A 56,011-nucleotide genomic window follows, 5' to 3' on the forward strand; every position below is an offset into this window, starting at 1 on the left:
GCGGCGGACAGCAACTCAGGGGGAAAACTGTAACCCATGTATCCGGTTCAAAGTGTTACCCATCTATCGGCTGGACAGGCGCCCCTCGCGAGGAGGTCAGCGTTCACGCGCGAGGACCCCCTCTGTCGCCTTCGGCGACATCTCCCCCTCAAGGGGGGAGATTAGCCAGCTCACCCCGCCAGCCGGCTCACCATCTCATGTTGCGCATAGGCGCGGCCGAAGCGGTTGGCGAGGAACGCGTCGAGCGCGATGTCTTCCTGCTTGATGAAGCCCTTGGCGGGCAGACTGCCGTCGGCCAGCATGTCGAGCACGGCGCAGATGCCGGAGGCGGTGGTGATCTGGATGGCGCTGCGAACGATGTTGCCGACGCGATGCGAATAGATCTTGTTGGCGTAGGTCTCCTGCAGCAGCCGGCCATTGCGACGGCCCGAGACGGTGACGAAGACGATGACCACGTCCTGCAGGGTCGCCGGCAGGGCGCTTTCAAAAATGTCCTTCAGCACGTCGCGGCGGTGGCGCAGCCCCAGGTCGTTGAGCAGCGCCTTCATGATCGCGGCGTGGCCAGGATAGCGGATGGTGCGGTAGTTCAGCGTGCGCACCTTGCCCTTCAGCGTTTCGGCCAAGGTGCCCAGACCGCCGGAGGTGTTGAAGGCCTCGTAGGTGACGCCGTCGAGCGAGAATTCTTCACGCTCTTCCAGCGGCGGCACTTCGATCAGCTCGCCTTCCACGATCGCCTCGCAGGGCTCGCAATATTCGTTGATGACCCCGTCGGTGCTCCAGGTGAGATTGTAGTTCAGCGCGTTGGACGGATATTGCGGCAGCGCGCCGACGCGCATGCGCACGCTTTCCAGCGTGTCGAAGCGGCTGGCGAGGTCGTTGGCGACGATCGAGATGAAGCCCGGCGCCAGGCCGCATTGCGGGATGAATGCGCTTTTGGCGTCGCGCGCCAGTTCCTTGACACGGCGGGTGGAGACGACGTCCTCGGTGAGGTCGAGATAATGCACGCCGGCGGCGGCGGCAGCCTCGGCGATGCGGGTGGTGAGGTGGAAGGGCGCGGCGCTCAGCACGGCGAACTTGCCGGCGAGCACTTTCTCGAGCTCGCCGGTGGCGGCGATGTCGAGTTCCTGCGTCGCGACGCTGGCCGGCAGTTCGGCGGCGGCAAGTTGCAAGGCGGAGCGGTCGACGAGCGTGACGCGGTAGTCTCTCGTTGAGCTCAGCATTTCAGCGATGGTCGAGCCGATCTTGCCGGCGCCGACGACAACGATGTCCTTCATGATCAATTCCCCTGCCAAATTTCGAGTTACAGAAATCATTGCAGCTTGCTTGTCGAAAGGAAGCGTGGAATCTGGCAATATGAAGCTGAACGTTAGGCAATTTGCCGAGAGGTTTCGTCGAAATGATCACGGAAGCCGAACAGGCCCTGCTCACTCTGCTGCGCGCTAACGCGCGGGCCTCGACCGCCGAGCTCGCGCGGCAGCTCGGCGTGTCGCGCACCACGGTGCAAAGCCGCATCGAGCGGCTGGAGCAGCGCGGCATCATCGCCGGCTATGGGGTGCGGCTGTCGCCCGATTACGAGCAGGGGCTGGTCAAGGCGCATGTGCTGCTCACCGTCACGCCGAAACTCGCCGACAAGGTGGTGCGGAGTCTCGCAGCGATGGCGCCGGTGCGCACGGTGCATTCGGTCAGCGGCAATTTCGACATGATCGTCATCGTCGACGCGCCGTCGATCCGCGATCTCGACGCGCTGCTGGATAGGATCGGGGCGATGGACGGGGTGGAGCGGACATCGTCGTCGATTATTTTGTCGACGCGGGTGGATCGGTAGCAACGCCTGAGATGTCGGCGCGGCGGCGAAGCTGCTGATCTCCCCTTGCGGGGGAGATGGCCGGCAGGCCAGAGGGGGGTGTGAAGGAACGCTACGTTGGTCAGGTCGTCGTGCTGCCTCAGCTGGTAGCCAGTTGGAGACGCCGGCGGGACAGCACCCCCCTCTGCCTTGCCAGGCATCTCCCCCGCAAGGGGGGAGATTGGCCGTCACGGCAGGTTTCGCTAATCTCCAGCGTCGGCCTTTACGCCCTCCTTCTCTCCGGCCCCTCGTCCAGCCACGCCACATCCTCCGGCGTCAGCTTGATATCCAGCGCCTTGAGGCTGTCCTCCAGCTCGTCTAGCGTGCGCGGGCCGATCAGCGGCACGGACGGGAAGGGCTGCGCCAGGACGTAAGCCAACGCGACATGGATCGGGCTCTTGCCGAGTTTGCGCGCCAGCTCGATCGCCCGGTCGCGGCGGCCGAAATTTTTTTCCGAATACCAGACGCGTACCAGCTCCTCATTGTCCTGCTTGTCGCGCCCGGCGCGGTCGGTGAAGAAGCCGCGGCCCTGGCTCGACCAGGCGAAGTTCGGCATCTGCCGTTTGGTCAGCCAGCCTTTCCACGCGTCGGTGGAGGAGGTGACGCAGCCCGCCCAGATCGGCTCCAGCATCTCGGCCAGCGAGAAATTGTTGGAGAGCGCGCCGGGTTTCTGCCTGCCGTTCTTGTCGGCGTAGGTAATCGCTTCGTCCATGCGTTCCATCGTCCAGTTGGAGCCGCCGAACAGGCCGCGGATGCGGCCGGCTTTGGCCTCCGCGTCCATCGCGTCGACGAATTCGCCGACTGGCACGTCCGGATTGTCGCGATGCATGAAATAGATGTCGACATGGTCGGTCTGCAGCCGGTCGAGCGACTGCGCCAGCTGCTTGCCGATCACGTCGGGATAGCAGAGCGGCGAATGCGCGCCCTTGGCGATGATCACCGATTGCTCGCGCACGCCGCGATTCCTCAGCCATTGGCCAAGCAGCGTCTCTGTGTAGCCGGCGCCATAGACATAGCCGGTGTCGAACAGATTGCCGCCGGCCTCGAAGTAGGCGTCGAGCAGGATCGAACCGGAGGAGAAGCTGCGGAAATCCTCGAAGCCGAGCGCTAGGAGCGAGACGGGTTTCGGCAGGCCGGGAATGGCGCGCCTGCCGATGGCCTCACCATCGGTGCGCAGCGGTCGGCCGGAGAGCGTGTTCACGCGCTTAGCCGGCTTTTCGATTTCATATTCCAGCCCAACCGCGGCACGCCATTTGTCGAGCACACGCAGCGTGCCGAGGCTGTCGGCCCAGGACATGCCCGGCCAGGCGAATTCCTGCCGTCCTGCCAGAATCGCTTCGCCCGCGGCATCGACCTCGAAGGAATAGAGGTGACGCGTCTCGTCAAGGCTGATCACCTCGCGAGCCGTACCGGACCGGATCACCTCGATCCGGCCCGGTCCGACATCGCGGTTGCCGCCGGCGAACCAGAAATCGGGCACCTCGATCCGACCCTTGGTGCCGAGGACGCGCAGCACATTGTCCTGGTCGAGCGAGATGCTGCAGGAAACCTCGGCGACGATGCCGCCGGGGAAATGCAGCAAGGCCGAGGCCCATTCGTCGACGCCGGACTGGCCGAGATGGGCGGCGCCGACAACCTTGTCCGGCTCGGCGAAAGGCTGGCCGGTCGCCGCGCCCGCGATCAGCCGTGCCATCGACACCGGATAGCCGCCGACATCGAGTATGCCGCCGCCGGCGAGGTCGTTGGCATAGAGCCGGTGCTCGGGCATGAAGCCAGGCATGGCGAAGCCGAAGCTCGACTTGATCATGCGGACCTCGCCGATGGCGCCGGATTTGATCAGCTCGACCAGCTGCCGGGTCTGCGGGTGCAGCCGGTACATGAAGGCTTCGCCGAGGAAGGTGCCGGCCTTGCGCGCCGCATGCATCATGGCGTCGGCCTCGAAGGCGGTGAGCGCCAGCGGCTTTTCACACAGGACATGCTTGCCGGCTTCGGCCGCCTTGATCGCCCATTCGGCGTGACCGGGATGCGGGATCGAAATGTAGACGGCGTCAACGTTTTTGTCGGCAAGCAGCGCGTCGTAGCCGTCGAGGATGCGCGCGCCTGGAAAGGTCTCGGCGAGGCCCGGCTTGGCGGGGTTGCGGGCGCCGAGCGCTTCAAGCGTGCCGGTTCGCGACCCGGCTACGCCGCCGGCAAAGGATTTGGCGATGCTGCCGGGCCCGAGAATGCCCCAGCGGATTTTTCCAGATGTCATGTCGAATTCTCCATGGGTCGCCGCCACGCCTTGGGGATCGGGCGGAAATGAAAGTCAGCGGATCCTTGCGCCCACCTTGTCGAAAAGCAGCGAGCGTTCCGCCTTGATAGAGACCGTGAAATGATCGCCGCCGGCGCGCTGGCGCGAGGCTTCGCGCTCGACGATCAGCTCCTCGGGTCCGGCATTGGCGTAGACGTAGCTCACGGAACCCAGATGCTCGGCGACGTCGGCCTTGACCGGAATGTCGCAATCGCCTTCGCCGGCTTCGAAGAAATGCTCCGGCCTGACGCCGAGCACGACCTCGGCGCCGATGGCCGGAAAAGCCTCGCGGAGCGGCTTGCGCAGCCGGGCGCCGCCGTGGTTGACGAGCTCGATGATCGCGGCGCTGTTCGACGTATCGACGATCTTGGCGCCGAGGAAATTCATCTTCGGCGAGCCAATGAAGCCGGCTACGAAACGGTTGGCCGGGTCGTCATAGAGGTCGAGCGGCGCGCCGATCTGCTCGACATTTCCGGCTTTGAGCACGACGATGCGGTCGGCCAGCGTCATCGCCTCGGTCTGGTCGTGCGTCACATAGATCATGGTGACGCCGAGCTCCTTGTGCAGGCGCGAGATCTCGACCCGCATCTGCACCCTGAGCTCGGCGTCGAGGTTGGAGAGCGGCTCGTCGAAGAGAAAAACCTGCGGCTCGCGCACGATGGCGCGGCCGATTGCGACGCGCTGGCGCTGGCCGCCGGACAATTGCTTCGGCCGCCGTTGCATCAATTCGTCGATGCGCAGGATTTCAGCGGCGCGCTTCACGCGGCGATCGGTGTCGGCCTTCGGGTTGCCGTTCATCCGCAGACCGAAGGAGAGGTTCTGCTCGACCGTCATATGCGGGTAGAGCGCGTAGGACTGGAACACCATGGCGATGCCCCGGTCGGCCGCCTCGACATCGTTCATCACCTTCCCGCCGATGGCGATGTCGCCGCCGCTGATGTCCTCCAGCCCGGCGATCATCCTCAGCAACGTGGATTTGCCACAGCCGGACGGGCCGACGAAGACGACGAACTCGCCGTCGGCGATGTCGATATTGGCGCCATGGACGACTTCGAAGCCGCCGAAGCGCTTGACGACATTGGTGAGGGTGACGGCTGCCATTGCGCTCCTTCCTACTTGACCGCGCCGGCGGCGATGCCGGCGATGAAATGACGCTGCAACAGCACGAAGACGATGAGCATCGGCACGGTCAGCATCACCGCTCCGGCCATGATGCCGCCCCAGGAAACCTTGGTCAGGCCGATCAGCGTGCCGAGCGCCACCGGCGCGGTCATCGCGCCGGGCTGGCTGTTGATCAAAAGCGGCCAGAGATAATTGTTCCACGAGGCGAGGAAGAGGATGATCGCCAGCGCCGCCAGCATCGGGCGCGCCAGCGGCAGCGCCACGAACAGGAAGATGCGCCATTCCTTGACGCCTTCGACGCGTGCGGCGTCGAACAGTTCGGCCGGCATCATCGAGAAGGCCTGGCGCATGAAGAGCACGCCGAGTGAATTGAACAGCGGCGGCACGATCAGCGCGATCCAGGTGTTGGCCAAGGCGAAATCGCGCGCCACCATGATGAATTGCGGGATCAGCACCACCGCGTAGGGAAGCGTGATGGTGCCGAAGATGATGGCGACGACCGCGCCCTTGCCGTGGAACTCGTAGCGCGCCAGCGCCCAGCCGGCCATCGAGGTCAGCAGCACCGAAAGGATCGTGTAGGTCACCGCCACCGAGACCGAGATGCCGATGGCGCCGACGAAATTGGTGTCACGCTGCAGATTGTTGAAATTGTCGATGAAGCCGTCATGCGGCAGAAGCTCGATGCCGGGGCTGAAGATGCCGTTGTCGGGCATGGTGGAGAACACCACCATCATCCACAGCGGGAAGAGCCAGATCAGCGCCAGCGGCGTCAGGAAAAGATGCAGCAGGATGCTGCGGCCGAGCCGTCTCTGAGAGCGCGAGGTCGTCATTTCGGCTCCCTCATCAGCCAGAGTTGCACCAGTGTGATGGCGATGGCGAGCCCCGCCATGGTGTAGGCGACGGCGGAGGCGTAGCCGAAATTGAGCGATCGAAAACCCTGGCGATAGAGCAGCAGGCCGAGCGTCTCGGTGCCGCCGCCCGGGCCGCCGCGCTCGGTGATCAGGAACGGCTCGGTGAAGAGCTGCATGGTGCCGATGATCGACAGCACGGCGCAAAAGACGATGACCGGCTTCAAGAGCGGCAGGGTTATGTGGAAGAACTGCCTGACCTTGCTGACGCGGTCGAGCGTCGCCGCCTCGTAGACGTCCTCCGGGATAGACTGCAGGCCGGCCAGGATGATGATGGCGTTGTAGCCGGCCCAGCGCCAGGTGACCGCGATCATGATCAGCGCCATCGCCGGCGTGACGTTGGAAAACCAGTCGATCTTGGGGAGACCGACGCTGTTGAGCAGCTTGTTGACGATGCCGAAATCGAGGCTGAACATCAGCCGGAACACGGCCGAATAGGCGACCTCGCCGACGACGACCGGGGCGAAGAAGGCGAAGCGATAGAGGCCGCGCGCCTTCAAGAGCGGCGAATTCAGCAGCACCGCCATGACGATCGCCAGCGCAATCATCACCGGCACCTGGATGACCAGGATCAGCAGTGTGTTCTTCAGCGCGTTGTAGAAAGCGGGGTCGCCGATCAGGCGGCCCCAGTTGAAGGCCGGCGCGAAACGCCACGGCACGGTCCGCGTCGCCTGGAAGGAGATCAGGAAGGACGAGATGATCGGCCAGATCCAGAAGACGGCGAAGATCAGAAGGTAAGGCGTGAGGAAGCGGTACGCGGTGGCGTTCTGGGTGCGCATCGGCTTCCTCCTTTCTTGGTTTTCCCTTCTCCCCTTGTGGGAGAAGGTGGCCGCGCAGCGGCCGGATGAGGGGTGTTCCAGGGAACGCCAGCGTCTCACTCCGCTGGAACACCCCTCATCCGTCTTGGCGCTGCGCGCCAATCCACCTTCTCCCACAAGGGGAGAAGGAAGAGCGGCGCTTACTTCACCGGCAGGCCGGTGGCGGCGGCGATCTGGCTGGCGGCGTCATCGAGCGCGGCCTTGGCGTCGGGATAGCCGTTGGCCAGATATTTGGTCTGCACGGCGCGGACGATGATCTCGGCGTCGCTCTGGAACTGGGTGCCGCGGCTCGGCACCACCTTGGGCAGCGTGGAGAGGATATCCTTCCACACCGCCTGGCCGCCCCAATATTCCTGACCTTGAGCGACGTAGGGATCGTCGAGGGCCGAGATCAGCGATGGCACCAGGCCGAAATCCTTCAGCATGGTGATCTGGCCCTCATTGGTCTCCAGCGTGTACTTCAGATAGGCGTAGGCGGCTTCCTTGTTCTTCGAGGCCGAGGTGATGGCCAGCGACGAGCCGCCGAGATTGGCGGCGCGCGGGCCGTCGGCGGTCAGGCTCGGCATCAGATAGACGCCCCATTTACCGCTTTCCTTCGGCGATTCGGTGCGGATCGTGCCTTCATACCAGCCGCCATAGGCCTGGGTGGCGACGGTGCCGGCGGTGTTGTTGGTGATCTTGGTCGACCAGTCGGCCGACGACACGATGCCGGCGTCCTTCATCTCCTTGACCTTGGTCATGGCGTCGACGCATTTCGGCTCGGCCACGGTGATCGACTGGCCGTCCTCGGCGAAATAGGCGCAGCCCTGCTCGTTGGAGATCATGCGGAAAAATTCGGTGTCGCCGTTGAAGTCGGCATTGGTCATCGACACGCCCGGATTGGCGGCCTGGATCTTCTTGCCGGCGGCGATGAAATCGTCCCAGGTCTTGATCGTCGCCGGGTCGACGCCTGCCTTCTCGTAGAAGTCGCGGCGGTAGAAGACGGCGACCGGGCCGGAATCCCAGGGCATGGCATAGGCCTTGTCGCCGACCTCGAGTTCGGTGCGCTTGAAATCGGGGAATTTCTTCTGGTCCTCGGCGGTGTAGCCCAGCGTGTGCAGGTCGACGAAGCAGTCCGGGAACTGGCTCCAGTAATTCTCCGCCTCGCCGTTCTCGATCGTGACGATGTCGGGCAGGCCAACGCCGCCGGCGGCGCAGCCGGCGATCGACTTGTCATAGGTCGGCTGGTTGCCGAGGTCCTGAACGGTGACCTTGATGTCGGGATATTTCTTGTTGAAGCCCTCGACCGTCGACTTCAGCGACGAAGCGGCGATGTTCCAGCTCCAGATGGTGATCTCGCCGGACTGCGCCAGCGCCGGGCCTGAACCCAGGGCAAGCAAAAGCGCGGCGCAGGTCAGTGTAGTGCGCATTGAAATCCTCCCAATTCGTTTGCTCTCTCGCTGTGAGCGTGGCTAGACTATGCGGCGCGGAAGGCTTGTCCCCGACAGAGGGAATAAGAAGTTGGCGGAAAGTAAGATGTCCGAGCGTCCGTTCTATCAGCCCGGGGCGAGCAGCGTTGAAGGACTGCCGCTGATGCTCCAGATGTTCCACAACCACCCGTTGGTGATGCTGAAGCCGCACTGGCACGCCCAGGTCGAGGTGAACTTCATCGTGCAGGGCCGCGTGCATTACCGCATGGCCGAGCACGAGATTTCGCTGTCGGCCGGCGAGATGTGCCTGTTCTGGGGCGGCCTGCCGCACCAGATGGACGACCTCTCCGACGACGCCATCTACGCCGGCGCGCATCTGCCGCTGGTGCATTTCTTTCGCCTGCATCTGCCGGCCGACATACGCCACCGGCTGATGACCGGCGCGACACTGGTGACCAACGCTACCGACCAGTCGGACAACGACAATTTCAAGCGCTGGAACGAGTATGCGCGCTCAGGCGATCCGGCCAGGACGGAGCACGCCGTCAACGAGCTGCTACTCCGGCTCGAGCGGGTGCGCTTCGAGCCTTACCGGCTGGTGCCGGGAACCACTGCCGGACAAGGCGCCGGCAACGCCTTCGACCAGCAATCCTCGCGCAATGTCGGGCGCATGTGCGACTATATCGCCGAGAATTTCCTCTACGACATCGATTGCGTCACCATCGCCTGCGCCGCCGACATCCATCCCAAATATGCGATGAGCCTGTTCAAGAAATCGACCGGCATGACGCTCAACGAGTATCTCAACCTTCTGCGCCTGAGCTACGCGCAGGCGCTTCTGATGCATGAGGATGCGAATGTCTTGAGGGTCGCGATGGAATCGGGCTTCGGCTCGCTCAGCGCCTTCAACAAATCCTTCCGCAAGCTCGCCGGCATGTCGCCCTCGGATTTCCGTCGGGCGGGTGCGGCGCGGTAACCGCCAAGCGGATCCGGATCAGGCGACCTTCACCGCCGGGAAGCTGACGGTCACGCCGAGACCCGGTTTGCGATCCTCCAGCTCTATCGCGGCGCCATGCAGGTCCGCCACCGCCTTGACGAGGCTCAAGCCCAAGCCGCTGCCGGGCGTCGTGCGGCTGGAATCCAGCCGGTACAGACGGCGGAATACTTTTTCGCGTTCCTCGGCGGGAATACCCGGGCCGTTGTCGCGGACATGGATGAGGACGTGGCTGCCATCCCTGGTCACCGAAAGCCCGATCGCGGTGCCCGGCGGGCAATGCCGGAGCGCGTTCTCGACCAGATTGGCGAGCATCTGCATCAGCAGGTCCCGGTCGCCGTGGATATACCATTTCGTATCGGGAACGACGCTCGTCGACAGCGACTTGCCGTCATCCTCCGCGACATCGGCATAGACGTCGCCGATGGTCCCGACGATCGGCCCGACATCGAGGTCGACGAAGCGGGCCTTGCGGGCGCCGGCTTCGATCTGGGCGATGCGCAGCAGCGCGTCGAAGGTGCTGTTGATCTGCTGGCTTTCGGCGCGGGCGTCGGTCAGCTCGGTTGAGACGTCCTCGCCCAACGCCGTCTTGTCGGCGGCGGATTCCAGGATCATCTGCAGCCGGTTGAGCGGCGTCTTGAGGTCATGCGCGATGTTGGCGCTCACCTCCCGCATGCCGTCGACCAGCGCCGACAGGCGCTCGAGCGCGGCATTCACCTGGGCGGAGACGGCGTCGATGTCGTCGCCGCTGCCGATCAGCGGAATGCGGGCATCGAGCCGCCCATGCGAGACGTCGACCATGGTGCTGGCGATGCCATCGAGGCGCCGCTGGACACGCGAGGCGAGCACGGCGCCGCCGCCGATCGCCAGAACGGTGATGACGAGCGTAGCCCAGCCGAAGCTCATCAGCACGATCCTTTCGAGATCCTCGGTTTCCGAGAGCGAGAAGGCGACCGTCAGGCGGTTGTCGCCGACCGGGCCTGAATAGGCGCGGTATTCGGTGTCGGGCGCCACGCCCGGCAGGCTGGCGGTGAACATGGAAAAGCCGTCCGGCAGGCCTGAGGCAGTGAAATCGCCGGCGAGCCGGTTGCCGTCCTTGTTGGTAAGGGAAAAGATCTCGTCCTTGTCCTGGCTGAACTGGGCATGGTCCCTGACGGTCGCGACGAGATCCTCCTCGTCGCTCTCGGCACTGGTCGCGGCGATCAGCGAATAGGTCTCCTTGATCGACTGATCGAGCTGCCTGGCGAGCGAGGCGCTCATCAGTTGATAGACGATCGCGCCGGACAGGATGAAGGCCAGCAGGAACAGGAAGGCGAAAGTCAGCGCCAGCCTGAACGGCGTGCTGCGCAAAAGGCTGGAGCGGTTTTCGCTCATGTGACCGCGAAAGTCGTTGGTCGCCCCGCAATTGCGGACGGGGGGTCAGGCCGGAACATGCAGGCTGTAGCCGGTGTTGCGCACGGTGTGGATCAGCGGCACATCGAACGGCCTGTCAACCTTGGCCCTTAGCCGGCTGATATGGGTCTCGACGACGCTGGTCTTGGGGTCGAAGTGAAAATCCCAGACGCGCTCGAGAAGCATGGTGCGGGTGATGACGCGGCCCTCGCCGCGCATCAGCACCTCGAGCAGGCTGAACTCGCGCGGCTGCAGGTCGATCGGCTGGCCCTGCCTGGTCACGCGGCGCTGGATCAGGTCCATTTCCAGGTCGGCGACGCGCAGCGCCGTCTTCTGCTCCTGCGCCGCCGGCCGTCGGCCGAGCGCATGGATGCGGGCAAGCAGCTCCGAAAAGGCGAAGGGCTTGACCAGGTAGTCGTCGCCGCCCGCCTCAAGCCCCTCGACGCGGTCGTCGACGCCGCCGATGGAGGTCAGGAAGATAGCCGGCGTATGGATCCCGGCGGCGCGCACCGCCTTGATCATCGACAGGCCGTCGAGGCCGGGAACCATGCGGTCGGCGACGATCACGTCATAGGTGTCGCGGGTCGCGGCGAAGAGGCCGTCGTGACCGTCGCGCAAGAGATCGCAGACATGGCCGGCCTCGGTCAGCCCGCGGACGATATAGTCGGCGGTTCTCGGATCGTCTTCAACAAGCAGAAGTCGCATCGCCTCGGGCTGTCCTTGCCGCCTCAACCCGGCATGGCGGCGCCGGCTGCGGTTTCTTCCTGGCTGGTTCTCCAGGACACGATGCCGAAAGTTTAACCCGGCTTTCGGACGGCATCATGCCCCATCTCGTCGTTTTGGCGCAATTCCGGACGGAGATTGCTCTAACCATCTGTTTTTACGCATTCGGGGGCCGAAAACCGCTACACATTTTTGCGAGATGGCTGTTTCCTGGACCACGCTCAGTCGAGCAGGGCTTGCTCGTCCTCGTCGATCAGGTTCTTCAGGGTCATATAAAGAACGATGGCCACGATGCAGCCGAGGAAGATCAGGCTGGTGAAGGTGGTACCGAAGCCCATGCCGCCATATTCGCCAGGCTGCGAGAGCAGGTCGCCGAAGGAGGCGCCGAACGGCCGGGTCAGGATATAGGCGAGCCAGAAGGCGAGGATGCCGTTCAGGCCGAGGAAGAACCAGGCAACCCCGATCGCCGCGATGACGCCGCCAAAGATGAGGCCGGTGGTGAGATAACCCATGTTGAAGCGCTCGGCGACCAGATCGCCGGCGGCCGTGCCGAGCGAGAAGGTGAAGAGGATCGCAAGCCAGTAGAAGACCTCGCGCCGGGTGGTGAAGATGGTGTGGATCGACAGGGTCTTTTCGCTTGCGTACCAAACGATGAAAGTCAGCGCCAGCACGGCCGAGAAGATGATCGTCGTGGTCTCCAGCCGCACGCCGAAATTGTCGACGAGGTTGTCGGTGACCAGGGTGCCGACGATGCTGATCAGCACGACCGCCAGCCAGTAGGCCCAGGGCACATAGCGCTTCTGCGCGAATTGCAGGATGAGCGCGACGACGAGGATGCCGCTCATGATCAAGGATGTGACGGTAAGGCCGAGGCCGAGATTCACGGCGAGATAGTCGGCCGCCGTTTCGCCCATGGTCACCGCCATGACCTTGATCAGCCAGAAATCGAGGGTGACTTCCGGGACCCTGTTCAATTCGGGCCCGCGTTCATCTGTTGTTGCGGTCATGACGGAATCCACTCCGGGCTGGGCCCTACTTGCCGAGGATCTTCATGGCCTGGGCGAAGAAGTCGTCGGCGCGCTTGTCATCGTCGGCATTGCAGCGCTCGATGCCCTTGGTCTCCAGTTCCGAAACCTTGTTCTTGTCGGCATCGTCGAGCGTCGCCTTGGCCTCGGCGGCGCGCAGATCCTTCAACGCCGTCTCGCAAGGCGTCGGGGCGGCAATGGCTGAAGCCAAGGGAGCAGTGGTCGCGATGGCGGCAAAGGCGAAAGCAAGGGCAAATTTGTTCATGACCATATCCTGACGTTTGAGCGCCGGTGTCCGGCGCCTGCTCAAGCCACCTCAAAATCGGTGCGGCCATCGTCAGGTTTAGGCAGGCGAATTCACCGCAGCCTGTCCGGGTCCTTACAAATTCGTAAGGTCGGTCAAAAACATTCGCCGGGTCTCGTCATCGCCCGGCGGAAGAGCTAGACAAGGCCCGGCGTCCGTCTCGGCGCCGGAGCGGTGAGAAAGAATGGCCTACACGTCCCTCAAAGCGGCGCCGAAAGCGTTCGACCAGCACAAGCGCCTGATTGTCGTGCAGGTGGTCGCCGTGCTTGCCGTCATCCTGCTTCTCTTCAGCAAGCCGGCGCTGGCCGAAGGGTCGGACGGTCACGAAGTCGTCGAAACGATCGGCTTTGTGATGGTGCTGATCTGCTTCCTCGGCCGGCTGTGGAGCATCCTTTTCGTCGGCGGCAGGAAGAATGACGAACTGATTGTATCCGGCCCGTTCTCGATGACCCAGAACCCGCTCTATTTCTTCTCGACCGTCGGCGCGGTCGGTACCGGGCTGATGTTCGGTTCGGTGCTGGCGGCCGCGATGCTCGGCCTGGCAAGCTTCCTCGTCTTCCGGTTTACCGCGCGCAAGGAGGCTGAGCATCTCGCCGGCAAGTTCGGCGCCGTTCATGCGGCCTATGCCCAACGCACGCCGCGCTTCTGGCCGAACCCGCTGCTTTACCGCGACGAGGGCCAGTGGCTGTTCTCGACGGCCGCGCTGCGCAGGACGTTCCGCGACGGGCTCTATTTCCTGGCGCTGTTTCCGCTCATCGAGGCGGTCGAGTATTTCCGCCTCAGCGGCCACTTGCCGACGCTTTTCACTGTCTATTAGAGTCGCGTGCGGCGCGGCGCGTGCTCTCAAGGAGAATCGCCAGGCAGCCGGTGAGAAGCAGCAAACCGCCGATGAGCGGCGGCAGCCCCAGGACCTTCACCGCGGCGGTGACGAGCGCGATCAGGACGAGGGCCAGCAGAGCGAGATTGCCGTCGTCGACGAACATGCCGACGAGTTCCTTGAAGACAAGACGGATCATCGGGCAACTCCTTCGGCGGGCGCCGGATAGGCGCCGCGCAGCCAGCGCAAAATGGCGAAGGATGCGGCGGCGATGACGGCGAAGATGGCGAGCAGAGCGAGGTCGGCGCCCGGCCACTCCGCGCCGAGGCCTTCGCCAGTCCAGAACACGCCGAAGCTGGTCAGCATCAGCCCGACGACGAATTTCAGCGCATTCTCGGGCACGCGCGCCAGGGGCCGGTGCACGGCAAGGCCGATCAGCATCACCAGCACGAAGGCCGCCAGCGCGCCAAGGCCGGCATAGAGCGTCTGGCCATGCGCGGCGCCGACGGCAATGACGATGAACACCACTTCGACACCTTCGAGCAGCACCGCCTTGAACGACGCGACGGCGGCCAGATAGTCGGCGCGGCGCTCGCTGGCCTGCCGCCGTAGCACCTCCGTCTCCTCGGAAAAGGCCTGCTCCTCGTCATGCAGCGCAATCACGCCGGCGCTGCGCAGGATCGCTTTCCGCAGCCAGCGCATGCCGAACAGGATCAGGAGCACGCCGACCACGAATTGCAGGACGGCGATGGGGACGAGCGCCAGCAGCGGCCCGAAAATGAGCACCAGCGCGGCAAGCAGGATGAGCGCCAGGGCAGCGCCCGAGAGCGCCGGGCGCCAGCCGCGCGTCAGCCCGACGGCAAGCACGATGGTGAAGGCTTCGACCACTTCGACGAAGGAGGCCAGGAAAGAGGCCGTCACAGTGGAAAATATGGGCGTCAGGCCATGCATGAAGGCATCGTCCAATGCTGGGGAATCATCGGCTGGCGCAAACGATACAGCGCTCCGGCGGCGGCGAGAATGCCGGAGATGATCGCAGGGCCGATCGGCGCGCCGGCACCGACATGCGCCACCTGTGTCGTGGTTTGATCGCGCTCTGACCGAGCGGGACCGGACATTTCGAGGAACTCATTGACGGTCTGTATCCATTCGGTGTCCGTTGTATCGCGGCACCGCCCTGGCTATCTGCGGGAGCAACAAGGCATTTAAGCGGCCGATGGGCCGCTCCAGCAGGAACGGAGCACATGAAGAAGATCGGTTTTCTGTCGTTCGGGCATTGGTCGCCCTCGCCGCAATCGGGCACGCGCTCGGGCGCCGACGCGCTGCTGCAGTCGATCGACCTGGCGGTCGCGGCCGAGGAGCTCGGCGCCGACGGCGCCTATTTTCGCGTCCACCATTTTGCCCGGCAGCTCGCCTCGCCGTTCCCGCTGCTGGCCGCCGCCGGCGCCAAGACCAAGCGTATCGAGCTCGGCACCGCCGTTATCGACATGCGCTACGAGAATCCGCTCTACATGGCCGAAGACGCGGGTGCCGCCGACCTCATCGCCGGCGGGCGTTTGCAGCTGGGCATCAGCCGCGGCTCGCCCGAGCAGGTGATCGATGGCTGGCGCTATTTCGGCTACGTGCCGCAAGAGGGTAAGAGCGACGCCGACATGGCGCGAAACCACGCCGAGATCTTCCTCGACCTGTTGCGCGGCGAAGGTTTTGCTCAGCCCAACCCGCGGCCGATGTTCCCCAACCCGCCCGGGCTACTTCGGCTGGAGCCTTTCTCGGCCGGTCTGCGCGACCGCATCTGGTGGGGCGCGGCCACCGACGCCACAGCGGTATGGGCGGCCAAGCTCGGCATGAATCTGCAGAGCTCGACGCTGAAATTCGACGAGAGCGGCGAGCCGCTGCATGTCCAGCAGGCCAAGCAGATAAGGGCCTATCGCGCCGCCTGGAAGGAAGCCGGCCACACGCGGGAGCCGCGCGTCTCAGTCAGCCGCAGCGTCTTTGCCCTCGTCAACGACATGGACCGCGCCTATTTCGGCGGCAGCGAGGGCGAGGACCACTTTGGCTATATCGAGCCGGAGAAGCGCGCCGTGTTCGGCCGCACCTATGCCGCCGAGCCGGACAAGCTGGTCGAACAGCTCAGGGAAGACGAGGCGATCGCCGAGGCCGACACGCTGCTGCTCACCGTGCCCAATCAGCTCGGCGTCGACTACAATGCCCATGTCATCGAGTCGATCCTGAAGCACGTCGCGCCGGCGCTCGGCTGGCGGTGACGGTGTCGGCCGCAATCTGCGTCTCCGGCCAAGGGTTGTCGATTATATTAAGTGCGCCTAAAATTCCCTCTTTGGGTTGGAAGGACCAACCGTGGAGAGGGGTCTCGCAGGCCTGCTGGCCGCGACGCTGGCTTGCTTGCCGGTGGGTGGCCGATGCTGGTCGCAGGACAGCCTGTTCCCCAAATTGATTTCCGAAGAAGCAGTGAGAATGGCCAGCGCCCAGAGGTATTCCGATATTCTGGCGATGGAGTGTTTGCATGGACGGCTCTACCCGCGACGCCGAATAGAGAGGGGCTTCGAAAGGCACCTCGAGGAAATGAGGCTGACATTGATAGCGGAAGGGTACAGGATCGTGCCCGACATGGCCGCGAACGACCCGTTCCGGGCACTTTCGGAGATGGCGTTCGACGCCAAGCGCCGACTTGGCTTCGCACCGCAATCCGGCTGCCTTGCAGCATACTGGCTCGAAGACGATCGGGATTACTGAATAGCTGCAGCCATTGTCGGTGCTTGATACCCGACGTCAATGCAGTGCCCGATTGCACGCATCATTGACACCCGGCAAATTCCGGCTCTATTTTGTCGCGTAATCGGTTACGTAACCGATTACGGCTCAATCAAGTGGAGGAGACTAATGAGCAAGATTTCGAACATGCACGGGCTTGGCCCGTTCTCGCGGCGCCAGTTCCTGAAGACCAGCGCGCTCGCCGCCGGCGCGCTCGCCTTGCCGCTCGGCCCGGCTCTCGCGGCAGACAAGCCAAAGGTCGGCCTGGTGATGAAGTCGCTCGCCAACGAGTTCTTCAAGCAGATGCAGGCCGGCGCCGAGGCCTATGCGGCCAAGAACAAGGATAAGTTCGATTTCGCCGCAGTCGGCATGAAGGACGAGCGCGACTTCGCGGCCCAGGTCGACGCGATCGAGAACTTCATCACCCAGAAATACAACATCATCGTCGTGGCGCCGGCCGACTCCAAGGCCATGGTGACGCCGATCGCCAAGGCGCTGAAGGCCGGCATCAAGGTCATCAACATCGACGTCGCGCTCGACGAGAAAGCCAAGAAGAAGGCCGGCGTCGATCTCGCCTTCTTCGGTCCAGACAACCGCGCCGGCGCCAAGCTCGCCGGCGACGCGCTCGGCAAGGCGCTGGGCAAGGGCGGCAAGGTGGTCATCCTCGAGGGCAATCCCGAGGCCGACAACGCCAAGCAGCGCAAGCTCGGCTTTGACGATTCGGTGAAGGAGTACGGGCTGAAGCTGCTCGACTCCAAGACCGCGCATTGGGAGACCGAGGAAGCCAACACGCTGATGACCAACTTCCTCACTCAGCATCCGGATATCCAGGGCGTGATGGCGGCCAATGATTCGATGGCGCTCGGCGTCGTCAAGGCGATCGACGCCGCCGGCAAGTCGGGCAAGATCAAGGTGGTCGGCTTCGACAACATCCCGGCCGTCGGCCCGCTGCTGAAGGAGGGCAAGATGCTCGCCACCGTCGAGCAATATGGCGCGCAAATGGCCGCCATGGGCATCGATTACGGCCTGCGCGAAATGGCCGGTGAGAAATTCTCGGGCTGGGTCAAGACCGACGTCAAGCTGATCACCGCCTGAGACTTTCAGAGACGCGCCGGCACATGCCGGCGCCGTAGCTCTGGCAACCGCGTCACCGCTGTCGGCATGTCCGGCAGCGGTGACGACGCGCCCGCGCCGCTATCGCGGTGGATAAGCGCGGTTTAGGATTCTGTCGCCCATGGATGCGATTCTCTCCCTTGAAGGGGTCGGAAAGATCTTTCCCGGCGTCGTCGCGCTGAGCGACGTGTCGCTGTCGATCGCGCGCGGCGAAACCCATATCGTGCTGGGCGAGAACGGCGCCGGCAAGTCGACGCTGATCAAGCTGCTCGCCGGCATCTACCAGCCGGACTCGGGGTTGATCGCCTTCAACGGCGCGGCCTACCAGCCGAAGTCGCCGCATGATGCGCAGCAGAGCGGCATCCGCATCGTGCACCAGGAATTGAACCTTCTGCCCTATCTCAGCATCGCCGAGAATCTGATGCTGGAAAACCTGCCGCGACGCGCCTTCGGCATCGTCGACCGCAAGGCGCTGAACAGCCGCGCTGTCGCATTGCTGAAAGAGGTGGGACTTGAGATCGATCCACGGACGCGGGTCGAGGCGCTCGGCGTCGCGCAGATGCAACTGGTCGAGATCGCCAAAGCGCTGAGCTACGACTCGAAGCTTCTGGTGCTCGACGAGCCGACGGCGACGCTGACGCCGCCGGAGATCAAGCGGCTGTTTTCCATCATCAAGCGGCTCAAGGCCCGGGGTGTCACCATCATCTACATCTCGCACCGGCTGCACGAGGTGTTCGAGATCGGCGAGCGGGTGACAGTGCTGCGCAACGGCAGGCTGGTCGCGACCCGCGATCTCCACGGCCTCACCGTGCCCGACCTGGTGCGCATGATGATCGGCCGCGACATCGCCGACGAGTACAGCTTCGATGACACGATCGTGCCGGGCAAGATCGCGCTCAGCGTCGCCAATCTGAAGCGCAATGCCGCGACGCCCGCCATTTCCTTCGACGTCCGCCATGGCGAGATCGTCGGCGTCGCTGGCCTGGTCGGCAGCGGCCGAACGGAGGCCATGCGCGCCCTGTTTGGCGCCGACGCGAAACTCGACGGCGTGATCGAGATCGACGGCAAGCCGGTCGCGATCACTGCTCCCAAGGACGCGGTGCGGCATGGCTTGAGCCTGCTTACCGAGGACCGCAAAGGTCAGGGCCTGCTGCTCGACCTGGCCGTCGACAAGAACATCACCATCACCGACCTGAGCAAAGTCTCGCGCAACGGGCTGCTCAACCGCCGGGCCGAGGCCGCGGCGGCCAACGATCTCGTCGGCCAGCTGCGCGTCAAGGCAAGCTCGATCGAGCAGGCGGTGCGCAACCTTTCCGGCGGCAACCAGCAGAAGGTGGTGCTGGCCAAGTGGCTGTTCCGCGGCACCTCGACGCTGATCCTCGACGAGCCGACGCGCGGCGTCGATATCGGCGCGCGGCGCGAGATCTACCAGCTGCTGTGGATGCTGGCGGCGCAGCAGAAGGGCATCATCATGGTGTCGTCCGACCTGCCAGAGCTGATGGGCATGTGCCACCGCATCATCGTCTTTTCCAAGAACAGGATCGTCGGCGAAGTGCCGCGCGCCGAATTCGACCAGGAGCGCATCCTGTCGCTCGCCTATCAGGAGTATGTGCGACCATGACCGAGACGTCCGAACCGCTGGTGTCGGCGCCTGTTTCCCCCGGCCGGGCGAAATTCCTGCGCTTCCTGATCCGCGACGCCGGCGTGCTCCTGGCGCTGGTGCTGATCACCGTGTTCTTCTCGGCCACGGCGCCTTATTTCGCCACCCCCGACAATGCGCTGAAGATCTTCGTGCAGATCGCCATCAACACGGTGCTGGCGGCCGGCATGACCTTCGTCATCCTGACCGGCGGCATCGACCTGTCGGTCGGCTCGGTGCTGGCGCTGTGCACCGTGGTCGGCGCCACCGTCATGATCGACGAAGACCTGTCGCCGACCGCGGCCATCACGCTGTCGCTTCTGGCCTGCATGGCGACGGGCGCGGTGTGCGGCTTCCTCAATGGCTGGATCTCGACGCGCTGGAAGATCCCCTCCTTCATCGTCACGCTCGGCATGCTCAACATGGCGGCGGGCGCCGCCCGCGTCGTCAGCGACAACTCGACCATCACCGGTCTGCCGCAGAGCTTCGTCGATTTCGGCAATCTGATCATCGGCGGCTTCCTGCCGTCGATCTTCCTGGTCGCGGTGCTGGTGATCGCCGCCGGCTGGTTCGTGCTGCGCTTCACCGTTTTTGGCCGCATGATCTTCGCCGTCGGCACCAATGATGAGGCGGTGCGGCTGTCGGGTCACAATCCGGATTTCTACAAGGTCGCCGCCTTCACAATCAGCGGGCTCACCGCCGGCATCGCGGCCATGGTCTATCTCTTGCGCCTCAACATCGGCAGCCCGATCGCCGGCGTCGGCTACGAGCTCAACGCCATTGCCGCCGTGATCATCGGCGGCACCAGCCTCAGCGGCGGCAAGGGCTCGATCATCGGGACACTGGTTGGCGCCTGCATCCTGCAGGTCTTGAGCACCGGATTGCAGCTGCTCGGCGTCGGCGACAATTTCAAACCGATCGTGATTGGCCTTGTCATCGTGCTCGCCGTCATCCTAGACGCGTATCGGGAGAGGCTGTTGCGGAGGATCCGCTAGAGGGCACCAGGGGTAAGGGCCATGACGACGATTGCCGATGTCGCACGCTATGCGGGGGTGTCCGTCGCAACGGTCTCGCATGTGATGAACCGCACCCGCCATGTCGAGCCGGAAACGGCCGAGCGGGTGCGCGCCGCGATCGCCGCGCTGCGCTACAGCCCGAACTCGGTGGCGCGGAGTCTCAGGCGCGGCGAGACCAAGACGATCGGCCTGCTGCTGCCCGACAATTCAAACCCCTTCTTCGCCAGCGTGGCGCGGCAGATCGAGGATGCCGGCTTCGTCTCCGGCTACACGGTGATCCTGTGCAACTCCGACGGCAACGCCGAAAAGGAAGAGCGCTATCTCTCGGTGCTGATGGCCAAGCAGATCGATGGGCTGATCTTTGCCGGCTCGTCCGACCATGCTCGGGTGTTCGCCCGCCTCCTGCCCAGCGTGCCGGCGGTGCTGCTCGACCGCGAGATCCAGTCGGTCAATGTCGATTCGGTGCTAGTCGACCACAACCATGGCGGCTATCTCGCCGGCCGGTATCTGGCCGGGCTCGGGCACCGGAAGATCGGCGTCATCGGCGGTCCGCGCGATTCCAGCTCCAGCCCGGCCCGCCTGCGCGGTTTCGTGCGGGCGCTTGGCGAAGCAGGCCTCGAGCTACCGCCGTCCTCGATCGTCGATTCCGACTATCATTTCGCCGGCGGCCGGCTGGCGATGGAACAGCTCATGGCCCAGGCGCCCGACATCACGGCGGTGTTCGCCTGCAACGACCTGATGGCGATGGGTGCGGTCACGGCGCTGCGGTCGCGCGGCTTGCGGGTTCCCGACGACATCTCGATGGTCGGCTTCGACGACATCCCCTATGCCGTCACCACCTGGCCGCCGCTGACGACCATCGCTCAGCCGGTGGAAAAGATCGGCACGCGCGCGGTGAGCCTGCTGCTCGAGAGGCTGGGCGAGCCGGAAGCGCCCTCGCGCCGCGAGGTGCTGGCGCCGGTGCTGGTGGAGAGGGAAAGCTGCGCGGCGCGGCGGTAGTGCGTAATCTCCCCCCTTGAGGGGGAGATGTCGCCGAAGGCGACAGAGGGGGTCACTGCGCGTGAAGTGCCAACCTCCATCTGTAGAAGCAAGCCGAGCCCAGTCGGACCGACCCCTTCTGGCCTGCCGGCCATCTCCCCCTCAAGGGGGGTAGATTACGCTTATGCCGCTGGCTGCATCGCGGCCCTCAGCAACATCCCGAACAGGTCGCGCGGCTCGTCGGGGTCGGCGAGCAGGTCGAGCTCCTCATAGAGGCCGGTGGCCTGGAGCTGGTCTCGGACATAGCGCAGCGCCGAAAAATCTTCGGTGGCGAAGCCGACGGAATCGAACAGCGTGATCTGCTCCGGCGCCTTGCGGCCCGCAGCCTTGCCGGTCATCACCTGCCACAGCTCGGTCACCGGATGGTCGGCGTCGAGCTGCTGGATCTCGCCTTCGATGCGGGTCTGCGGCGGGAATTCGACGAAGATGTCGGAACGCAACAGGATGTCGCGGTGCAACTCCGTCTTGCCGGGGCAGTCGCCGCCGACGGCGTTGATGTGGACGCCGGAGCCGACCATGTTGTCGGTGAGGATCGTGGCGTACTGCTTGTCGGCCGTCACCGTGGTGATGATGTCGACGCCTTCTACCGCGTCCTGCCCGGTCGAGCAGATGGTGATATCAAAACCCTTGGCCGCCAGGTTGCGGGCGCATTTTTCCGAGGCCGAGCGATCGATGTCGTAGAGCCGCAGCCTGTCGATGCCGAGCAGCGCCTTGAAGGCGATGGCCTGGAACTCGGACTGCGCCCCGTTGCCGATGATGGCCATGGCGCGGGAGCCCTTGGGCGCCAGGTATTTTGCCGCCACGGCGGAGGTGGCGGCGGTGCGCAGCGCCGTCAAAATGGTCATTTCGGTGAGCAGCATCGGATAGCCGGAGCCGACATCGGCGAGCACGCCGAAGGCGGTGACCGTCTGGCGACCCTCGCGCATGTTCTTCGGATGGCCGTTGACATATTTGAAGCCGTACATCTTACCGTCGCTGGTCGGCATCAGCTCGATCACGCCGTCATGGCTGTGTGAGGCGATACGCGGCGTCTTGTCGAACAGCTCCCAGCGGCGGAAATCCTCCTCGATATAGGCGGCGAGCTCGGTGAGGAAGCGCTCGACGCCGATGGCGAGCACCAGCTTCATCATGCGGTCGACGCTGACGAAGGGAACGATGGCGAGGCGCGAAGGCTGGGTCATGATCAGAGGCTTCCGGAATGGCTGCGGGTCGGGCGGTCCATGATGCGGCGCCCCATCAGGCTGGCGGTGAGGTCGACCATCAAGGTCGCAGTGCGGCCGCGCTCGTCGAGGAACGGATTGAGCTCGACCAGGTCGAGGCTGGAAACAAGGCAGCTGTCGGACAGCATCTCCATCACCAGATGCGCCTCGCGGAAGGTGGCGCCGCCGGGAACAGTGGTGCCGACGGCCGGCGCGATCGACGGGTCGAGGAAGTCGACGTCGAGGCTGACATGCAGCAGGCCGTCCTCCTGCTCGACGCGAGCCAGGAAAGCGCGCAGCAGCGGCGCGATGCCGTGCTCGTCGATGGCGCGCATGTCATGCACGGTGACGCCGGCTTCAGCGAGCGCGTGGCGCTCGGCCGGGTCGACGCTGCGCAGGCCGATGGCGCAGATGCGGGCCGGGTCCACGGCTTGCGGCAGATCCGGGAAATAGCCTTTGAAGCCGGCCTGGCCGCTGGCATAGGCGAGCGGCACCCCGTGCAGATTGCCGCTGGTGGTGGTGTCGAGCGTGTGGAAATCCGGATGCGCGTCGAGCCACAGCACGAAAAGCGGCCGGCCGCGTTTGGCGGCGCGGCGCGCCACGCCGGACACCGTGCCGGCGGAGATCGAATGGTCGCCGCCGAGGAAGATCGGCATGGCGTCCCGCGAAGCGGCGTAGGCGGTTTCGGCGATGGCGGCGGTCCAGGCGGAAATCTCCGGCAGCGCCTTCAGCGCGAGGTTGCCGTGCACCACCGGGCGCGCCGCGGCCTTCTCGACCGCGCCCCAGTCCTCGACCTCATGGCCAAGCTCCGAAAGTACCGAGACGAGGCCTGCCGTGCGCAGCGCGCTCGGCCCCATCTCGCATCCCATCCTGCCCGCGCCGTCCTGTACCGGCGCGCCGACGATCCTGCAGCGCATGATTTTTCAGCCCTTACGATTGGTTGGCTTGATTGGATCATCAAGCGCTGGCGGTTTGAACAGGCGAAATTGGCATTTCGAGAAGAATGATTTATCATTCCGCACAAGCATTTTGACCAAAATGGATAGTCATGGACGCGCTCGACGAAAGACTGGTCACGCTGCTGCGGCACGATGCGCGGCGCAGCGTCTCCGACCTCGCCGTCGATCTCGGCGTCTCGCGCGCCACGGTCCGGGCGCGCATGGAGCGGCTGGAGAAATCCGGCGAGATCATCGGCTACACGGTGGTGCTGCGCGCCGACGCGGTCGATCAGAGGATACGCGGCGTAATGATGATCGAGATCGAGGGTCATGCCGCCGACCGCGTCATCCGGGCGCTCGGCGGCCTTCCGGAAGTTTCCACCATCCACACCACCAACGGCCGCTGGGACCTGGTGGTGGAGCTCGGCACCGCCTCGCTCACCGATTTCGACGCCGTGCTGCGGCGGATAAGGCTGATCCCCGGCATAACGGGGAGCGAGACCAGCCTTCTGCTGGCGACGCCGAGGACGACAAGGGCGCGGCTCGCTTAGCAGTTGCGCTTCAGCAGGCCTCAGAACATGCAGACAACAGAATAATCGAGTTGTTTTATTATTGGGATAACTTTACTCTGCCAGCATTATTCGGGGGTTACGATGGCGATTTCGAAGTTGAACGCTGAAGTAAAATCTGAATCGCGGAGCAAGAAAAGTGCTAGCGTAGGAGGTCTCTTTCCGCGGCCCAATGATGCAGTAGCATTGGTCTATGATATCTATGATAGCCGCGGCCGGCTCGTTCCCCGGCAGAAAGTTTATAAGACGGCCACTGAGAAGCGCCGCCGCGCGCTCGCCGAAAGGATTGGCAAGCAGGAAAAAATCCGGGTCACTTCTGACGGCGACTCTTGGGTAAATATACTGTGGCCTTTGTCAGCAGTAGCCGGTTACGACCATACCTTCTTTGACATAATTGAGGCAGACCCTCGCTTCTACGCAACAGGAACGGCGTATCCCGGGGATACATTCCAGCAGGTTCGCACCGAAAAGGACTATCGACAGAATGTGGCGTCGGAGTCTTTTCGCTATTTCGTCATGTCGGCGGGTGGCAATGACTTCATTGGGGGCGGGGCACTTTTCGACCTTCTTCGCTGGCGTGACGAAGGAGACGGCAATGATCCGACCACCCATCTCAATGTGTCATGGCTTCAGATGAGCCTGGAAACCTTGCGCTCGGGATATCAGGAAATTGCCGACGATGTCCGCCGAATCTCGCACGGCCGGACCGCCATGCTGGTCAATACGTACGACTATCCGATCCCTCGGGCGAACGGGATCTGGCTTGGAAAGCCGCTGGTGCGGCGAGGGTACAATTTGCAGACGGACAAAGTGCTTATCGCAAAAATCCTGAAGCACTTGATCGACTCCTTTCATGCCGTGCTCACTCAGGTCAGGCACATTACCATCGTTGATGTCCGGAACACCGTGAAGGCGGGCCAATGGACTGACGAACTCCACCCCAAGGGCAAGGGCGCCGAGGCCGTAGCGAAGAAATTCAAGACCGCGATGGGAGTAAATTGAGGTTAGTGGCCCTTGCAAAGAGCGTAGCCAAGCAAAGCAGCTAAGCGCCTTACCCCTCGGTTGCCAAGGTCGACCGTCCAAAGTACCGAGTTGAGTCGCGGCTACGCAGCCCGAGGCCGTACGCTTTAACCTTATGATTTTACGTGTGTCTTTTTCCTGAAAGCGGGTTTCCCGCTTTCGAGAGCGTGAAGCCGAGACCCTCCTGCCCTGCTTGATAAGGCCGATCGCCTCGCATGACGCGCGGCGCTCCGCTCGCCGACCGGTGGCCTTCAGGCGACGCTGGCGAATGGAACCGACCAATAGCCGGTCGGCCTGATGATTCCAGCATTGGCCAGGCCGGCAAGCTCCTCGGCGTCGCTTCGCGCCAGCCCGATCAGCAACAGGTCTTCCAGCTCCGCCGAGAGGTCAAAAACCAGGTCGCAGACAAGCCAGTCGTCGCAGGGGTCCTGCATCGCCGCGAATCTCGGTGGCGCCTTCGGCTGCAGCACCGAGAGAATTTCATTTGCCCGGCCGGCATGCCGCTCGGCCTCCTCGCGCGTCAACCCAAGCAGCAAAATATCCTGTATCCGTGCCGGACAGTCCGACAGCAGATCATATACCATCCATTGGCCGCACGGATCCTGTAAGGCGGTAAACCTCATGTCCGTCTTTATTCTGGCTATGCCCCAACGTATTCATTGCACGGGAATCATCCCGCGAAACTGCCCGGCTGAATTGTCTCCAGCACTTTCACCAAAACATATAGTTGTGGGCCGCCCGGCAAAAGAGGCCCTGCAGTCCCTTGGCCATACGACTCAAGTCCGAGGTGGCGCTGACACTGTGTCGGTGGCGAACGCTACCTGAAAGTCATCGGGCAGCCATGTGCCCGATGCTGGCGGGACATAGATGTCGGAACGCGGATTGAAGCCTCTCCGGGGCGTTCACGCATATGTCTTTGTTTTCACGCAGTTCCGGACGGCGCCTTCGGCTCACCTCGCAAACCCGGTGGACCAATCACTCATTAAAACCCGAACGCGCGGGGGAGCAAATGGCTAACGACCAGCAAGAAACGACCGACGAACCATGACGCTGCCCAAAACAGGGCGACGTGAAGGCCCTCGAACATGCAATACTAAACCAAAAGCAGCGGCTGGTCCGCGGGCGAACTGGGGTCGAAGCTTAGATCGCGGGCATCGGGAGCAAGGAGTCGTACGCGTCCGAAACGTGGTTTGTAGTGACAGAGCCGGGTAGATACGGCGCGAAACACGGGAATGCCGATTTCCGCGCGGGTCATTTCGGCAAACCACAAATCGATTCCTCTCCGCGCCAAGGCGTCGAGCACGTCCGACAGGTCACGTTCAACCGCGCGATGAGGAAGACTTGGCGCGACGTGCTGGATCGAAGCCATATCCAGCGGCCGGGTTTTCATCGAGGCTTTCTCTCGCCATCGCGACCAAGTGCCAGCCTTGTCGCCAAGCACTCGTGAAGCCCTGAGCGAAATCTCCATTTGAAGCATCTCGGTCAAAGCGGCTGTCGCGGCGGACTGCAGGCTTTTGCCCGCAGCAAAGCCTATCGAGACGTCTCTGCCGTCCGGTTCCGCAGAAGCAGCGGCAATCACTGGGACGTCGATGTCCGAGGTGATGTCGAAGAGCCGGGTTCGACGCTCGCGATCCCACACCCAGTCAACAAGCGCGTCGATGCCCGAGAGACAGGACGGGTCGATTGTTCGGCGCTGCCTTCTTCCATACCACCACCGACCCGTCGCATCCCTCTCGACCAGCTCCAACATGGCGGCCAGTTTTGCCGCATCCGCACTAGGTCCTGCAGCGCACCCGCTGCTATCGCCGATGGCGACCGCGCCCTCGTCGCCAGCCTCTTTGCGTCCTATGAAAGCAAAGTCTGCCGGTATGAAAGCCCCATCCCTCCCAAATGCATCCTCAACCCTAAGCCAATCCAGCACCGCAGATTGATGCCTGATCGGCGGCCGCCAGTCGAAGCCAATGTTTTCCCTGTTCCACACAGCGCGGGCGGCGATTTGATCGGGACTGAAGCCGTTCAGGCTTTCAGGGGCGATTGCCGCCGATCCGATCTCGTCCACCGTTGCGGTGATCAGCGGTTCGTCGCCCCACGAGCAGCAACTGAAGAGTTCTGCTGCTTCGCCAAGGCAACTCGCCCGGCAATCGTCGATGCTCAATCCTCGGCCGCTCGCCAGCCTTCCCGTTTCGGGCATTGCTGCGCGCGGCGCTGCTGGCATTTGCAACAGAGCAATCCTGGGCATTGCGATAGCGAAATGAGCCGGAACATCCGTCACAGGCAGGTCGATTACGTCGAACAACTCGCCGACCCTGGCGAGCTCGCTGGAGCCGTCAATGAAAGCATTTGCCATCGCTTCGCTGTACCGTCGACTAAGCGCGCATTGGGGAGCAGAATAACACATTCGACGGGCATGGGCGGCGACTATGCAAGCGAGATCGGAGCGAGCGACCCTTAAATCAATCCTGTTTGCGGACCTGGCTCAGTATAGCCGGCTAACCGCAGCCGATGAACTTGGAACACTGGATCTCGTTTCGCAGTGTTTCCAACTCTTCCAAACCCATTGCGAGGAATTCGGCGCCGAGTTCATCAAGACGACAGGCGACGGGGTCCTGATACTGTTCGACGGTGTATCGAACGCCATCGACTACGCTATTTTCATGCAGGATAGCCTGGCTGACCTACTGGACGGGAGAGCGTTCCACAGTCGATTCCGGATCGGATTGCATATTGGAGAGGTTCATCGCCGTGACGGCGACGTGTTCGGCCATGCGATAAACGTGGCCGCCCGGGTGCAGGCCATGGCCGAGTCAGGCGGTGTGTGTGTCACCCAGGACGTCTACTGGGCGGCCCGCAACACCGGGCGGTGGCGTTTTCGGTTCGCCGGTCGGCCGGCCTTGAAGAACATGCCTGAGCCGCTGACGCTCTACAACGTCGTTGCCTCCAACCTCGCGGATGTCCCGGATAACGGCCATCAGCGACTGATTTCGGTCATCGATGGGCTTGGCCTTTACCGGGAAGATGGCGAAGCAATCGCATTGCGTTCCCCGAAAGCGCAGGCCCTGATCGGATATCTCGCACTGTCCAGCAATTTTCAGGAGGTGCATGACCGGCTGGCTACCTTGATCTGGCCAGAACGAAGCCCGGTAGCCGCGCGGCGTGCGATGGCGAACTGCCTGCAGATCGCCGAAAGATCAATTGCGGGCAACTCGGCGGCAGGAATTCTCAGGCGCGGAAATATTATCGGGTTGAGCCCGTCGCGCATAACCGTCGATGCCGTTCGCATGTTGAAGGATCTTGGAGAGGGCAAGATCGACGAGCTGCTGCTCAGACGATCGGATTGGTCCGATGCGATCCTGTTTGGCCTGGAAGACACCAGCGACCTGTTCAGCGCCTGGCTGAGCGTCACCAGGCACAACTGGCGTGACCACGCACTTGAGGCCTTGGAGGCCATGCTGGAACGCTTCGAGATAGCCGAACCTGCAATGCGCAGGGCGGCAAATGCCCTCTTGGTGCTCGAGCCCAGCCATGAGCGCGCCGCGCGCTGTCTGATCCGCCACCATGCGGAACTGCAGAATGTCGCGGCCGCAATGCGCGTCTACGAAAATCTGCGCGACCTTCTGCGCGAACGATATCAGTTGCTGCCGAGCATGGAGACGACGGCTTTGGCGGAGGCCCTTAAGGGCCCGGAGCCGCTATTGTCGAACAGAAAGAAACCACCTCGGCCGAGCGGACCCGCGCCAACGCTTGCCGTCGCAAAATTTGAGGCTCGAACAAGGAAAATCTCCCTTTTGGTCTGGGGGTTCCGCTCCGAACTAATCGCCAATCTGTCCAAATTTCGGGAGTTCACAGTCATCGAGTTGAAAGATACCGCAATCGAGAGCCCCGACACGGACTATCTGCTGGCGGCCCAATGCGTGGACAACCAGGACGACATGCAGTTGATCGTCTCGGTAAGCGATCCCAACACGAACCAGGTCATTTGGAGCGATTCGTTTCGGTTTTCGCTCGGAAACTGGCTCGCTTTGCAGAAGCAGCTGGTCGGAAGGATTGCTTCCACTTTGGAAGTTTACCTTTCGCATGACAGGCTGTCGCGTCAGGTCAGGGGCCCGCCGCACAATCTCAATGTCTATGACGCCTGGTTGCGCGGCGAGGACTTACTGACTCGCTGGACACCAGATGCCGAAGACGAGGCCCAAAGGCTGTTCGAAGGCGCGATCGTTGCTGACCCGAACTTCGCCCCTGCCTACGCCAGTTTGGCCAGCATCCACAATGCGCGACAATTCATCCGGCCGGGAATTGCTGCCGACCCTTCCATAACGGAGAGGGCTGCCGAGCTGGCCCAACGCGCCGTGGCGCTTGATCCCCTGGATGCACGCAATCATCTGGTCGTCGCCTGGTCGACAGCCATGACCCGACACTTCGAACAGTCGGAAGTGCACTACGAACTGGCCGCCGAACTCAACCCCAATAGTCCCAAGACACTGGTGTCGGCTGCTTTGGGTATGGCGTTCATGGGCCGCGTCGATTCTGCGTCGCGCCTGCTGGAACGTGCAATGGACTTAACATCCATGTTTTTGGACTATCAGTGGTCGCACATCGCGGTAATCCGCTATTTTGCCGGAGATTTCGAAGGCACAATCGCGGCGGCCGATCGGTCCAAGAACGCAATCGTCGACACCGCCGGATGGAAAACTGCAGCCCTGTGCAGGCTGGGCAGAACGGATGAAGCTCGTGCGGCGCTGATGCAATTACACACGTCAATTGCCGCAGCCTGGGCAGGATCTGCGCCTCCGACGCCGAAGGACATCCTGGGCTGGTTTGTAGAAGCCTTCCCGATCAAGCGGGACGAGGATAGGCGAGATCTGGCGCGGCTATGTCAGGTAGATGTGCACATGCACCAGCTCCCTTGATGCATCAGCCAGCACTACGCCATCATCGATGGCCGCCAAACTCGCAGGGCTTTGAGCCCGATGAGAGAAATTAGAAACTGCTGACTTTGTGCCGATCGTTTGATAAGCTCATGCTAAAATACGGCCAGGGGGGAATACTATGGCCCGCCATGCTCAAAAAGCTTATCTCGTCAGCGAGAACGACCGTATCTTGCTATTTGAGCGTCGCAAGACCCCAAAGGACGTTGGCCACGAAGAATTCCTGGCGTTGGTCCGCGCAGCCAATATGCCCGCCTACAAGCACATCTTCGGACGGCACCAAGGCAAAACGCTTCCGTCCATAAAGGCTCTGGTGGCGCTTGGAGAGGCACTTGCCCGCAAGCCCTATGCCTCGTCGGATGATAGCGATATCCCGGCAGGGTACACATATTTCGGCCAGTTTATTTTCCACGACATCAGTTTCATGGGACCGGGTAAGGACCCCGCGAACGATAGAACACCCGCGCTCGACCTCGACAGCGTGCTCCCGATTGACGCATCCTTTATGCCGGGGACCGGCTGTCATGACTCCGGACCGTTGCCGATAGGCTGTACGTCAGGCAGCGTGGTCATGGCTGAAGACCTGCCTCGCGTCGATCTCGGACTGCCCGAGGAAGGCAAGCCGCTGATAATGGACAACCGCAACGATGATTTCTTGCCGTTGGCGCAGTGTCATGTGACCCTGTTAAAGTTTTTCAATGCCATTGCGAAAAGAGAAGGCTACGACCCCGCTAGGAAGAGTTCTTCCGACAAAGTGTGGTGGCAGAACGTCCGCCGCATTTGGCTGCAGCATTTTCAATCTGCGGTCTTGCACGACTATCTACCGCGCATCGTAGATCGATCCTCTTTTCGCAGTGTAATGCAACACGGCCGCTGCGTCGTTAAGGCCGGAGCATCGTCTCAAAATCCAGATTGGCTTCCTATCGAATTTGGAGCGGCGGTCGCACGTTTTGGCCACAGCATGATCAGGGATGCATACCGACCGTGGAATCGGATCGAGGGGTTGGCGCGCCTGTCCGAATTTATGGAATCCAGCTACGCAAATTCCGGCGACAAATTGAACTCATCGGCTCACCGCCTTCTAAGAAACTGGGTCACGAACTGGTTTCTGTTGCTGGATTTTTCTGGCACCGCGTATGATGCGCTGGCGACTGAACCGATCAAGGCAAACAAGATCGATCTTAGCCTCTCCCCTGCATTGGCAAGCTTGCCCAGCTGCCTGTTCGACGAAGTGTGCTGCAACCCGGCTCCGGGGGACGTGTTCGGACTGGCTGAGGAGACCATGAAGACGGGCCATGAGCTGGGCCTCGCCACTGCGCAACATGCTGTCTCTTTGACCAACGCTGCATTGGTTTCAAAGCAGCAGCCGCCCCTGGCCTACCTTTTGCCGGAACAAATTCCGACGGACGATCCATCGATCCGGCAGGCCTTCACCGACCACCCCGCCCTGCTAACCCGAACGCCCCTTTGGTATTACATCCTGAGAGAGGCAGAGCATTTTGGCGGTGGGTGCCACTTGGGTCCGCTGGGAAGTCGCATCGTGATGGAAACAGTTCACGCCGCGATTGAATCAAGCGCAAACTCGATTCTTTCTCAGCCGGCGTGGCGACCAGAGCTGCCATCCGCGAATTTCAGATATTTCTCTATGCCCGACCTGGTTGCTACGGCGGGACATCCGAATCCAATTGGCTAAATGGAGGGAGGAAAATGGCTAAGCTTAAAATCTTTAAGGACAACAACTTCAACGCTGAAATTCCGAGCGCGGACGGGTATGTGAATGTCACGAAAAACCTTATCCTGACCGCCAACAGCTATGACTATTTTAGGGCAAACAACCACAAGGCGGAGAGGCCTAGCCTGCTGACCGGCCACGCCGGATACGAGGGGCACACAAAACTAAAAGTTTATCACGAGCTGGCAGCCGGCGGTTCTGCGGAAATTACAGACGCAAATTGCACGATTGAGGTCACCGAGGATCAGAAAAAGCCAAATGGGGGCAACCCGTCAAAGTTTAATATCGGATTTCCGCCAGACCGGCCGCTAACGGTTAATTATCTCAAGCCGTATGTGCAGGTTCTTGGCAGCATATTGTTTGATCCAAGCGAGCCGGACGGTGACAAGAGGCTGGAGCGTGCATGTCAATTCCTTTTCGGCATGATGCTGCTAACCCGCTGCCGCTGACGTGTGGTCGCGGTGCGGCTCCTCTCGCAGCATTGCCCTTAAGCCTGTAGGTCGCCGTCCCGGCTCCTCAAAATGCGGAGCTTAGCCGCGCTAGGCGGGGAAGTCCCAGCCTAGGAGCTATTTCCCTTGGCGATCCCCGGCGCCAGACAGCAAAAAGGCCCGGTTTCCCGGGCCCTTTATGCTTTTCAAATCTAAGAAGATTTGGAGCGGGTGAGGCGATTCGAACGCCCGACCCCAACCTTGGCAAGGTTGTGCTCTACCCCTGAGCTACACCCGCTCGCGCGGCCTCGGCCGCAAGCCGGGCCTATATGGCCGAAGAGCGCGGCGATTGCAACAGGGAAATGACGGTCTTTTTTCCACGGCCCGCAAGCGCCTGAAGGCAGGGCCGCAATTCAGCGATTCGGTCAAACGCCGGGCTGCTCGAGCCGGCGTGGCCTTGCGGGAATGCCGCGGTTCGCCGTAAACGGCATGACGTTTCCCGACCACGCGAGGACCGATGCCGAAGACCGAAGCCGAGCTCAACCAATTTCTTGCCGATCTCGGCATTTCCGTCTCGACGGTCAGGCACCCGCCGCTGTTCACGGTTGCCGATTCGCAGGCGCTGCGCGGCGAGATCCATGGCGGCCACACCAAGAACCTGTTCCTCAAGGACAAGAAGGACAATTTCTTCCTCGTCACCGTCGGCGAGGAGGCCGTGGTCGACCTGAAGCAGATCCATCACCTCATCGGCGCCGCCGGCAGGGTCTCGTTCGGCAGGCCGGAAATGCTGATGGAGCTGCTCGGTGTCATTCCCGGCGCGGTCACGGTTTTCGGCCTGATCAACGACACGGAAGGGAAGGTCAAGGTGGTGCTCGACCAGGAATTGATGAGCCACGACGTCATCAACGGTCATCCGCTGACCAATGAGGCGACGACCTCCATCGCCGCCGCCGATCTGATCAGATTCGTCGAGGCAACCGGCCACGATCCTGTTATCCTGAAAGTCTCATAATCTTGAAAGTCAGGGCTTGATCGCCACATGGAAGGCGGTTCCAAAATCCGACAATGACGCGCCGGGCGCCGACGCCTGGGAGCGCGACCGAAAGGGCGACACGATGAGCGACAACAATCCGTATAGCGGCGCGTTCGGCGGCAATAGCGGCCAGTACGCCCAGACGGTGCAATATGGCGGCGGAGACCGCCCCAAGGTTTCGCTGGCCGAGGCGCCGGCGGCGGCCGAGCTGATCAAGGACACCACCACCGCGACTTTCGCCGCCGACGTCATCCAGGAATCGCGGCGCCAGCCGGTGCTGGTCGATTTCTGGGCGCCATGGTGCGGGCCCTGCAAGCAGCTTACGCCGCAGCTCGAAAAGGCGGTCAAGGCGGCCGGCGGCAAGGTCAAGCTGGTCAAGATGAACATCGACGACCATCCCTCGATCGCCGGCCAGCTCGGCATCCAGTCGATCCCCGCGGTCATCGCCTTCAAGGACGGCCAGCCGGTCGACGGCTTCATGGGCGCCATTCCCGAAAGCCAGATCAACCAGTTCATCCAGAAGGTCGGCGGCAAGGGCGGCGGCGCGCCGCAGATCGCCGACGCGCTGGCCGCCGCCGCCGAGGCGCGCACGGCCGGCGACGTGCAGACCGCGGCCGACATCTACGACGCGATCCTCGAGCAGGCGCCGGAGACGCTCGAGGCGGTCGCGGGTCTGGGCGAGATCCTGTTCGATGCCGGCGACGCGGAAGGCGCCGAGGCCGTGCTCGCCCGAGCGCCCGAGGACAAGAAGGACGCGCCGGCGCTGGCCGCGCTGCGCGCCAAGATGACGCTGGCGGCCGAAGCGGCCGCGCTCGGCAATCCGGCCGAGCTCGAGCGCCGGCTCGCTGCCAATCCGGCCGACCATCAGGCGCGCTTCGACCTGGCGATGATCCAGAATGCGCGCGGCGAGCGCAATGCCGCCGCCGACAATCTGCTGGCGATCGTCAAGGCCGACCGGACTTGGAACGATGACGGCGCCCGGGCGCAGTTGCTAAAACTGTTCGAGGCCTGGGGCATGACCGACGAGGCGACGCTGGCGGCCCGCCGCAAGCTGTCGTCGCTGCTGTTCTCGTAGAGCGGTTTCGGCGTTTCACGGAATCCCGAAGCGCTCCAAGTCGTTGTTCTGACGCAATTCCGGACGGGAAAGCCATTTCACACTTTTCCTGGAATTGCTCTAAAGCGCGTCGCGATCTTTCAGATTCGCTCCATGCGCTTTAGGTTTTTGATTTTGCGCATGTCTTTATCCCGAAACCGGGTCCCACTTTCGGGAGACATGCTTTAGGTTTGGTCTTGCGCAATTCCGGACGGAGGTGGCCGCGCACTTGTCGCGGGATTGCGCTCAAGTTTTTTGCCGGCTGTCGCGGCCGGCAGGCTTGAGTGGAAGAGTGTCAGCCCCAGATAAGGGCAGGCTGGCGGTTCGCCGCCAGACCGGGAGAGGAGGTTGCAGGGTGATGCGCTTGACGGCGTTGCTTTGGGAGGGTCGCGGTGCGTGTCGGTAACGCACTCTACCGGCTCGCCAAGGATTTGCCGTCGGCAATCCCGGTGTTTCCGCTCGCCGGAGCGCTGCTTCTGCCCGGTGGCCGCATGCCGCTCAACATCTTCGAGCCGCGCTATCTGCAGATGATCGACCAGGCGATGGCCGGCTCGCGGGTGATCGGCATGATCCAGCCGAGCCTCGACGGCGCATTGCGCGATGACGGCGAGCCGGAGCTGTGCAGCGTCGGTTGCGCCGGGCGCATCATCTCGCTCGCCGAGACGGGCGATGGCCGCTACCTGATTTCGCTGCAGGGCGTGTGCCGGTTCCGCATCGTGCAGGAGCTCGCGGCGAAGGCGCCGTTCCGGCAGTGCAAGATCATGCCGTTTCTCGCCGACCTCGAGGACGATCCGGCCGCCGCCGAGGTCGACCGGCCGGCGCTGCTCAAGGCGTTTCGCGCCTATCTGCAGGCCAACGACCTCGAAGCTGACTGGGAAAGCGTCAGCCGCGCCGAAAACGGCATACTAGTCAACGCGCTGTCGATGATGGCGCCCTACGGCCCGGCCGAGAAGCAGGCGTTGCTGGAGGCGCCGGACCTGAAGACGCGCGCCGAGACGCTGATCGCCATCACGGAGATGACGCTGGCGCGCGAGGATGACGAGTTTGGCTCCAGTTTACAATAGTTTGCCGATACGGGGATGGGCTCATGGCGGACGGACGTGACGCTCGAAAGGCTGAGGTCGACCCGAAGCTGCTGGAACTGCTGGCCTGCCCGCTGACCAAGGGACCGCTGACCTGGGATCCGGAGCGCAGCGAGCTGGTCTCGCGCGTGGCGAAGCTCGCCTATCCGGTGCGCGACGGCATCCCGATCATGCTGCCTTCGGAGGCGCGCACGATCTCGGCCGAGGACATGCTGGCGCCACCGCCGCCACGGCTCAGCGGGCCTTCGTGAGCGTGGCTCGCGCCACGGCGATCACGCGACTTCAGAGATCGGCGTCGCATCTCATACCTCGTCATCCCAGGGCAAAGCAGCCGCGAAGCGGCGTTGCGGAGACCCTGGGATCCATGCCGTGACGCTGGCCACGAAGTGCAACGGGGCAGAATTCTGCACCGTAGCGGCGCTCGCGGGTAACGGCATGGATCCTCGGATCTGCGCTTCCTTGCTTCGCCCGTGGATGACGAAGGCGTTTTTCGCTCCCGTCGCGTTTCCTATTGTGCTGGAAATCGCTGCTACTGAAAATTCCGCCCCTTGGGCATGACCTGCTGTGCTGCGCCGGACAGGGCTTCGACATCCTGGCGGACCGGCAGGCCACGGCTTGCGTCGGCCTTTGATCCAGCCGGCCGCTCGGCGGGATTATGCTCGATGACCGGGCGATTGGCGGATTCCAGCAGCACGCTCAGCCAGGGGGTCAAATCCTCGATCCTATCGGCGACGATGTGGATGACGTCCGATTCGTGCTGCAGCTTGCCGGTGACGCGGATGAAGCGGGCGCCCATGACCACCGGGCGGAAGCGGTCGAAGACGCGCGGCCAGATGATGACGTTGGCGATCGATTTTTCGTCCTCCAGCGTGACGAAGATGGCATTGCCCTTGCCCGGACGCTGGCGGACCAGCACGAGGCCGGCGACGGAAACGCGGCGGCCGTCGCGCACCGACGGCAGGTTGGCGTTGGGGGTGACGCCGGCGCGGGTGAGCTGCTCGCGCAGGAAGGCGACGGGGTGCTCCTTCAGCGACAGGCCAAGCGAACGGTAGTCGTGCACGACATGCTCGCCGAGCGGCATTTTCGGCAGTTTCGTTTCCGGCTCCAGCTCGCGCAGGCGAAGCGAGGGCTGGTCGAACAGCGGCAATTTCTCGGCGGCGCTCCGGCCGTCGAGGGCGCGGACTTCCCAGAGCGCGGCACGGCGGTCGAGGCCGATCGAGCGGAACGCGTCGGCCTCAGCCAATCTTTCGATCTCGCCGACATCGAGGCCGGAGCGCAGCCAGACATCCCTGACCGATCGATAACCGTCGCCGCGCTGCGCGACGACGGCTTCCATGCGTTCCTCGGACAGGCCCTTGATCTGGCGGAAGCCGAGCCGCACGGCATGCGCCGTCTCGATGACGCCGCGCATCGAGGCGTGGCGCTCGAGGATGCGGGACGGATCGAAGGCGGTGGCCTCCAGCGTGCAGTCCCAGACGGAATGGTTGATGTCGACCTCGCGCACCTCGACGCCATGGTCGCGCGCGTCACGCACGAGCTGCGCCGGCTGGTAGAAACCCATCGGCTGCGCATTGAGGATCGCGGCGCAGAAGACGTCGGGATAGAAGGTCTTGAACCAGCAGGAGGCGTAGACCAGCAGCGCGAAGGAGGCCGCGTGGCTTTCGGGAAAGCCGTATTCGCCGAAGCCTTCGATCTGCTTGAAGCAGCGTTCGGCGAACTCCTTGTCGTAGCCATTGCCGACCATGCCGTCGATCATGCGCTGGCGGTAATTGCCGATCGTGCCGGTGCGCTTGAAGGTCGCCATGGCGCGGCGCAGCTCGTCGGCCTCGCCCGGCCGGAAGCCGCCGGCGACGATGGCGATCTTCATCGCCTGTTCCTGGAACAGCGGCACGCCCAACGTCTTGCCAAGGATTTTCTTGAGCTCCAGGCTGGGGTAATGGACCGCCTCCTTGCCCTGCCGCCGGCGCAGATAGGGATGCACCATGTCGCCCTGGATCGGGCCTGGGCGCACGATCGCCACCTCGATGACGAGGTCGTAGAAATTCTCCGGCTTGAGACGCGGCAGCATCGACATCTGCGCGCGCGACTCGATCTGGAAGACGCCGAGCGTGTCGGCCCTTTGGATCATGGCGTAGACATCCTCGTGCTCTTCGGGAAGGGTGGCGAGCACGTAAGGCCGTCCAAAAGGATCCCGCGCTTGCGGATAATGGTCGGTGAGCAAGGTGAAGGCGCGCTTCAGGCAGGTCAGCATGCCCAGCGCCAGCACGTCGACCTTGAGGATTTTTACCGCGTCGAGATCGTCCTTGTCCCACTCGACCATCTTGCGCTCCTCCATCGCCGTCTTGACGATGGGCACGACCTCGTCGAGCCGGTCGCGGGTGATGACGAAGCCGCCGACATGCTGGGAGAGATGCCGGGGAAAGCCCATGATCTCGTTGGCGCGCTCCAGCACCTGGCGCGACAGCGGATCGGTGCGGTCGAGTCCGCCGGCATTGGCTTCCCTTTCGCCGAGCTCGGAGGTCGACCAGCCCCAGATGGTGCTGGACAGCGCGCTGCGCACGTCCTCCGACAGGCCCATGGCCTTGGCCACCTCGCGCAAGGCGGAGCGGCCGCGATAGCTGATGACGGCGGCGGCCAAGGCGGTGCGCTTGGCGCTGTATTTCTCGTAGATATAGGCGATGACCTCGTCGCGCCTTTCATGCTCGAAGTCGACGTCGATGTCGGGCGGCTCGTTGCGCTCCTCCGAGATGAAGCGTTCGAACAGTGTGTCGATGCGCTCGGGGCCGACCTCGGTGATGCCGATGCAGAAGCAGATGATCGAATTGGCGGCCGAGCCGCGGCCCTGGCAGAGGATGTCCTTGCTGCGGGCGAATTTGACGATGTCGTGGACGGTCAGGAAATAGCGCGCATAGTTCAGGCGCTCGATCAGCGCGAGCTCGCTGTCGATGCGTTCCAGCACATACTCGGGAACGCCGGCCGGATAGCGCCTGACCGCCCCCTCCCGGGCCAGGCGTTCGAGCTCGGCCTGCGGCCCGAGGCCGGATTCGGTCGGCTCGTCCGGGTAGTTGTATTCGAGGTCGCTGAGCGAAAAGGTCAATTCGTCGGCGAAGCGCAGCGTCTCGGCCAGCGCTTCGGGGTGACGGCGGAAAAGGCGCGCCATCTCCAGCGGCGGCTTCAGATGGCGCTCGGCATTGGCGGTCAGCTCCAGCCCGACCTCGGAAACCGGCGTGTTGAGGCGGATCGCGGTGAGCACGTCCTGCAGCGGGCGGCGGTCGGCGGCGTGATAGAGCACGTCGTTGGTCGCCATCAGCGGGACGCGCGCATGCTCGGCCATCGCCGCCGCCTGCTCGATGCGGAAGCGGTCATTGCCACCATAATCCGGCGCCACGGCCAATCGGAGCGCCGCGCCAAAGCGATCTTTAAGCCGGCTAATAAATTCCAGATACTTTTTCGCGCCGCCGGAGAGATTGGGCAGGATCGCCAGTGACATCCGATCGCCCCATTCGAGCAGATCGTCGAGCTTGAGCAATGTCGCGCCCTTCTCGGTCTCGTCGCGCAGATTGGCTTGGGTCAGCATGCGGCACAGATGCCCCCAGCCCTGGCGGTCGCGGGGATAGGCGAGGATGTCCGGCGTGCCGTCGCCGAACACCAGGCGACAGCCGGGATGATAGGGCATCTTCTCCACCTTGGCCTGCTGCCAGGCGCGCACGACGCCGGCGACCGTGTTGCGGTCGGCAAGCCCGATCGAGGCAAAACCGTAGAATTTCGCCGTGACCACCAGCTCCTCCGGCTTCGAGGCGCCGCGCAGGAAGGAGAAATTCGAGCTTATGCCGAACTCGGCATAGGGGATGGCGGTCAGCGCGTTCATGCGAACACCCCATGCATGAACCAGCGTGGCGGCGCGGCCTGGGGCGCGCTGCTGTAAAGACCCTGGCGGTAGAGCCAGTAGCGGCGCCCCTCGCTGTCCTCGATGCGGTAATAGTCGCGGGTCGGCGCCTCTTCCTCGCCGGGCAACTGCCGCCACCATTCGGACGCGATGCGTTCCGGCCCTTCGGCGCGGGCGACGCGGTAGAGCGCGCGGCGCCAGCGGAAATTCATCGGCGGTCCCTCCGGGATTTCGGTCGCCGGCACTTCGATCGGCTCGGGCGAGCGGAACAGGCGCACCGGCCGCTCCGGCGGATAGATGGTCATCGGCGGAGCTGTTCGGGGCGGCGCCGTCCGGCCGGCCGCCGGGGCGCGCCTTTGCGGCGCTTCGGCGAAGGGCACGGTCTTGACGGCGCGCTCCGGCAGATGGCTCTCGACGACCACCGGCTTCAGCACGGCTGCCTCGCCGAGGCGGGCGCGGACGCGGTCGGCGAACAGCGCGATGTCGGCATCATCATCGTCCGCCTCGCCGGTGAGGTCGCCCTGAACCAAGTCGAAGGCGGCGGCCGACAGCACGGAGAGCCGCACAAGGTCAAAGCCGAAGCCGGCGTCGATGTTCTGCTCCAGCGCGGTGAGCCGCTCATGGAACAGCCTTTGGATCAGCCGCGGCTCGCGCACCGGGCGCGAGGTGCCGACGGCGATGCGGCTGACGGCGCCGTCGACGCGGAAGAGAAGCAGCGCCAGCGTCCTTGCGCCTTCGCCGCGGCGTTCGAGGTCGGTCTTCAGGGCGATCGCCAGCCGGCTCACCAGCCGCTCGATGTCGTCGGTGAGCATGACCGGTTCGGCAAGATGGCGCTCGACCGAGAGCGGTGCGACGGGAAGGCGCGGCGACACGGCCTCGTCGAGGCGGCCGAGCGCCTGGTCGAGGCGCAGAAGCAGAGTGGCGCCGAAGCGGCGGGCGAGCGGCGCGCGCGGTGCCGCCATCACCGCGCCGGCGGTGCGCAGGCCCACGCTCTCAAGAAGGGCGCGGGTCTCCGGCGCGATGCGCAGCGCCGACAATGGCAGCGGCGCCAGAAGCGCCTCCTCCTCGCCGCCGGCAATGATGCGGTCGCCATGGAAGCGCGCCGCCGCCCAGGCGGCGCCCGGCGTCGAGGCCAGCCCGGCGCGGACATCGAAACCCTGCTGGAAGAAGCGGGTGAGGATCTCGTCCTGCATGGCGCGCTCGCCGCCGAAGAGATGCGTGCAGCCGGTGACGTCGAGGAACAGCCCGTCCTCGCCGTCGATCGCCACCAGCGGCGTGTAGCGGTCGCACCAGTCGGCAAGGCCTTCGAGCAGGCGGCGGTCGGCATCCGGGTCGGCCTCGACCACATCGATCATGGGGTGCATGGCGCGGGCATCGGCAATGCCCATGCCGCGCTTCAGCTTCAGCGCCTCAGCCCGCTCGTCGAGGGCTGCGATGCGCTGGGTGTTGTTGTCGCGATGGCTGATCACCAGCGGCAGGTGATCCGATGGCCGGGAACGCCAGGACCGCCCCAGGCGCTGGCGCAGGATCCGCTCCGCGCTGAGATGCGGGAACCACAGCGACAGGATTCTCTGTTCTTTCCGCAAAAGCGTGCTCATTTGGATTCCACTCCAGTGTGAATTGTCCGGGCAGAGCCGTGCGGCTCTTGCCGATATCGACTTTGAAGGCGGGGCGGCCGATCGAACCGGCGAGCGTCCCGGCGACCGTCTCGCGGCTTGCCGAAGATGCCGCCGATACGATGAGGCGCACCGGGGCGGCGGTTGGATCGGCTTCGCCGGCCTGGCGCAGCAACAGCACCGGGCGGCCGGCATTCTGGGCGCGGGCGTGCAGCCGGCGCGTGGCGGTGAGGTCGAGAAGCCGCGGGCTGCCGCGGATTTCGAGGATGACCGCGGCGAAGGCGGTCATGCGGGCGGCTTCCTCGGCGATCCACAGCGCGTCGAGCAGCTTTGGGGCCTCGGAAAACAGCAATTGTTCCGGCTCGATGCCGAACATGGCGTGAAGGCCCCTGGCATAGGGCAGGCCAGCCTCGTGGAAGATCTCCGTCGTGCCGACCCAGAGGATCGGCAGGCCCTGCTTTTCCTTGAGGATCAGGCTTACCAGCGAGAGCGCGAAGCCGGCGACCGCGCCGGCATCGCGGGTCTCCAGCCCATGGATCTCGCTGAGCGCCGCCCTGGGCAGGCCGCCGCCAAGGGCGGTGTCGAGGCGCTCGATGCCGGTGCGCAGGAAGGCATCCGCCGACGCCACGGCAAGGCCGCGCCGGACAAGCGTCATGTCCAACCTGGCAGCATCGAGAGGCGCGCCAGGCACCGGCGCCTGCAGGCGCTCGGGCAGCGTTCCTTCGATCTTCGCGATCTGGCGGCGCAGGGTAAAAACAGTTTCCCGCGCCACGGCGTTCATCGCCATGACGTTCACTTCCGGCAGCAATTGTTCCTGTTATGTTCTTATAGATTCCAGAGGTGCCTGGAAGAGTCAAGCAGAGTCAGAAGGAATTTATTCCTTCAGCTTTTACCCTGAAAGCGCACGGCCAGCCGGCTCATTTGCCTCCAAAGCCGCGAAAGCCTATATGCCGGGATCAAAGGACAATCCATGGCCCGCATCTACAAGACCCGCACCTGGCACGATCAGCTCTCGCCGTCGATGGACGAGCTGGAGCTTATGGCGCTGGAGGCCTATGCCCATCTGCCGGACGAGTTCCGCCAGCTCACCGGCGAGATCGTCATCCAGATCGCCGAATTCCCGACCGACGAGATCATGGACGACCTGTCGCTGGAGACGCCCTTCGATCTGCTCGGCCTGTTCGAGGGGCGCGGGATCGCCGAGCGCTGGAACCCGCAGACCGGCGAGGGTCCGAACCGCGTCACGCTCTACCGCCGCGCCATCCTCGACTATTGGGCCGAGAACGAGGAGACGCTGGGCGACATCGTCACCCATGTGCTGATCCACGAGATCGGCCACCATTTCGGCCTGTCGGACGACGACATGGAGCGGATCGAGGAGGCCGCCGAGCAGGCGGCAGCGGGCTGAGAGACTGTTTGGAAATTCTACTCCGGCGGCCATCTGGCGGCGCTTTCTGCGCTTCCGGTGCTCACGGACCAAATGTCCGCTCCGCTCCGGTTCTCGAAATCACCACCATATGACTCGCCAGAGCGAATTTCGAAACAGTCTCTAAGCGCTTTCCCTACCAGTCGCTCAGTTTGGTGTCGGCCGTATATTCCTGGCCTTCGACGTCCTTTACCACGGCCTGGCCGCAGCGCATCGACTTGGTCTTCTTGTCATAGGCGTAGGTCGGCGAGCCGAACAGATGCCAGCCCTTGTTCAGCGCGGCGGTGACCTTGTGGCAGAAGGTGGAGTCGTCCGGACCGGACAGGAAGCGGTAGAGTTTCATTTTTCGTCTCTGATCGTGATTGTCTCAGCCCTTGCATGTCGTTTCCCAAAACCGCCGCGCACTTTTGGGCGACATGCATCAGCCCTGCGCATCATGCGCCGATGATCGCAGCCTTCGCCAGAAGTTTCTCGGCTTGCGCCAGATGCAGCCGCTCGACCATGCGGCCGTCCAGCGCGATGACGCCCTTGCCGGCATTTTCGGGCCGCGCGAACGCATCCCAGATGGCACGGGCCCTGGTAAGCGCTTCCGCCGACGGCGAAAAGGCACGGTTCGCCGCCTCGATCTGAGCCGGGTGGATCAGCGACTTGCCATCAAAGCCCATGGCCGCCGCCTCCGAGCATTCGCCGGCAAAAGCGTCGAGGTCGCGGAAATCATTGGCGACGCCGTCGATCACGTCGAGGCCGCCGGCGCGCGCCGCGAGCACCAACTGCATCAACCAGGGCATCAGATAGCGCCGGTCCGGCGTTGCCAGAATGCCGGTCGCCTTTACCAGATCATTCGTTCCGGCGACGAAACAAGCGAGCCGCGAGGCCGGGTCGCGGCCGAGCTCGGCGATGGCGCCGATGTTGAGGAGCGCCTTGGGCGTTTCGACCATCGCCCATAGTTTGACGCTGTCCGGCGCAAAATTGTCGTCGAGCAGGTCGCCGGCCTCGAGGATGTCGCGCGGCGTGCCGATCTTGGGCAGAAGAATGCCGTCGGGTTCGGCCTTGGCCACGGCCAGAAGATCGTCCGCGCCCCATTCACTGGCCAAAGCGTTGATGCGCACCACCATCTCGCAGCGTCTTTCGCGGTCGGCCAGGATGCCTGCGACCTTGTCGCGCGCGGCAGCCTTGTCGGCGGGCAGGACGGCGTCCTCGAGATCGATGATGACGGCATCGCAGGCCAGCGAGCCGATCTTGGCGAGCGCCTTGTCGTTCGAGGCGGGAATATAGAGCACCGAGCGGCGCGGTCGGTAGGTGTCGACGGTCATGGCCGATCTATGACGGGTGATGGCGGGTGAGGCAAGGCGGAGGCAATTTGCCGACCTGCCGGGAACCAGCAAAATCGTCGACGTCGGCGCTGCCCCTCATCGCCCTGCCGGGCACTTCTCCCCGTATAGTGACGGGGAGAAGGGGCTGGCCGCAACGACGGCGCCTCTCCTGCGACGCTGGCGATTAGCGAAACCGGCGATGAAAGCGCCCCTCTCCCCGTCACTATACGGGGAGAGGATGCCGGCAGGCAGGTGAGGGGCAGCGCCAGCGGAAGTGATTTGCGCCTGCACCAAATCTGCAAATCCTTGCTGAAAAGCTCCGGGATTCCGCCGCGCGCTTTCCGCACGGGCTAGCGAAACCGGCGCCATGCGAACACGTCACACATCCCGCTGGTCCCTGCCGCGCCGGCTCCGCAACGAAGGCTGGTGGCTCGTCGAGCCGCAAGGGCGGCGCGCCGCCGCGACGGTGCTTCCCTTCAGACCACGGCCGGCATGCGGCGGCAGAACAACAGCCAGGAAGGCGCGGCGATGACGACGATAACCATGACGGCGCCGGCAATGAAGACGTCGCCTGTCCCGAGCTACTGCCGCCGCGTCGGCGCCGCCGCGCTGCTGGTGGCGCTGGCCGATTTTCTTTTCTATGGCCAGCCGGTCGGGATCACCCTCTTCATCTTCGCGACCGTACTTGCCGCCACGGTCGTCGCCATGCATCCGACAGCACTGAACGATGCCCGGGTGTGGCTCAAGCCGGCGGCGCTGTTCGCGGCACTTTTGCCGCTCGTCGAAAATGTCAGCCCGCTTTCGCTGCTGGTCGCGGTTGCCGCGCTGGCAATCTTTGCGCTGTCGCTGGCCGGACGGCTGCGCGCCCGCCCCGCCCGGATCGCGCGGCAGCTTGGCCTGTTCCTGCTCGCCGCCCCTTTCCGCTTCGCGCGCGACTTCTTCCGCTGGCGCAAGGTGGCGCGCCAGCTCGGGCAGCGGCGAATCCGGCTGGCGGCCATCGCCGTCTGGGTCATGCCGCTGACGCTCGGCATCGTCTTCCTGGCGCTGTTCGGCGTCGCCAATCCAATCATCGAGCACTGGCTGTCGCTGATCGATCTTTATGCGCTGCTCGAGAAGATCGAGGTCGCGCGACTGATCTTCTGGCTCATCGTGCTGGCCGGCGTCTCGGCCTTTCTGCGGCCCCGCCTGCCGCGCTTCGTCTCTCGCCTCAGGCGCATCCTGCCTGCCGCGCCCGCGGCAAGGCGGACGAGGACTTCCGCCGAGGACGTCCTCTTCGGCAAGGCCGCCATCCTGCGCGCACTGATCGTCTTCAACGCGCTGTTTGCCGTGCAGACTATCCTCGACGGCACCTATCTGTGGGGCGGCGTCGCTTTGCCCGACGGGCTGACGTATGCCGCCTACGCGCATCGCGGCGCCTATCCGCTGGTCGTCACCGCGCTGCTTGCCGCCGGCTTCGTGCTGGTGGCACTGCGCTCGGGCAGCGAGACGTCGCGCGATCCGCTGATACGCCGGCTGGTCTATCTCTGGGTGGCGCAGAACATCGTGCTGGTCATCTCCTCGATGCTGCGGCTCGACCTCTATATCGGCGTCTACGCGCTCACCTATCTGCGCGTCGCCGCTTTCATCTGGATGGGACTGGTCGCGGTGGGGCTGGCGCTGATCATTGCCCGCATCGCATTCACAAAATCCGGCGAATGGCTGCTCTCCGCCAATCTTCTGACGCTTTCGGCGACGCTTTATGCCTGCTGTTTCGTCAATTTCGCAGCAACGATCGCCAACTACAATGTCGACCATTCGCTTGAGATGAACGGTCCCGGCACCGGCCTCGATATCTACTACACAAGGTCGCTCGGCCCAGCAGCCCTGCCGGCTCTCGACCGCTTTTTCGAGCATCAGAAAAAGGTCTTCCTCACCGACAAGCGCGACCCGGCCGACGCTTTCATCGAGACCCGGTATCGCGACGTGCAGAAAAACTGGCGCGCCTGGAGCCTTCGCGACTGGAGGCTTTTGCGCACCCTCGACAAAAGAGGTCCGCTCGTGGTTCCTCCAGGATATCGACCCGCCATGCCGGACTCTGATTGATGCCGCACAACATCCTCGTCGCCGACGACGACCCGCATATCCGCGAGATCATCTGCTTCGCGCTGGAAAAGGCCGGCATGAAGACCGCTGCCGTGGCCGACGGCGCCGCAGCACTTCAGGCGGTCGAGCGGCTCGCGCCCGACCTCATCGTGCTCGACATCGGTATGCCGGAGATGGACGGGCTGGAGGTCTGCCGCAGGCTGAGGCAAAAATCCGACGTGCCGGTGCTGTTTTTGTCCGCGCGCGATGAAGAAATCGACCGCATCCTCGGGCTGGAGATGGGCGGCGACGATTATGTGACAAAGCCTTTCAGCCCGCGCGAGCTGGTCGCCCGCGTCAACGTCATCCTGCGGCGCGCGCGTCCGGCGCCGGTCGAGGAGGAAGCGGACGAGAGGCAGTTCGCGCATGGCAAGCTCATGCTCGTCCCGGCAAGCCATGCGGCGAGCTTCGACGGCAAGCCGCTGACCTTGACGGCGATCGAATTCGCGATCCTGAAAGGCTTTCTCGCCCGCCCACAGCATGTGCTTGGTCGCGACGCGGTGATGGCCAATGCCTATGCCTCGAATATCCATGTCTCGGAGCGCACCGTCGACAGCCATATCCGCAACGTGCGGGCCAAGCTGGCGGCGGTCGGCTGCGCCGATGCGATCGCGACGGTGCATGGCGTCGGCTTCCGGCTTGGCCGATGCGGTGGTTGAGCAAGGAAAGGTGGCGGCCGAGGCTCGCCACCGTCGTCGTCGTCATCCTGATCCTGGTCATGGCGCTGCCGTTGGTCGGGCTGTTCTTCTTCCGGCTCTACGAGAACCAGTTGATCCGCCAGACCGAGGGCGAGCTGATCGCGCAAGGCGCGGTGGTTGCGGCGATCTATTCCGACGCGGTGCGCGCGGCCGGCATCGCCCCGGACAAACTCGGCGCGCCAGTCTCGGCCGATCCGGCAAGGGACAACAACTATCCCTACGATCCGATCGAGCCGCGCCTCGATCTTGCCTATGACGATGTCATGCCGTCGCGGCCGGCGTCGCTTCCCGCCACCCCCGATCCCACCTTCGCGGCAATAGGGGCGCGGCTCGACGGCATTCTGGACGAGACGCAGAAAACCACGCTTGCCGGCTTCCGGCTGCTCGATCCGCACGGCGTGGTGATCGCCGGCGGCGACGAGATCGGCCAGTCGCTCAGCGGCGCCGAGGAGGTGCGGACCGCGCTTTCCGGCGCCTATGCCAGCGCGCTCCGACTCCGCATCCCCGACCAGCCGGCGCCGCCGCTCTATTCGGTGAGCCGGGGCACCAAGGTGCGCGTCTTCGTCGCCATGCCGGTCGAGCTCGACGGCAGGGTCGCCGGCGTGGTCTATCTGTCGCGGACGCCGAACAACATCGTCAAGCACCTCTATGGCGAGCGCGGCAAGGTGACTTTGGCGGCGATCGCGATCCTCGGCGGCACGCTCTTGATCGCGCTGGTGTTCATCCGCACCGTCAGCCGGCCGATCTATGCGCTGATCGAGCGGACGAAGCGCATCGCCGCCGGCGATCGCGACGCGATCAGGCCGCTCGCCCATCACGGCACGCGCGAGATGGCGGCGCTGTCGACGGCCTTCCTCGACATGGCAACCAAGCTGCAGGCGCGCTCCGACTCCATCCAGACCTTCGCCACCCATGTCTCGCATGAGCTGAAATCGCCGCTGACGGCAATCCAGGGCGCAGCCGAGCTGCTGCGCGATTCCGGCGGCGCGATGGACGAGGCCGAGCGCCGGCGTTTTTCCAACAACATCGTCACCGATGCCGGGCGGCTCAATCTTTTGGTGCGCCGGCTGCTCGATCTGGCGCGCGCCGAAAACCTGGAGCCGAGCGGCGAAAGCACGACGCTCCATGCGGCGCTGGCATCCTTGCCGATCGACACAAGGCTGGAGACGCGGCTCGAGGGCGGCGGCGATATCAGGCTCGGCATCTCGGCCGAGAATCTCGGCATCGTGCTCGCCAACCTCATCGACAATTCGGCGAGGCACGGCGCCCGGCAGGTGGCGATCCATGCCTCCGCCGATGGCGAGCGCGCCCTGGTCCGGGTCGGCGACGACGGTGACGGGATCTCGGCCGCCAACCGGGCCAAAATCTTCGAGCCGTTCTTCACCACGCGGCGCGAGACCGGCGGCACCGGCATGGGGCTCGGCATCGTGCTGGCCCTCCTGAAAGCGCATGATGGCACGATCAGGCTGGTTGACTCCGAGCGCGGCACGCGCTTCGAGATCGATCTGCCGGTCGTCTGAGAACCGGCGAATCGGAGAAAAAAGTGCGCTACGACATCGTCATCATCGGTGGGGCCATCGTCGGGTCCTCGGTCGCCTACTATCTGCGCGAGGAAGGCTTTACCGGCTCGATCGCGCTGATCGAGCGCGACCCGCAATTTTCGCATGCGGCGACGACCTTGTCCTGCGCCTCGATCCGCCAGCAATTCTCGATCCCTGAAAACATCCGCCTGTCGCAGTTCACGCTGAAACTGTTCCGGCGGCTGAAGGAAACCTTCGGCGCCGACGCCGATATCGGCTTTCGCGAGGGCGGCTATCTTATCCTCGCCGGCGAGGCCGGGCTGCCGATCCTCAAGGCCAATCACGAGGCGCAGGTCGCCGAGGGTGCCGATATCGCGTTCGAAGACGCCGGGCAGCTGGCGCGCCGCTTCCCGTGGATGTCGGTCGAAGGCATTTCCGCCGGCGCCTATGGCCGCAGCGGCGAGGGCTGGTTCGACGCGCATGCGCTGTTGACCCTGTTCCGCAAGGCGCTGCGCGACAGGAAGATCGATTTCATCACCGCTTCCGCCACCGGCATCAAGCGCGAGGGCAATCGCGTCACCGCTGTGTCGCTCGACAATGGCGAGACGCTGGAAGCCGGCACCGTCGTCAACGCCGCCGGGCCGAACGCCGGCAAGGTCGCGGCATTCGCCGGGCTCGAGCTGCCGGTCGAGCCGCGCAAGCGCAATGTCTTCGTCTTCGAGGCGCGTGAGAAATATGCCGACATGCCGCTGCTGGTCGATCCGTCCGGCATCTATGTGCGGCCGGAAGGTTCGGTCTACCTCACCGGCGGCGCCGAGCCGGAGGAAGGCGACGTCGCGCCCGACCCCAAGGATTTTGAGGTCAACTGGCCGCTGTTCGAAGAGGTGATCTGGCCGGTTCTGGCCAACCGCATCCCGGCCTTCGAGGCGATCAAGCCGACGCGCGCCTGGGTCGGGCACTACGACTACAACACGCTCGACCAGAACGGGGTGATCGGGCCGCATCCGGAGGTCGCAAACTTCCTGTTCGCCAACGGTTTTTCCGGCCACGGCCTGCAGCAGGCGCCGGCGGTAGGCAAGTCGATCGCGGAGCTCGTCATGCATGGCGGGTATCGCACGATCGACTGCACGGCGTTCGGCTATGAGCGGGTGGCCGAGGGAAGGGCGTTCCGGGAGTTGAATGTGATTTGACGGGCTCCCCCTTCCCCCCTTGTGGGGGAAGGTGTCGCCGGAGGCGACGGATGAGGGGTGCTCCAGGGAAAGCCAACGTCTCACTCCGCTGGAACACCCCTCATCCGTCTCGGCGCTATCGCGCCGATCCACCTTCTCCCACAAGGGGAGAAGGGAGAGCCGCGCTAAGCCGCCCGTCCTCCCCCACCCAAATAACCCTGCAGCCAGCCAAGCACGCGCGCCCAGCCTTCGGCATGTTCGGCCGCGGCGTCCGGGAAACCCGCGAAGCCGCCGTGGCAGATGGTTAGCCGCGTGCCGCCGGCGATCGGCTCAAGCAGATAAGCCACGGTCGTTTCCTGACGGCCGAGCGCCGGATGGTCCCAGCCGTAGCGCCGCGTCTGCACGATGCGGCGCGGCATCTCGATTTCGAGAAACTCGCCGCTGGCGGGCAGCTGTTGACCGTCGGCCGTCTCCACGACGACGCTCCAGCTTCCGCCGACGCGAAGATCGGCGTTCCATCCGATCATACGATAGGTTTCGGGCGAACCCCACCAGCGCTCGACCTCCCGGGTGACAAGTGCGGCGATGACCTCGTCCGGCGCGGCGGGAAGCTCGGCCGAGGCCATGACCGTATCGGCATTCGCCATGGCTTGCGGCAAGGATAGTTGAAGCATCACATGCACCCTGTGACAGAATTGTTTCGCTCTCGAAACGAAGCTTTTTCTTACGCAATTCCGGACGGGTGGCTACGGAGACGTCGCCGAACACGAACCGCTACGCACTTTTCCTGGAACTTGCTCTAGCCCTTCGACGGCGGGCGCTCGAAACCTTTGCCGGTTTCGAGCAGGCTCTTGAGGCTCGCCAGCACCAGCGGCCAGCCCTTGGAGACGTTGGCGAGCAGCCTGTGCGGGCCGTCGGCTTCATGGATGACGGCGAGTTTTATCAATTCGCCGTCCGGCTCGATGGTGAAGGTGCAGCGCGTGTAGCCGTCCTCCTTCACCTCGGGCATCCATTCATTGCGCCATTTGATGACAAGGCGTCTTGGCGGATCGACCTCCAGGATCTCACCGGAATCGGCGATGCTGCCGTCAGGGAACATCAGCTTCCAACTCGAGCCGACCTTCCATTCGCTCTCCTGATAGGAGCAGAGGAAGAACTGCCGGTTGAATTCCGGATCGGTCAGCGCCTGCCAGAGTTTTTCAGGCGTGGTGCGGATATAGGTGACATAGACGAAGCTGTTCTCGCTCACGGCTCTTCCCTTTCAAGGCGTTGCTTCAGATCGCTCAATGCGTTGAGCCGATGGCGCTCGAACTTGCCGATCCAGCGCTCGGCGATCTCGTTGATCGGAACGGGGTTGAGGTAGTGCTCCTTCTCGCGGCCGCGGCGCATGGTGGTGACGAGGTTCGCCTCCTCGAGGATCGCCAGATGCTTGGTCACCGCCTGGCGCGTCATATCCATGTGCTCGCAGAGCGCGTTCAGTGTCTGCCCGTTCCTTGCATGGAGACTGTCCAGCAATTGCCGGCGGGTCGGGTCGGCCAAAGCGCGAAAGACTGCATCCATGCTCATGGCTTAATATGCAACCATTTGGTTGCATGTCAAGCGGTGAGGCGCAAAAAGGGTGCCGGGCTGCGCGGGACCGGCGCGATCAGCTTGCGGAAATGGTCAGTGCTTGCGGGAGAACCAGAAGGCGTCGGGCATGCGTATCATGCCGATGCGCTCGTAGAAGCCGACGGCGTCGGGCATCGAGATCAGGCTGATGGCGACTGAAGGGCCGAGCTGGCGCTGCGCCTCGTCCATCAGGCCTTTGCCGATGCCGAGCCCTTGCGCCGAGGCGGACACTGCGAGTTCGGAAATGTAGCAGACCCAGGAGAAGTCGGTGACGCCGCGCGCGATGCCGACAAGCGGCTTGCCCTCGCTGTCGAGACGCGCCGTCAGCACCAGGTTGGCGTTGCCGAGCATCGTCTTCAGGCGCGCCTCGTCATCGATCGGTCGCGTTTCGCCGAGGCCGGAGTCGACCAATACGCGGCGGAATTCGGCGACGTCGAGCGTGGGCTCGCTTGCGTAGAGGACTTTGGAAGGACGGGCCATGGTCGCAGACTGCACCAGCCGGCCAGGATTTCGAAGCCGTTTTTTGAGGTGTTCCAGTTCCGTCCACCCTGCCCGCCTTTGGCCCAAGGGCAGTGCACGAATAGTTGCCTTTCATTTGCCGCCGGCTTTGTGTAAACCGTCCCGCAAAATTCCCCGCAAGCCAAGAAGACGGGCAGGTACCCATGGATAAATTCACCAAGCTCACCGGCGTCGCCGCGCCCATGCCGATCGTCAATGTCGACACCGACATGATCATTCCGAAGGATTATCTCAAGACGATCAAGCGCACCGGGCTCGGCACCGGCCTGTTCGCCGAGATGCGCTACAATGAGGACGGTTCGGAGAATCCGGATTTCGTGCTCAACAAGCCGGCCTATCGCAAGGCGCAGATCCTGGTCGCCGGCGACAATTTCGGCTGCGGCTCGAGCCGCGAGCATGCGCCCTGGGCGCTGCTCGATTTCGGCATTCGCTGCGTGATCTCGACCTCGTTCGCCGACATCTTCTACAACAACTGCTTCAAGAACGGCATCCTGCCGATCACGGTGAGCCCGGAAGACCTCGACAAGCTGATGGACGACGCCTCGCGCGGCTCCAACGCAACGCTGTCGATCGATCTCGAGGCCAAGGAAATTCGCGGACCGGACGGCGGCGTGATCAGCTTCGACCTCGACGATTTCAAGCGCCATTGCCTGCTCAACGGCCTCGACGACATCGGCCTCACCATGGAGAAGGCCGGCGCCATCGCTTCCTTTGAGAAGAAGAACGCCGAGCTGCGCCCCTGGGCCTGAGCAGCCTGAAGCGTTGAACGGATAGACCCGGCCGCGAGCGGCCGGGTTCGTGGCGACTGAATGGAGGGGAGCAGTCATGACACGTTCGCTTCTGGCCGGCGCTTGCGCGTTGGCGTGGGTGTTGATGCCGGTGGCAGGCGCCCATGCACAGACCGACAACGTGCTCGTGCCGGCCGAGGATCCGTCCGGCGATGCCGCTGACCCCTCGAACACCGCCAATGCGGCCCAGGCCGAGGACGAGCAGGCGCCAATCCCGTTCGAAGGCGGCCAGCTCACCATCACGCAGCCGGAGCAGGATGGCGAGAAGGTGCTTGCCTATGACGGCAAGCAGCTGGCCAGCAATTACGACGTCTTCTTCGACAAGATCGTCAAGATCGGCGACGTGAACGTCGCGCTCGTCGATGTCGGCGACGGCGGCAATCAATGCGGCCCGGCCAAGGTCATCGTCTGGAAGAAGGACGGCGAGATTGAGACCACCACGGTCGAGCAGGACGAATGCGGCGCGCCGCCGGCCGCCGTCTCCGACAGCGCCATCTATTTCGTGCCCTACCTGCTGCCGGGTGATTCCAAGCCGGCGCTGCAATGGTCGCCCACGGAAGGGCTGACGACCTCCGGCAACCTGACCTACACGCCGGAGCCGGGTAGCGACTGGAAGGATGTCGACCCGTCGGAATACGACAACATCATCGACGCCTTCCACAACGAGGCCGTCTACAAGGCCGGACAGGCGCTGCTGGGCAACGATATGCCCGACATGGCGACCAGCCTGCTGGTCGGAGGCGGCACCGAGAAGACGGCGTCCGGCGCCTTCTACGCCACCGGCTGCGTGCCGCATGACTGCGGCGGCAATGACGGCTTCATGGCGGTCGACCCGGCCAATCAGAAAGTCTATTTCGCCCGCCGCGGCGACAATGGCGAGCCGCAGGCCTGGCCACAGGTGAAGGACTGGCCGGCGGATATCAAGAAGGCCTATGAGGATGCGCAGGGGAACTAGGATTTGGCGGGGCGACGGCCCTCTCTTTCGTCATCCACGGGCGGAGCGACGCGAAGCGGAGCGCAGACCCGAGGATCCATTCCGTGACGATTGCCGTAGAATGCAACGGAACAGAATTCTGCACCGCTGGGCGCCGCTTTAGCGTAACGGCATGGATTCCAGGGTCTGCGCGCGTCGCTTCGCTCCTTGCTCCGCCCTGGAATGACGACCGGAGAAAGGCTTCGGCTAATCTCCAAGGATTGCGCTAGCCTTCGTGACAATGTTCCACTCGGCTTGGCCCACGACCCGCGCGACGCCGCTTGCTAAGCACAGGCGAGACAACCAACGCGAGGCACCCCATGCGCAAGCTCATCTCCACCGGCTCCCCCTTCGAAAAGACCGCCGGCTATTCGCGCGCGGTGGTGCAGGGCGACTGGTGCTTCGTCTCCGGCACGACCGGCTACGACTATGCCACCATGACCATGCCCGACACGGTCGAGGCGCAGACGCGCAACTGCCTCGCCACCATCGCCAAGGCGCTGGCCGACGGCGGCTTCGACATGGCTGATGTGGTGCGGGCGCATTACTACATCACCGACCAGGCTTTCGTTGACGTGGTCTTCCCGATCCTCGGCGAGGTGTTCGGCGACATCCGTCCGGCGGCGACGATGATCGTGTGCCAGCTCAACAAGCCGGAGATGAAGATCGAGATCGAGGTGACGGCGCTGCGGCGTACGGCGTAGGGGCCGTCGCCCGGCACAGCGAGGGCGCAAAGCAGGGGTCAGCCCATGGTGAAAGTCAGGCGCATCGTCGCCAACATCGCCACATCCGACATTGCCGCGGCCAAGCGCTTCTACCAGGACGTGCTCGGACTTGATGTCCTGATGGATCAGGGCTGGATTCTCACTTGCGGTTCGGCCGAGACAATGACGGTGCAAGTGAGCTTCATGGCCGAGGGCGGTTCGGGCACCCCGGTGCCGGATCTGTCGATCGAGGTCGACGATGTCGACGCGGCGCTCGCGGGCATGAAGAAGGCCGGCTTCGCCGTCGAATACGGCCCGGCCGACGAGCCCTGGGGTGTGCGGCGCTTCTATGTGCGCGATCCGTTCGGGCGGCTGGTGAATATTCTTTCGCATCGGTGAGGCTCCAGCTCGGGTTCCTCGCCCCCACGAAGTGGGGGAGAGGTGGCTCGGCGAAGCCGAGACGGAGAGGGGGAGCGCCCTACGAAGGCCCCTCTCCGTCCGCTTCGCGGACACCTCTCCCCCGCTTTGCGGGGGCGAGGAAGCTTTGAGAGGTCCCCTTGCGCCGCAATCACTTGGCGTTTAGCAAGGCGCCGGTTCAATTTCTCTCCCGGGACGGTTCTCCATGGCTTCGAAAAATCTCTTCCTGCTCGCCGGCGACGGCATCGGCCCCGAGGCGATGGCCGAGGTGAAGAAGCTGATCAAGGCCATGAACGACAAGCTCGGCAGCGGCTTTACCACCGATGAGGGACTTGTCGGCGGCTGCGCCTACGACGCGCATGGCGCGGCGATCTCGGACGCCGACATGGCAAAGGCGATGGCGGCGGACGCCGTGCTGTTCGGCGCCGTCGGCGGGCCGAAATGGGATGCCGTGCCTTACGAGGTGCGCCCCGAGGCAGGGCTCTTGCGCCTGCGCAAGGACATGGAGCTGTTCGCCAATCTCAGGCCCGCGATCTGCTACCCAGCGCTGGCCGCTTCTTCCTCGCTGAAGCAGGAAGTGGTCGAAGGCCTCGACATCTTGATCGTGCGCGAGCTTACCGGCGGCGTCTATTTCGGCGAGCCGAAGCAGATCATCGATCTTGGCAACGGCCAGAAGCGCGGCATCGACACCCAGGTCTACGACACGTTCGAGATCGAGCGCATCTCCGGCGTCGCCTTCGAGCTTGCGCGGACCCGTCGCAATCATGTGACATCCATGGAAAAGCGCAACGTCATGAAATCGGGCGTGTTGTGGAACGAGGTGGTCAGCCAGACGCACAAAGCGCGCTATTCCGACGTCAAGCTCGACCACATGCTGGCCGACGCCGGCGGCATGCAGCTGGTGCGCTGGCCAAAGCAGTTCGACGTGATCGTCACCGACAATTTGTTCGGCGACATGCTGTCCGACATCGCCGCGATGCTGACCGGCTCGATCGGCATGCTGCCGTCGGCCTCGCTCGGCGCGCCGGATGCCAAAACCAAGAAGCGCAAGGCGCTCTACGAGCCGGTGCACGGCTCGGCGCCCGACATCGCCGGCAAGGGCATCGCCAACCCGATCGCGATGATCGCCTCCTTCGCCATGTGCCTGCGCTATTCGTTCGGCATGGTGGCCGAGGCCGACAAGCTCGAAGCGGCCATCGCCGCCGTGCTCGACGACGGCCTGCGCACCAAGGACATTTTCTCCGCGGGCATGAAGGAGGTCGGCACCACCGAAATGGGCGATGCCATCATCGCCAAGTTCCTGGGGTGATCGCATGACCGTCGACATTCGCTGGGCGAGGGTCGACGATGCCGAAGCGCTCGCCACCGTGTTTTGCGCGATGGCAACGCATTACCGGCAGGCGCCGCTCGATCACGGTCGCGCCACGGCCATCGCGCGGCAATGGCTCGGCGACGAGAGCCCGGCCTATCCGCATTTCGCCTTGGCCTTCGCGGACGGCGAGGTCGCCGGCCTCGCCTCGGTGGCCATCGCGCACCCAGGCATCGATCTGGAACGGCTGATGTTCCTGAAGGATTTGTTCGTGCGCGACAGCGCTCGCAGCAAGGGCGTCGGTCGCGCGCTGGTCGGCTTTCTCGCCGGCTATTGTGTCGGCAAAGGCATCGGCCGCATTGATCTTACTGCCGAAGACTGGAACGAAGGCGCGCTGCGCTTCTACGAGCGGCTAGGCGTCGAGCGCCACGGCCAGAAGGTTTTTCTCAGGCTGTCGGGCGACGCGCTGAACAAGGTCGCCAGGACCTGACGCCGGCCGGTATTGGCGTCAAAGCCGGGGAGTAGCAAAGCGGAGCAAGCCAGCCCGGTCAGCCCCGACACGTGAGCCGGCAGCCATCACACCCTCGTCATTCTATGGCGGAGCAAGGAGCGAAGCGACGCAGCGCAGACCATAGAATCCATTCCGTTACCTATGAGCGTCGCAGCGGTGCAGAAAAGCTCTCTTCTTCTGCGCCGCTCCGCCCT

54 protein-coding genes and 1 tRNA gene are annotated in these 56,011 nt (G+C 63.8%); 29 read left to right on the plus strand and 26 right to left on the minus strand.

Features of this window, described 5'->3' with window-relative positions; genetic code table 11:
• Window positions 1-170: 170 nt before the first annotated feature.
• Complete coding sequence (locus tag CK230_RS31120) at window positions 171-1,274, minus strand: saccharopine dehydrogenase family protein (RefSeq protein ID WP_095820610.1); 1,104 nt, start codon at window positions 1,272-1,274, stop codon at window positions 171-173.
• Window positions 1,275-1,396: 122 nt separating this feature from the next.
• On the opposite strand from CK230_RS31120, the gene CK230_RS31125 reads away from it, so the two are divergent.
• Window positions 1,397-1,825: an Lrp/AsnC family transcriptional regulator gene (locus CK230_RS31125; protein ID WP_095820611.1), complete on the plus strand. Its 429-nt coding sequence runs from the start codon at window positions 1,397-1,399 to the stop codon at window positions 1,823-1,825.
• Window positions 1,826-2,066: 241 nt separating this feature from the next.
• Here CK230_RS31125 and CK230_RS31135 read toward each other — a convergent pair whose 3' ends face one another.
• The 5 genes from CK230_RS31135 to CK230_RS31155 form a co-directional block, all read right to left on the minus strand.
• Window positions 2,067-4,094: an aldo/keto reductase gene (locus tag CK230_RS31135; RefSeq protein ID WP_095820659.1), complete on the minus strand. Its 2,028-nt coding sequence runs from the start codon at window positions 4,092-4,094 to the stop codon at window positions 2,067-2,069.
• 54 nt (window positions 4,095-4,148) lie between these two features.
• The gene (ugpC, locus tag CK230_RS31140; protein ID WP_095820613.1) at window positions 4,149-5,234 is read right to left on the minus strand and encodes a sn-glycerol-3-phosphate ABC transporter ATP-binding protein UgpC; all 1,086 of its coding nucleotides are present in this window, start codon (window positions 5,232-5,234) and stop codon (window positions 4,149-4,151) included.
• Between the two features lie 11 nt (window positions 5,235-5,245).
• Entirely contained in the window at window positions 5,246-6,085 is an 840-nt protein-coding gene (locus CK230_RS31145) for a carbohydrate ABC transporter permease (RefSeq protein ID WP_095820614.1), read from the minus strand.
• Window positions 6,082-6,942, minus strand: a complete 861-nt coding sequence (locus tag CK230_RS31150; protein ID WP_095820615.1) for a sugar ABC transporter permease — start codon at window positions 6,940-6,942, stop codon at window positions 6,082-6,084. Before CK230_RS31150 ends, CK230_RS31145 begins: the two co-directional genes overlap by 4 nt.
• A 179-nt stretch (window positions 6,943-7,121) precedes the next feature.
• A complete protein-coding gene (locus tag CK230_RS31155) occupies window positions 7,122-8,390 on the minus strand; it encodes an ABC transporter substrate-binding protein (RefSeq protein ID WP_095820616.1) in 1,269 nt (422 codons plus the stop codon).
• Between the two features lie 106 nt (window positions 8,391-8,496).
• On the opposite strand from CK230_RS31155, the gene CK230_RS31160 reads away from it, so the two are divergent.
• Entirely contained in the window at window positions 8,497-9,366 is an 870-nt protein-coding gene (locus CK230_RS31160) for a helix-turn-helix domain-containing protein (RefSeq protein ID WP_095820617.1), read from the plus strand.
• A gap of 18 nt (window positions 9,367-9,384) precedes the next feature.
• On the opposite strand, the gene CK230_RS31165 is transcribed toward CK230_RS31160, so the two are convergent.
• The 4 genes from CK230_RS31165 to CK230_RS31180 form a co-directional block, all read right to left on the minus strand.
• Window positions 9,385-10,758 (minus strand): HAMP domain-containing sensor histidine kinase, encoded by a 1,374-nt coding sequence (locus tag CK230_RS31165; RefSeq protein WP_095820618.1) that lies wholly within the window; start codon window positions 10,756-10,758, stop codon window positions 9,385-9,387.
• 45 nt (window positions 10,759-10,803) lie between these two features.
• Window positions 10,804-11,481 carry a winged helix-turn-helix domain-containing protein gene (locus CK230_RS31170; protein WP_095820619.1) on the minus strand — a complete coding sequence of 226 codons (678 nt, stop codon included), beginning with the start codon at window positions 11,479-11,481 and terminating at the stop codon, window positions 10,804-10,806.
• Between the two features lie 239 nt (window positions 11,482-11,720).
• Entirely contained in the window at window positions 11,721-12,506 is a 786-nt protein-coding gene (locus CK230_RS31175) for a hypothetical protein (protein ID WP_095820620.1), read from the minus strand.
• 25 nt (window positions 12,507-12,531) lie between these two features.
• Window positions 12,532-12,789 carry a hypothetical protein gene (locus CK230_RS31180; protein WP_095820660.1) on the minus strand — a complete coding sequence of 86 codons (258 nt, stop codon included), beginning with the start codon at window positions 12,787-12,789 and terminating at the stop codon, window positions 12,532-12,534.
• 223 nt (window positions 12,790-13,012) lie between these two features.
• On the opposite strand from CK230_RS31180, the gene CK230_RS31185 reads away from it, so the two are divergent.
• Window positions 13,013-13,645, plus strand: a complete 633-nt coding sequence (locus CK230_RS31185; RefSeq protein WP_095820621.1) for an isoprenylcysteine carboxylmethyltransferase family protein — start codon at window positions 13,013-13,015, stop codon at window positions 13,643-13,645.
• Here the strand turns inward: CK230_RS31185 and CK230_RS31190 are convergent.
• Entirely contained in the window at window positions 13,632-13,844 is a 213-nt protein-coding gene (locus tag CK230_RS31190; RefSeq protein ID WP_095820622.1) for a hypothetical protein, read from the minus strand. The genes CK230_RS31185 and CK230_RS31190 overlap by 14 nt on opposite strands.
• Window positions 13,841-14,596, minus strand: a complete 756-nt coding sequence (locus CK230_RS31195) for a COG4280 domain-containing protein (protein ID WP_095820661.1) — start codon at window positions 14,594-14,596, stop codon at window positions 13,841-13,843. Before CK230_RS31195 ends, CK230_RS31190 begins: the two co-directional genes overlap by 4 nt.
• A gap of 293 nt (window positions 14,597-14,889) precedes the next feature.
• Between CK230_RS31195 and CK230_RS31200 the strand changes: the two genes are divergently transcribed.
• The 6 genes from CK230_RS31200 to CK230_RS31225 all read left to right on the plus strand — a co-directional run bounded on the left by CK230_RS31200 (window position 14,890) and on the right by CK230_RS31225 (window position 21,181).
• Window positions 14,890-15,909: an LLM class flavin-dependent oxidoreductase gene (locus CK230_RS31200; protein ID WP_095820623.1), complete on the plus strand. Its 1,020-nt coding sequence runs from the start codon at window positions 14,890-14,892 to the stop codon at window positions 15,907-15,909.
• Window positions 15,910-16,117: 208 nt separating this feature from the next.
• Window positions 16,118-16,396 (plus strand): hypothetical protein, encoded by a 279-nt coding sequence (locus CK230_RS31205; RefSeq protein WP_141246165.1) that lies wholly within the window; start codon window positions 16,118-16,120, stop codon window positions 16,394-16,396.
• Window positions 16,397-16,543: 147 nt separating this feature from the next.
• Window positions 16,544-17,509, plus strand: coding sequence for a sugar ABC transporter substrate-binding protein (locus tag CK230_RS31210; RefSeq protein ID WP_095820625.1), 966 nt, complete (start codon window positions 16,544-16,546; stop codon window positions 17,507-17,509).
• A gap of 139 nt (window positions 17,510-17,648) precedes the next feature.
• A complete protein-coding gene (locus CK230_RS31215; RefSeq protein WP_176480291.1) occupies window positions 17,649-19,148 on the plus strand; it encodes a sugar ABC transporter ATP-binding protein in 1,500 nt (499 codons plus the stop codon).
• Window positions 19,145-20,161 (plus strand): ABC transporter permease, encoded by a 1,017-nt coding sequence (locus tag CK230_RS31220; protein WP_095820627.1) that lies wholly within the window; start codon window positions 19,145-19,147, stop codon window positions 20,159-20,161. The genes CK230_RS31215 and CK230_RS31220 overlap by 4 nt, the downstream gene beginning before the upstream one ends.
• Before the next feature lie 21 nt (window positions 20,162-20,182).
• Complete coding sequence (locus CK230_RS31225; protein WP_095820628.1) at window positions 20,183-21,181, plus strand: substrate-binding domain-containing protein; 999 nt, start codon at window positions 20,183-20,185, stop codon at window positions 21,179-21,181.
• Between the two features lie 161 nt (window positions 21,182-21,342).
• On the opposite strand, the gene CK230_RS31230 is transcribed toward CK230_RS31225, so the two are convergent.
• Both CK230_RS31230 and rocF read right to left on the minus strand, forming a co-directional pair.
• On the minus strand, window positions 21,343-22,401 hold the full coding sequence (locus tag CK230_RS31230; protein ID WP_095820629.1) for an ornithine cyclodeaminase: 1,059 nt from the start codon (window positions 22,399-22,401) through the stop codon (window positions 21,343-21,345).
• Window positions 22,402-22,403: 2 nt separating this feature from the next.
• The gene (gene rocF, locus CK230_RS31235) at window positions 22,404-23,336 is read right to left on the minus strand and encodes an arginase (protein WP_095820630.1); all 933 of its coding nucleotides are present in this window, start codon (window positions 23,334-23,336) and stop codon (window positions 22,404-22,406) included.
• Between the two features lie 131 nt (window positions 23,337-23,467).
• Here rocF and CK230_RS31240 point away from each other — a divergent pair, with 131 nt between their 5' ends.
• A complete protein-coding gene (locus CK230_RS31240) occupies window positions 23,468-23,908 on the plus strand; it encodes an Lrp/AsnC family transcriptional regulator (RefSeq protein ID WP_095820631.1) in 441 nt (146 codons plus the stop codon).
• Window positions 23,909-24,010: 102 nt separating this feature from the next.
• A complete protein-coding gene (locus tag CK230_RS31245; protein ID WP_141246166.1) occupies window positions 24,011-24,928 on the plus strand; it encodes an SGNH/GDSL hydrolase family protein in 918 nt (305 codons plus the stop codon).
• Between the two features lie 269 nt (window positions 24,929-25,197).
• On the opposite strand, the gene CK230_RS31250 is transcribed toward CK230_RS31245, so the two are convergent.
• On the minus strand, window positions 25,198-25,530 hold the full coding sequence (locus tag CK230_RS31250; RefSeq protein ID WP_141246167.1) for a hypothetical protein: 333 nt from the start codon (window positions 25,528-25,530) through the stop codon (window positions 25,198-25,200).
• Between the two features lie 509 nt (window positions 25,531-26,039).
• Complete coding sequence (locus CK230_RS31255; RefSeq protein ID WP_176480292.1) at window positions 26,040-27,293, minus strand: YcaO-like family protein; 1,254 nt, start codon at window positions 27,291-27,293, stop codon at window positions 26,040-26,042.
• Between the two features lie 73 nt (window positions 27,294-27,366).
• On the opposite strand from CK230_RS31255, the gene CK230_RS31260 reads away from it, so the two are divergent.
• The 3 genes from CK230_RS31260 to CK230_RS31270 all read left to right on the plus strand — a co-directional run bounded on the left by CK230_RS31260 (window position 27,367) and on the right by CK230_RS31270 (window position 32,052).
• Complete coding sequence (locus CK230_RS31260) at window positions 27,367-29,853, plus strand: adenylate/guanylate cyclase domain-containing protein (protein WP_095820635.1); 2,487 nt, start codon at window positions 27,367-27,369, stop codon at window positions 29,851-29,853.
• 139 nt (window positions 29,854-29,992) lie between these two features.
• Window positions 29,993-31,564 carry a peroxidase family protein gene (locus CK230_RS31265; RefSeq protein ID WP_095820636.1) on the plus strand — a complete coding sequence of 524 codons (1,572 nt, stop codon included), beginning with the start codon at window positions 29,993-29,995 and terminating at the stop codon, window positions 31,562-31,564.
• A 14-nt stretch (window positions 31,565-31,578) separates the two neighbouring features.
• Window positions 31,579-32,052: a hypothetical protein gene (locus CK230_RS31270; protein WP_095820637.1), complete on the plus strand. Its 474-nt coding sequence runs from the start codon at window positions 31,579-31,581 to the stop codon at window positions 32,050-32,052.
• A gap of 202 nt (window positions 32,053-32,254) precedes the next feature.
• Here CK230_RS31270 and CK230_RS31275 read toward each other — a convergent pair.
• A tRNA-Gly gene (locus tag CK230_RS31275) sits at window positions 32,255-32,329 on the minus strand.
• 219 nt (window positions 32,330-32,548) lie between these two features.
• On the opposite strand from CK230_RS31275, the gene CK230_RS31280 reads away from it, so the two are divergent.
• The 4 genes from CK230_RS31280 to CK230_RS31295 all read left to right on the plus strand — a co-directional run bounded on the left by CK230_RS31280 (window position 32,549) and on the right by CK230_RS31295 (window position 35,490).
• Complete coding sequence (locus CK230_RS31280; RefSeq protein ID WP_095820638.1) at window positions 32,549-33,043, plus strand: prolyl-tRNA synthetase associated domain-containing protein; 495 nt, start codon at window positions 32,549-32,551, stop codon at window positions 33,041-33,043.
• A gap of 103 nt (window positions 33,044-33,146) precedes the next feature.
• Window positions 33,147-34,139: a thioredoxin gene (gene trxA, locus CK230_RS31285; RefSeq protein WP_095820662.1), complete on the plus strand. Its 993-nt coding sequence runs from the start codon at window positions 33,147-33,149 to the stop codon at window positions 34,137-34,139.
• Between the two features lie 410 nt (window positions 34,140-34,549).
• A complete protein-coding gene (locus tag CK230_RS31290) occupies window positions 34,550-35,221 on the plus strand; it encodes an LON peptidase substrate-binding domain-containing protein (RefSeq protein WP_095820639.1) in 672 nt (223 codons plus the stop codon).
• Window positions 35,222-35,244: 23 nt separating this feature from the next.
• Window positions 35,245-35,490, plus strand: coding sequence for a Trm112 family protein (locus CK230_RS31295; protein WP_095820640.1), 246 nt, complete (start codon window positions 35,245-35,247; stop codon window positions 35,488-35,490).
• A 278-nt stretch (window positions 35,491-35,768) separates the two neighbouring features.
• On the opposite strand, the gene CK230_RS31300 is transcribed toward CK230_RS31295, so the two are convergent.
• The 3 genes from CK230_RS31300 to CK230_RS33925 are packed head-to-tail and all read right to left on the minus strand — an operon-like array spanning window position 35,769 to window position 41,528.
• On the minus strand, window positions 35,769-39,107 hold the full coding sequence (locus CK230_RS31300) for an error-prone DNA polymerase (RefSeq protein ID WP_095820641.1): 3,339 nt from the start codon (window positions 39,105-39,107) through the stop codon (window positions 35,769-35,771).
• Window positions 39,104-40,594, minus strand: coding sequence for a DUF6504 family protein (locus CK230_RS31305; RefSeq protein ID WP_095820642.1), 1,491 nt, complete (start codon window positions 40,592-40,594; stop codon window positions 39,104-39,106). Before CK230_RS31305 ends, CK230_RS31300 begins: the two co-directional genes overlap by 4 nt.
• Window positions 40,536-41,528, minus strand: a complete 993-nt coding sequence (locus CK230_RS33925; protein ID WP_095820643.1) for a hypothetical protein — start codon at window positions 41,526-41,528, stop codon at window positions 40,536-40,538. Before CK230_RS33925 ends, CK230_RS31305 begins: the two co-directional genes overlap by 59 nt.
• Before the next feature lie 183 nt (window positions 41,529-41,711).
• Between CK230_RS33925 and CK230_RS31315 the strand changes: the two genes are divergently transcribed.
• Window positions 41,712-42,149, plus strand: a complete 438-nt coding sequence (locus CK230_RS31315) for a metallopeptidase family protein (RefSeq protein ID WP_042645389.1) — start codon at window positions 41,712-41,714, stop codon at window positions 42,147-42,149.
• A gap of 154 nt (window positions 42,150-42,303) precedes the next feature.
• On the opposite strand, the gene CK230_RS31320 is transcribed toward CK230_RS31315, so the two are convergent.
• Entirely contained in the window at window positions 42,304-42,510 is a 207-nt protein-coding gene (locus tag CK230_RS31320) for a DUF1737 domain-containing protein (protein WP_095820644.1), read from the minus strand.
• A gap of 91 nt (window positions 42,511-42,601) precedes the next feature.
• Window positions 42,602-43,480 (minus strand): CoA ester lyase, encoded by an 879-nt coding sequence (locus CK230_RS31325; protein ID WP_095820645.1) that lies wholly within the window; start codon window positions 43,478-43,480, stop codon window positions 42,602-42,604.
• A 426-nt stretch (window positions 43,481-43,906) separates the two neighbouring features.
• Here CK230_RS31325 and CK230_RS31335 point away from each other — a divergent pair, with 426 nt between their 5' ends.
• From CK230_RS31335 to CK230_RS31350, 4 genes are read left to right on the plus strand one after another with little or no spacing between them, the layout of a single operon-like run.
• Window positions 43,907-45,562 carry a DUF4173 domain-containing protein gene (locus CK230_RS31335; RefSeq protein ID WP_348629181.1) on the plus strand — a complete coding sequence of 552 codons (1,656 nt, stop codon included), beginning with the start codon at window positions 43,907-43,909 and terminating at the stop codon, window positions 45,560-45,562.
• Window positions 45,562-46,260 (plus strand): response regulator transcription factor, encoded by a 699-nt coding sequence (locus CK230_RS31340; protein ID WP_095820646.1) that lies wholly within the window; start codon window positions 45,562-45,564, stop codon window positions 46,258-46,260. Before CK230_RS31335 ends, CK230_RS31340 begins: the two co-directional genes overlap by 1 nt.
• Complete coding sequence (locus CK230_RS31345; RefSeq protein ID WP_095820647.1) at window positions 46,248-47,819, plus strand: HAMP domain-containing sensor histidine kinase; 1,572 nt, start codon at window positions 46,248-46,250, stop codon at window positions 47,817-47,819. Before CK230_RS31340 ends, CK230_RS31345 begins: the two co-directional genes overlap by 13 nt.
• Window positions 47,820-47,842: 23 nt before the next feature.
• Complete coding sequence (locus CK230_RS31350; RefSeq protein ID WP_095820648.1) at window positions 47,843-49,009, plus strand: FAD-binding oxidoreductase; 1,167 nt, start codon at window positions 47,843-47,845, stop codon at window positions 49,007-49,009.
• A gap of 164 nt (window positions 49,010-49,173) precedes the next feature.
• On the opposite strand, the gene CK230_RS31355 is transcribed toward CK230_RS31350, so the two are convergent.
• The 4 genes from CK230_RS31355 to CK230_RS31370 all read right to left on the minus strand — a co-directional run bounded on the left by CK230_RS31355 (window position 49,174) and on the right by CK230_RS31370 (window position 51,076).
• Complete coding sequence (locus CK230_RS31355; RefSeq protein ID WP_095820649.1) at window positions 49,174-49,662, minus strand: SRPBCC domain-containing protein; 489 nt, start codon at window positions 49,660-49,662, stop codon at window positions 49,174-49,176.
• Window positions 49,663-49,787: 125 nt separating this feature from the next.
• Window positions 49,788-50,237, minus strand: a complete 450-nt coding sequence (locus CK230_RS31360) for an SRPBCC family protein (protein WP_095820650.1) — start codon at window positions 50,235-50,237, stop codon at window positions 49,788-49,790.
• Entirely contained in the window at window positions 50,234-50,554 is a 321-nt protein-coding gene (locus tag CK230_RS31365) for a metalloregulator ArsR/SmtB family transcription factor (RefSeq protein WP_040987974.1), read from the minus strand. Before CK230_RS31365 ends, CK230_RS31360 begins: the two co-directional genes overlap by 4 nt.
• 96 nt (window positions 50,555-50,650) lie before the next feature.
• Entirely contained in the window at window positions 50,651-51,076 is a 426-nt protein-coding gene (locus tag CK230_RS31370) for a GNAT family N-acetyltransferase (RefSeq protein ID WP_095820651.1), read from the minus strand.
• A 182-nt stretch (window positions 51,077-51,258) separates the two neighbouring features.
• Between CK230_RS31370 and leuD the strand changes: the two genes are divergently transcribed.
• The 6 genes from leuD to CK230_RS31400 all read left to right on the plus strand — a co-directional run bounded on the left by leuD (window position 51,259) and on the right by CK230_RS31400 (window position 55,796).
• Complete coding sequence (gene leuD / locus CK230_RS31375) at window positions 51,259-51,864, plus strand: 3-isopropylmalate dehydratase small subunit (protein WP_095820652.1); 606 nt, start codon at window positions 51,259-51,261, stop codon at window positions 51,862-51,864.
• A gap of 76 nt (window positions 51,865-51,940) precedes the next feature.
• The gene (locus CK230_RS31380; RefSeq protein ID WP_095820653.1) at window positions 51,941-52,858 is read left to right on the plus strand and encodes a hypothetical protein; all 918 of its coding nucleotides are present in this window, start codon (window positions 51,941-51,943) and stop codon (window positions 52,856-52,858) included.
• A gap of 338 nt (window positions 52,859-53,196) precedes the next feature.
• Window positions 53,197-53,580, plus strand: a complete 384-nt coding sequence (locus CK230_RS31385) for a RidA family protein (protein ID WP_095820654.1) — start codon at window positions 53,197-53,199, stop codon at window positions 53,578-53,580.
• Window positions 53,581-53,628: 48 nt separating this feature from the next.
• On the plus strand, window positions 53,629-53,979 hold the full coding sequence (locus tag CK230_RS31390; RefSeq protein ID WP_095820664.1) for a VOC family protein: 351 nt from the start codon (window positions 53,629-53,631) through the stop codon (window positions 53,977-53,979).
• 223 nt (window positions 53,980-54,202) lie between these two features.
• Window positions 54,203-55,306: a 3-isopropylmalate dehydrogenase gene (leuB, locus tag CK230_RS31395; RefSeq protein ID WP_095820655.1), complete on the plus strand. Its 1,104-nt coding sequence runs from the start codon at window positions 54,203-54,205 to the stop codon at window positions 55,304-55,306.
• Between the two features lie 4 nt (window positions 55,307-55,310).
• Window positions 55,311-55,796, plus strand: coding sequence for a GNAT family N-acetyltransferase (locus CK230_RS31400; RefSeq protein ID WP_095820656.1), 486 nt, complete (start codon window positions 55,311-55,313; stop codon window positions 55,794-55,796).
• Window positions 55,797-56,011: the final 215 nt, after the last annotated feature.

The sequence above is a fragment of the Mesorhizobium sp. WSM3859 genome (assembly GCF_002295065.1).
Taxonomy (GTDB): Bacteria; Pseudomonadota; Alphaproteobacteria; order Rhizobiales; family Rhizobiaceae; genus Mesorhizobium.

Coding starts and splice junctions, on each gene's coding strand:
- CK230_RS31185 (WP_095820621.1), top strand. CDS start 13,013: ATGGCCTACACGTCCCTCAAAGCGGCGCCGAAAGCGTTCGACCAGCAC.
- CK230_RS31255 (WP_176480292.1), bottom strand. CDS start 27,293: ATGGCAAATGCTTTCATTGACGGCTCCAGCGAGCTCGCCAGGGTCGGC.
- CK230_RS33925 (WP_095820643.1), bottom strand. CDS start 41,528: ATGGCGATGAACGCCGTGGCGCGGGAAACTGTTTTTACCCTGCGCCGC.
- rocF (WP_095820630.1), bottom strand. CDS start 23,336: ATGCGCTGCAGGATCGTCGGCGCGCCGGTACAGGACGGCGCGGGCAGG.
- CK230_RS31400 (WP_095820656.1), top strand. CDS start 55,311: ATGACCGTCGACATTCGCTGGGCGAGGGTCGACGATGCCGAAGCGCTC.
- CK230_RS31245 (WP_141246166.1), top strand. CDS start 24,011: ATGGCGATTTCGAAGTTGAACGCTGAAGTAAAATCTGAATCGCGGAGC.
- CK230_RS31160 (WP_095820617.1), top strand. CDS start 8,497: ATGTCCGAGCGTCCGTTCTATCAGCCCGGGGCGAGCAGCGTTGAAGGA.
- CK230_RS31320 (WP_095820644.1), bottom strand. CDS start 42,510: ATGAAACTCTACCGCTTCCTGTCCGGTCCGGACGACTCCACCTTCTGC.
- CK230_RS31315 (WP_042645389.1), top strand. CDS start 41,712: ATGGCCCGCATCTACAAGACCCGCACCTGGCACGATCAGCTCTCGCCG.
- CK230_RS31295 (WP_095820640.1), top strand. CDS start 35,245: ATGGCGGACGGACGTGACGCTCGAAAGGCTGAGGTCGACCCGAAGCTG.
- CK230_RS31195 (WP_095820661.1), bottom strand. CDS start 14,596: ATGCATGGCCTGACGCCCATATTTTCCACTGTGACGGCCTCTTTCCTG.
- CK230_RS31230 (WP_095820629.1), bottom strand. CDS start 22,401: ATGACCCAGCCTTCGCGCCTCGCCATCGTTCCCTTCGTCAGCGTCGAC.
- CK230_RS31210 (WP_095820625.1), top strand. CDS start 16,544: ATGAGCAAGATTTCGAACATGCACGGGCTTGGCCCGTTCTCGCGGCGC.
- CK230_RS31175 (WP_095820620.1), bottom strand. CDS start 12,506: ATGACCGCAACAACAGATGAACGCGGGCCCGAATTGAACAGGGTCCCG.
- CK230_RS31125 (WP_095820611.1), top strand. CDS start 1,397: ATGATCACGGAAGCCGAACAGGCCCTGCTCACTCTGCTGCGCGCTAAC.
- CK230_RS31200 (WP_095820623.1), top strand. CDS start 14,890: ATGAAGAAGATCGGTTTTCTGTCGTTCGGGCATTGGTCGCCCTCGCCG.
- CK230_RS31190 (WP_095820622.1), bottom strand. CDS start 13,844: ATGATCCGTCTTGTCTTCAAGGAACTCGTCGGCATGTTCGTCGACGAC.
- ugpC (WP_095820613.1), bottom strand. CDS start 5,234: ATGGCAGCCGTCACCCTCACCAATGTCGTCAAGCGCTTCGGCGGCTTC.
- CK230_RS31215 (WP_176480291.1), top strand. CDS start 17,649: ATGGATGCGATTCTCTCCCTTGAAGGGGTCGGAAAGATCTTTCCCGGC.
- CK230_RS31260 (WP_095820635.1), top strand. CDS start 27,367: ATGCAAGCGAGATCGGAGCGAGCGACCCTTAAATCAATCCTGTTTGCG.
- CK230_RS31250 (WP_141246167.1), bottom strand. CDS start 25,530: ATGGTATATGATCTGCTGTCGGACTGTCCGGCACGGATACAGGATATT.
- CK230_RS31120 (WP_095820610.1), bottom strand. CDS start 1,274: ATGAAGGACATCGTTGTCGTCGGCGCCGGCAAGATCGGCTCGACCATC.
- leuD (WP_095820652.1), top strand. CDS start 51,259: ATGGATAAATTCACCAAGCTCACCGGCGTCGCCGCGCCCATGCCGATC.
- CK230_RS31150 (WP_095820615.1), bottom strand. CDS start 6,942: ATGCGCACCCAGAACGCCACCGCGTACCGCTTCCTCACGCCTTACCTT.
- CK230_RS31340 (WP_095820646.1), top strand. CDS start 45,562: ATGCCGCACAACATCCTCGTCGCCGACGACGACCCGCATATCCGCGAG.
- CK230_RS31180 (WP_095820660.1), bottom strand. CDS start 12,789: ATGAACAAATTTGCCCTTGCTTTCGCCTTTGCCGCCATCGCGACCACT.
- CK230_RS31325 (WP_095820645.1), bottom strand. CDS start 43,480: ATGACCGTCGACACCTACCGACCGCGCCGCTCGGTGCTCTATATTCCC.
- CK230_RS31270 (WP_095820637.1), top strand. CDS start 31,579: ATGGCTAAGCTTAAAATCTTTAAGGACAACAACTTCAACGCTGAAATT.
- CK230_RS31170 (WP_095820619.1), bottom strand. CDS start 11,481: ATGCGACTTCTGCTTGTTGAAGACGATCCGAGAACCGCCGACTATATC.
- CK230_RS31365 (WP_040987974.1), bottom strand. CDS start 50,554: ATGAGCATGGATGCAGTCTTTCGCGCTTTGGCCGACCCGACCCGCCGG.
- CK230_RS31220 (WP_095820627.1), top strand. CDS start 19,145: ATGACCGAGACGTCCGAACCGCTGGTGTCGGCGCCTGTTTCCCCCGGC.
- CK230_RS31300 (WP_095820641.1), bottom strand. CDS start 39,107: ATGAACGCGCTGACCGCCATCCCCTATGCCGAGTTCGGCATAAGCTCG.
- leuB (WP_095820655.1), top strand. CDS start 54,203: ATGGCTTCGAAAAATCTCTTCCTGCTCGCCGGCGACGGCATCGGCCCC.
- CK230_RS31240 (WP_095820631.1), top strand. CDS start 23,468: ATGGACGCGCTCGACGAAAGACTGGTCACGCTGCTGCGGCACGATGCG.
- trxA (WP_095820662.1), top strand. CDS start 33,147: ATGAGCGACAACAATCCGTATAGCGGCGCGTTCGGCGGCAATAGCGGC.
- CK230_RS31370 (WP_095820651.1), bottom strand. CDS start 51,076: ATGGCCCGTCCTTCCAAAGTCCTCTACGCAAGCGAGCCCACGCTCGAC.
- CK230_RS31165 (WP_095820618.1), bottom strand. CDS start 10,758: ATGAGCGAAAACCGCTCCAGCCTTTTGCGCAGCACGCCGTTCAGGCTG.
- CK230_RS31380 (WP_095820653.1), top strand. CDS start 51,941: ATGACACGTTCGCTTCTGGCCGGCGCTTGCGCGTTGGCGTGGGTGTTG.
- CK230_RS31345 (WP_095820647.1), top strand. CDS start 46,248: ATGCGGTGGTTGAGCAAGGAAAGGTGGCGGCCGAGGCTCGCCACCGTC.
- CK230_RS31145 (WP_095820614.1), bottom strand. CDS start 6,085: ATGACGACCTCGCGCTCTCAGAGACGGCTCGGCCGCAGCATCCTGCTG.
- CK230_RS31265 (WP_095820636.1), top strand. CDS start 29,993: ATGGCCCGCCATGCTCAAAAAGCTTATCTCGTCAGCGAGAACGACCGT.
- CK230_RS31205 (WP_141246165.1), top strand. CDS start 16,118: ATGGCCAGCGCCCAGAGGTATTCCGATATTCTGGCGATGGAGTGTTTG.
- CK230_RS31225 (WP_095820628.1), top strand. CDS start 20,183: ATGACGACGATTGCCGATGTCGCACGCTATGCGGGGGTGTCCGTCGCA.
- CK230_RS31355 (WP_095820649.1), bottom strand. CDS start 49,662: ATGCTTCAACTATCCTTGCCGCAAGCCATGGCGAATGCCGATACGGTC.
- CK230_RS31155 (WP_095820616.1), bottom strand. CDS start 8,390: ATGCGCACTACACTGACCTGCGCCGCGCTTTTGCTTGCCCTGGGTTCA.
- CK230_RS31385 (WP_095820654.1), top strand. CDS start 53,197: ATGCGCAAGCTCATCTCCACCGGCTCCCCCTTCGAAAAGACCGCCGGC.
- CK230_RS31280 (WP_095820638.1), top strand. CDS start 32,549: ATGCCGAAGACCGAAGCCGAGCTCAACCAATTTCTTGCCGATCTCGGC.
- CK230_RS31135 (WP_095820659.1), bottom strand. CDS start 4,094: ATGACATCTGGAAAAATCCGCTGGGGCATTCTCGGGCCCGGCAGCATC.